This is a genomic window from Pseudomonas sp. Pdm06 (genome assembly GCF_014851795.1).
Classification (GTDB): Bacteria; Pseudomonadota; Gammaproteobacteria; order Pseudomonadales; family Pseudomonadaceae; genus Aquipseudomonas; species Aquipseudomonas fluorescens_AA.
Map to the genome: position 1 here is coordinate 1 of NZ_JACVAH010000015.1, position 55,373 is coordinate 55,373.

Here is a 55,373-nt window from a genome sequence, read left to right on the forward strand (position 1 = left end):
TGTGATCTTCGGTCCGGTGATCCTAGGTCACGTCAACGCCAGGGACGCAAAGAACGGCTATGTTTCAATCAAAGTGTCACCTATGTGAATGCACTTTTTTGTAACCCATGTGGTTGTCCCGTACATTGCCCACCACTCGGCACCTCGCCTAGGCTCGGTGTGCCCTCACTCCGGCATTGCTCCGTGGGCCGCCGCGAAGGGCCATCCATGGCCCAGCGCGGCTATCCCGGCATCCATGCCGGGATGCCCACTGCGCAATACCTGCGTTCGGCCAGCGTGGTCAACGGGGCCCCCAGATCAAAAGCCCGCCGAGGCGGCCTTATAGCCGACCTGGCTCTTTGGCTGTTCCCCGATCCAATTGTGGGAGCAAAGCTTGCTCGCGAGGCGGCCTTATAGCCGACCTGGCTCTTTGGCCGTCCCTCGATCCAATTGTGGGAGCGGGCTTGCCCGCGAAGGCGGCCTAGTAGCCGGCCTATCTCTTGCGGTTGCACCCGATCCAATTGTGGGAGCGAGTTTGCTCGCGATGGCGTCGGCTCAGCCTGCATCAATGCAAGCGCTATCCCTTGGCATCAGGCGCCGCCATCTCCTTGGTTTCCAGATGATCCAACGCCCGCTCGACCAACAACTGCACCCCATCGGCCATGCGGCTGATTGCCAGGGCGATGCAGCGGCGTGAGTCATCCACGTCGTCAGCCAGGTCGGCGGCGATGGTGCTGATGGACAGCAGGTCTTCGGAGGCGTTGGCGAGCAGGGTTTCGGTGTCGATGTGGGGAGCAACGATGAAGAGCTGGCTTTTGTCGGTTTCGGGTGGGGCAGAGGGTTTGGGGTTGAGGTAGTAATCGAGGGCGCGGGCGGCGGCGTCTTCGAGCTTTTTTTCTTCTTGCGCTTCGACGCGGGATTTGTGGCCGCTTTGTGGCGGATTTGGAGTGACCTTGAACATAAATGCATTACCCGATATGTAATTGAATGAAGGCTGACACCTTTCGTTGCACCGAAAGAGGTGGCAGCTACGCGCGGGTGTGCAAGACCGGGCATATCGGACCCCGGCAGACCTCGAGAGTCTCCCGCACGCAGCCGCCATAAACACACCAATACGAGCATGAGCCGTTTGGCGTAGCAGTTGCGCGCCGATATGTACCGGACTTGCACGTCCGTGTCACCGTTTTTTGCGATGACGAACAAAGGTTAGCGGTGCCCCAGAGCCCTGCCTAGTTCACGAACAGCCCGGCGTGTTGAAGGAAATGTCCGAGGGTTTGGCAGGGGAAAGGGATCAAAAGATCGCAGCCTTCGGCAGCTCCTACAGAAACCGATGTAGGAGCTGCCGAAGGCTGCGATCTTTTGATTTCAGGTTTTGTGACTTGGCAGTCATCTTTCGCGAAAACCAGCTTATCTTCCGACAAAGCGATCCGATGATGGCGTTGTGCCGAAGAATCGCTAAACTGCCAGCCATTCATCTTTCTCACGAGGCTGTGCCCATGAAATTTCGTTTTCTGCTGTGGATGCTGGGGTTGTTGATGGGCAAGGCCAGTCGGACCAATCCGGCGTTCCAGCAGCAGTTGGGCGACAAGGAATTGGTGTTCCAGCTGCAAACCCTGGACGGCAAGGTCGCCCGGCATTTCACCGTGAAGAACCAGCGCATCACCAGCCAGTCCGGTACTTACCCGGAGCCTGCGTTCGCCATCGCCTTCAAGGACGCCGCCTATGGCTTCGCCACGATGCAGGCCAAGAACAAGCAGTTGGCGTTCATGACAGGGATCCAGGACAAGTCGATCCAGATCAAGGGCAACCCGGCGCTGGTGATCTGGTTCCAAGGGCTGACCAAGTATCTGAAGCCGAAGAAGGCCAAGCCGAAGGCTTGATCGGGTTTGGCCTGAAAGGCCATTGATTTGGCCGTCAGGGATCATGGTGACTGTCAGCTCTGACAGGTGTGTGGATCGGTGTTTGGGTGCTCCATTGTGATGAAACCCGCGTGGTTTCATACACCTTGATGGAGTGACGATCATGGCCCAGGCACCAAGCGCCGTTCAGGCTGGAACGCTCGACCCGACCTTTGCCGAAGATGGGGTGCTGGCACTGCCGACCCCTGAATTAACAGGCTATCGCACGCTAGCCATCCTGCCGCTGGCTGAAAACAAACTGCTGATCACCGTGCTCTTACCGGGAGACCCCGCCCCTATCAGACTGGCGAAAGTGAACGAGGATGGATCGCTCGATATGGAGTTTGGTGGCGCCGGGACGGGCTTGGTGGAATTCTCCATCAAAAATACAGACTTGGAGGTCTACCAACTCAGCGGCCTGGACGATGGTGGCTGGTTAGTGATCGGTCAATTTTCATCGTTCGAGCAGAGCGGCGCTTATGTCGTGCGATTCCTGGAGGATGGGCGGCTGAATACGCTCTTTGGCGAGGACGGTGTGCGTTTGCTTCCGTATCGTAGTGAGCCAAGGGATGGAGGTAGGGAAGATGGGCCGGCGACTTTCAGTCGGCGGGACCGAGAACCCTCCGCAGGGGATGCGCGATCTTCAGGCAATCAGGGCGTCTCTACGGTTGTGCAGTCGGATGGGAAGATCGTTCTGCCCAGTTGGGTAGCGTTCGGCACGTCACCAGGGCAGTGGGCGGTGCTTCGTCTTAACCCGGATGGCTCTACTGACGACACGTTTAACGGGAGTGGATTCGTGGTTATCGAACTCCCCGGTATTCCCCGTACCCCTACCAGTATCAGAAGTGTTGTCCTTCAAGCGGATGGCCAGGTGCTGGTTTGCGGGGAGTATTCTTCCCAAGACACTCCGGATTCCAACGGTATCTATGTGATACGTCTGGATGTAAGGGGGCGTCTCGATACCAGTTTCAATGGCGGCGTCGGCGTTGTGACCGTTGCAAACCCCACTTTCATGAATGCGAATGCGATGGCGCTGAGAGAAAGCGACGACGCGATTGTTGTTGTCGGGGATGTTTGGCGCGACCAATACAGGCACGGGCTGATGTTCGTGTTGAGTCGCGATGGATTCTTCGATTTTGCGTTCAATAGCGGGCAGCCGCTGTTCTCTAAGTTAGTGGATCAGGGGCATGACTGGTATCGCTGCGCATGGCAGGCAGACGGTTCCATTCTTGTCGGGGGCAGTACCGGCAGAGGGGTTGTGGAAGAGGGCGTGTCAGCGCTCACCGCACGGTTCCGTTCTGATGGTTCGCCGGACCTGACCTTCAACGACGTTGGTTTTGTGCTTTTTGACGAAGAAGGACAGTACGAGACGGTCGAGGATATGGCGCTAATGCCAGATGGACGGATCGTCGTTGGCGGTTTTGCGCGGCTACCCGGCCCGGTTTGGTCCCGTATCGTTGGAAGCTGGATCATTCGCTATCTGGCTTGAGTAACCATGGGATTGGGGGCGAGGGGGCACGCCCTGCCCTTGGCGCAAAGGCACCGTCATCTCCTGGCGCTTGAGCCATTCAGTGTCTGCAATGGCCGGTCAGCTCAGCACGTTGTCTGTACGGGCAATCAGAACTGTCATCTCTGACAGGTGTGTGATCGCGGGTTGAGGTGTCTACTCAACATCGTTGTTGGATTCCCCACGCACCGATGGAGCACAAAATCATGACTCATCCTGCAGGCAGTCTTAAAGCGGGCACCCTCGACCCATCCTTTGGGGAAGGGGGCGTGTTGCATCTTCCCATACCAGAAGTTTCCGCGGCCGGAGCACCCGGTATATTGGCACTTCCTAACGGCAAATTGCTTGCAGTCATGCCGTTACTGGGAGTGGGGGCTCCTATGGTGGTCTTGCGTTTGAACGAGGATGGAACACTCGACAGCACATTTGGCAATTCGGGAGCGGGTTATATTGAATTGCCAGAGAGAGGGATGCACCCCAATTTACTGGGTATTAATTCATTGTCTGACGGCGGATCGATTATAGGTGGCCGATTTGGTAACGACGATGATTTCGGCACCATTATCATAAAGTTGCGTGAGAATGGCGAGTTCAATAGCGAGTTTGGAAATAATGGTGTCGTCCGTCTGCCTATTTGGGGGCGCAAGCAACAGAGCGAGCAGGGTTCAGAAGGTGAAAGTGATTCAGGCAAGGCGGAGGGGAACTGGAGATATTCTGCGATTGAAGACGCAAACGGCAAGATTGTATTGGTAGATCAAACTTATCTTACGCAAGGTATCAGAGCCATTGCTATTCGTTTGAACGTAGATGGTTCGTTGGATGACACTTTCGACAGACGCACTTCAATTGTTGAACTCCCTGGCGTCGAGTACAGATGGACTACTGCTTCAGGTGTCACCGTTCAGTCGGATACAAAAGTGCTGGTCTGCGGTCATTATGGTGATGAAATACAGTATGGGCTTTATGTTGTACGTTTCGACAGTGAGGGGCGGGTGGATCCAGATTTCAATAACAACCGTCCCATCGTAATTCCCCTCGCCAATACGGCAAGATTTTTTTCAATAGCGATAGGCAGAAGTGCGGGTTTTGAGAAAATCCTTGTTGTCGGTGAATCTGTAGAGAGTGACGGCACAAAAGGAGTGCTTGTTGTTTTGAATGAGCAAGGATCCTACGATTCCGCTTTTAATAATGGAGCTCCCTTGTTTGCCACGTTGTATGCCAGGAATCTTACTTGGACAAAATGCGATTGGCGACCTGATGGCGCGATAGTTGTTACAGGCGCCGTGGGGCATCTCGATACTTCTCGTAATGGAGTGCTGACAGCGCGATACCGTCCTGATGGCTCTTTAGACCCGCAATTCAACGATGGCGTAGGCTATGTTGTTTATGAGGGGATCGATGGGGCGAACGTACCGGAAGATATGGTTGTCATGGCGGATGAACGGATCGTGATCAGTGGCTTTCGAGTTTTCGGTAGTTCCAGACAAGACTGGATTCTACGTTACTTGGGCTAAACCGCCTGCGGTATCCGTTGCGAGCGAAGCCGCTCTCACTGGGTGGCAAAACCCAATGAGAGCGGTGCTCAGCTGTGAAACTGCGAAGCCAGTTCCCGCAGCAACACTTCTGCTTCAAGCACCTTGCTGACCACGTCGTTGGCCTTTTCCCGGGTCAGGCCCACGCGTTCGAGCAGGGCATCCGGGATGTCTTCATCCGGGCCGGAGCCGATGCTGCGGGCGCGCAGCAGGCGCACGGCCAGGCACACCAGGTTCGGGTAGGCGGCGTATTCACCGTCGTAGTTGGGGTCGTGCTGGAAGCGCAGGGCGGTGGCCAGTTCGTCGGGCATGTCCCAGTAGCGCATCAGCCAGGCGCCGATCTGCTCGCGGCTGATGCCCAGCAGGTGCTGTTCCACGTAGCTGTGGCACAGGTGCGGGTTGACCTCCAGGTGCCGGCAGATCAGCGAGAAGTGCGGTGGGAACACGTGGGCCAGCAGCAGGTAGCCGAAGTTGTGCAGCAGGCCGGACAGGTAGGTCAGGCCACCCTCGGGACGCTGGGCGCGAGGCATGGCGCGGGTCAGGCCTTCGATGACGGCGGCGGTGTAGATCGACTGGTGCCAGTACGGCGTGGTGTGTTGCGGGTGGTCCTTGGGCAGGCTCAGGGTCTTGCCCAGAGCCAGGCCCAGTGCCAGGTTGATCACCAAGTCGAAGCCCAGTACCCGCACGATGGCGTCTTCCACTGAACGAATCTTGCCCGGCGACGCGTAGTAGGGCGAGGCGGCCCAGCTCACCACTTGCGCGGCCAGGGCCGGGTCGGTTTCCACCACGCCGGTGATGTCGTCGATGGTGGCGTCAGGGTCGACCCGCAGCTTGATGATTTTTTGCGCGGTTTCAGCCAGCGGCGGGATCTCGATGGTTTCTTCCAGCCGTTGCTGGATACGCCGGGCGGTGAACGCCTGCACAGCCTGGGTGATTTCCGCGCGGTCGTCGTGGGGGCGGTCCAGGTTGGGGGTGATGTTGCTCACGGCTTCGCCGAACGTCGCGGCGCTGGCCTTGGTGAGCATGGTCTTGAACGCTTCGCTGGTCACTTCCAACAGCAGCCCCGGCTCGCCGGAGTTGATCAGCAGCTTCGGTTCGCGCAGCAGGCTTTCTTCGTACAGGCACGGTGAGCTGGTCAGCGCCGGCAGCCCGGGCAGCAGGCTCAGGCTGTGTTTGCCAAGCATGCGCTCCAGGCGTTCGGTCGGCACCGCCGTGAGCTTGCGGCCGGTGAGTTCGGCCAGACGGTTGAGGTCCAGCAGCTGGCTTTGCGGAAACAGCACCATGAGCGCGCCAACGGCATCGTGCAACAACACCGCCTGCACTTTGCGGGCGGGGTTCAGGCCGGGTCGTTCGAGTACTTCGTCATAGCCGATGCCCAATTTCTCGAGCAACAGCCGAATAACAGACGGAGCGTGCGGGGCTTCGGGGACGAGGGCAGCTTCTGTCATGGTCTGTATCCGTTTTCCTACAAGTTGGTCAGTATAACCAGCTTGTCCTGCACGCGGGTCTGGAAAACTGAGCGCGTGCTCACACTTGGCCGTATTGCTGCCCATGACGCAGCCAGCGATCCAGCAGCGGGCTGACGTGGTCGGGCCAGCGTTCCAGCAGGGCCTGGGCGGCGTCGCGTACGGCGGGGAGCAGATCGGCGTCGCGCATCAGGTCGGCTACCTTGAATTGAAGCAGACCTGTCTGGCGTGTGCCGAGCATTTCACCGGGGCCGCGCAATTCAAGGTCTTTTTCGGCGATGACGAAACCGTCGTTGGTTTCGCGCATGATCCCCAGCCGTTGGCGGCCGATCTGCGACAGCGGCGGGTGATAGAGCAAGACGCAATGGCTGGCGGCGCTGCCCCGGCCCACCCGGCCGCGCAGCTGGTGCAATTGCGCCAGGCCCAGACGCTCGGGGTTTTCGATGATCATCAAGCTGGCATTGGGCACGTCGACGCCCACCTCGATCACGGTGGTGGCGACCAGCAGTTGCAGGGCGCCGGCCTTGAATTCAGCCATCACCGCGGCTTTCTCGGCGGGCTTCATGCGACCGTGGATCAATCCGACCTTCAACTCGCCGAGGGCGGCGGTGAGGTCCTCGAAGGTGGTTTCGGCCGCCTGGCAGGTCAGTTCTTCCGACTCTTCGATCAGCGTACACACCCAATAGGCCTGCCGACCCTCGGCACAGGCGCTGCGCACGCGCTCGATCACTTCCACCCGTCGGGTATCGGTGACCAACACGGTATTGACCGGCGTACGGCCGGGAGGTAGTTCGTCGAGGATCGAGGTGTCGAGGTCGGCGTAGGCGCTCATCGCCAGGGTCCGTGGGATCGGCGTGGCGGTCATAATCAATTGATGAGGGCACATCCGCCCGCCCACGCCTTTCTGCCGCAGGGCCAGGCGCTGTTGCACGCCGAAGCGGTGCTGTTCGTCGATGATCACCAGGGCCAGGTTCTTGAACTGCACTTCGTCCTGGAACAGCGCATGGGTGCCGACCACCATCGGTGCGCCCTCGGCGATCTGCGCCAGGGCGGCGGCGCGGTTCTTGCCCTTGAGCTTGCCGGCCAGCCAGGCGACTTCGATGCCCAGCGGTTCGAGCCAGCGCTGGAAGGTGATGAAGTGTTGTTCGGCGAGGATCTCGGTGGGCGCCATCAGTGCCACCTGATAACCCGCCTCCAAGGCCTGCAGCGCGGCGAGGGCGGCGACCACGGTCTTGCCGGCGCCGACATCGCCCTGGATAAGCCGCAGCATTGGCTCGGGCTGGCTCAGGTCGTAGGCGATTTCGTTGCCGACTCGTTGCTGGGCGCCTGTGGGGGTGAAGCCGAGGTTGGCCAGGTAGCGGGCCGGCAGGTCCCTGGCCTTGGGCATCGCCGGGGCGCGCAGGGAACGCAGGCTTTCGCGCAGGCGTTGCTGGGACAGTTGATGGGTCAGCAGTTCTTCGAACGCCAGGCGATGCTGGGCCCAGTGATGGCCGAGGGCGAGTTCGTCCACGTCGGCGTCGGCGGGTGGATGATGCAGGTAGCGGATCGCGTCGGCCAGCGGCGCCAAGTGGTAATCCCGGGCCAGTTCCGTGGGCAGCCAGTCGGGCAGGCTGCTGGGGCCGAGCAACGTCAGGGTTTGCTGGCAGAGCTGGCGCAGGCGTTGTTGGGTCAGGCCTTCGGTGAGCGGATAGACCGGGGTCAGGGTTTCATCCACGGGCGGCGGTTCGTCGCCGGTAATGCTGCGGTATTCCGGGTGGTAGATCTCCAGCCCCGACGCCCCGGGCCGCGCCTCACCGTAGCAGCGCACGCGGGTGCCACGCTTGAGGCCTTCCTTTTGCGCATTGCTGAAGTGATAGAAGCGCAGGCTGAGCCCGCCGGTGCCGTCCTGCAGGCGCACCACCAGGCTGCGGCGGCGGCCCATGACCACGTCGGCGCCGCTGACGGTGCCTTCGATCACCGCATCCTGTCCCGGGCGCAGATGGCCGATGGGCACCACGCGGGTGCGGTCCTGATAGCGCAACGGCAGGTGAAACAGCAGGTCCTGGAGGTTTTCCAGGCCGACCTTGGCCAGTTTCTCGGCCATGGCTTCACCGACACCCTTGAGCGTCGTGACCGGCACTTTCGACAGCTCAGTCATGACCGCGGCTTACTTGCCAGCGGGCGGCTTGGCCACGGAGCACAGGCGGATCGAGTCGGCGAGGATTTCGATGGCCTTGGGCCGCGGGAAACTGGCGCGCCAGGCGATGGCGACGGTACGGAACGGCACGGGCGGCGTCAGTGGGCGGACTTCGATCACACCGGGGGAGTAATGATGGCTGTCCACTGCCGACAGCGGCAGGATCGAGATGCCCAGGCCGGATGCGACCATGTGGCGAATGGTTTCCAGGGAGCTGGATTCCACCGTGGTGTGCTTGGCCCCTTCGCTGCCTTTGGTCAGGGTCGGGCAGGCTTCGAGCACCTGGTCGCGGAAGCAATGGCCTTCGCCGAGCAGCAGCAGGCTCTTGTCGTTGAGCAGGGCCGCGTCGATGGTTTTTTTCTGGGTCCAGGGGTGCTCTGCCGGCATCAGGACGTAGAAGGGCTCGTCGTAGAGCGGCAGGGTCAGGACGTCGGCTTCGTTGAACGGCAGGGCGATGATGATCGCGTCCAGCTCGCCGTTGCGCAGCTTGTCGCGCAGCACGTGGGTGAAGTTTTCTTCGATGTACAACGGCATCTGCGGGGCGACCCGGTGCAGTTGTGGAATCAGGTGGGGGAACAGGTATGGGCCGACGGTGTAGATCGCGCCGACTTTCAGCGGGGCGGTCAGTTGGTTCTTGCCGGCCTGGGCCAGTTCGCGAATGCCTTGGGCCTGCTCCAGGACTTTTTGTGCCTGGGCGACGATGCCTTCACCCACCGGGGTCAGGCGCACGGCGCTTTTGCTGCGCTCGAAAATCAGCACACCGAGTTCGTCTTCAAGTTTTTTCACGCCCACCGATAGCGTCGGCTGGCTGACGTGGCAACGCTCGGCCGCATGGCCGAAGTGCTGCTCTTGGGCGAGGGTCACGATGTAGCGTAATTCTGTGAGGGTCATGGCGAGCGTCCGTGAAGTTGCGAGCCAAGCATACCGGCTGCAATCGATAGACGCACGTTATCAGACTGGGGGCGCGGTGTGACACTGTCGAATGTCTGTGTGGCGAGGGGATTTATTCAAGAATGTGGAATTGTCTGTGGGAGCAAGGCTTGCCCGCGATGAAGTTAACGCGGTGTTCACTGGAACCGAGGTGCCTGTATCGCGAGCAAGCTTTGCTCCCACAGATGCCCTGGTTCCCACATTGCCTTTGCTCCAAAAGGCCTCTTCACCAGAAATAAAAAGCCCCTGTTACAGGGGCTTGAAAATTTGCGATCAGCGCCGACGCTTGTCGATGGAGTACACAAACGGTGCCGTCAGTTCGATGGTGCCGTTGGTCAGCAACTCCGCAGGTGGCTTGGGCAGCGGTTGGGCGCGGCGGATCATTTCCAGGGTGGCCCGGTCCAGCAACTCCGTGCCGGAACTGCCCACCAATTCGAATGACAGCACGTTGCCGTTGGCATCCACCACGAAACGCAAGCGGTTGGTGCCTTCCTTGTTCATTTGCTGCGCCCTGGGCGGGTACTTCTTGTACTTGCCCAAATGCGCCAGCAGCGTGCCCTGCCAATTGGCCTTGGCGGCCGTCTGCGCAGGTGACGGGCCGGGCGCCGGTTGCGCGGACTTCTCGGTCGGTGCCTGGGTCGGCTGAGTGTCGCTCGGTTTCTGCTCCGACGGCTGTTCCTTCGGCGGCTCCGGCTTTTTCTCGACCACGGGCTTGGGTTTGGGCGGTTGAGGCTTGGGCTTGGGCTTGACCGGCTTGGGCACGGCGATTTCCGGCGTCGGCGCTTCGGCAAGCTTGGGCAGCGGCAGCTCTTCGACCGGCTCGGGCGGTTGCGGCGGTGTGACGACTTTTGGCGGTGCCGGTGGCGGCGGGGCTGGCACTGGCGCCAGTTCGACCATCATCGCCTGGGGTGGCAATTCGATGGGCGCGCGCGAGGTCCAGTTCAGCGCCAGGGCGATGGCGAGCGCATGCACGCCCAATACCACCACCAGGCTACCGCTGTAACGCGTCAGCTTTTGGCGCGTCGTGATCATTTCTTGGGCGCCGTCTCGAGTCCGACCAGGCCGACCTTCAGGTAGCCGGCGCTTCGCAGCGCATCCATCACGCTCATCAGGTCGCCGTAGTCCACGCCTTTATCGGCCTGGAAGAAGATCGTCGTGTCTTTCTTGCCCTGGGTCTTGGCGTCGAGGGTCGCACCGAGGGTGTCGGCCTTGACCTCGTCTTCACCCAGGAACAGGCGCTGGTCGGCCTTGACGCTGAGGAACACCGGTTTTTCCGGCCGCGGCGAAGGCTTTGCCGTCGACGCCGGCAGGTCGACCTTGATGTCCACGGTGGCCAGCGGGGCGGCCACCATGAAGATGATCAACAGCACCAGCATCACGTCGATGAACGGCGTGACGTTGATTTCGTGGTTCTCGGCCAGATCGTCGTCTGCGCCTTCTTTCAAATGCAGGCCCATGGCCGATTACCCCACTTTCACCATGTGCGGTTGCGAGCTGCGCTCGGACGGCAGGTGATCGAGGTCACGGCTGACCAGCAGCAGGACTTGCGCCGAAGCGTCGGAGACCTGGGCCTTGTAGCCGGCAATGGAGCGGGCGAAGACGTTGTAGATCACCACGGCTGGAATGGCCGCGACCAGGCCCAGTGCCGTTGCCAGCAGGGCTTCGGCGATGCCTGGAGCGACGACGGCGAGGTTGGTGGTCTGGGTCTTGGCGATGCCGATGAAGCTGTTCATGATGCCCCACACGGTGCCGAACAGGCCGACGAAGGGGGCGGTGGAGCCGATGGTGGCGAGCACGCCGGTGCCGCTGCTCATGTTGCGACCGCAGGCGGCGACCAGGCGCTCCAGACGGAAACTCACGCGCTCCTTGATGCCTTCTTTCTCGCGGCTGTTGGCCGACAGGCGCATCTCTTCGAGCGCGTCATGCACCAGCAGGTTGGCGAGGGTGCCTTCCTTCGCGGCGGTGGCGCTGGCGTCCTTGAGGGTGGCGGCTTTTTTCAGGGCGGCGATTTCACCGCGCAAGCGACGCTTGGCACCCAACAGCTCGAAGCCTTTGGCAATCCAGATGGTCCAGGTGATGATCGAGGCGATGGCCAGGCCGATCATCACGATTTTCACGATGATGTCGGCGTTCTTGTACATGCCCCATGGCGACAGGTCGTGGGCCATGCCCAGCGAGTTGTCGGCTTCGAGCGCTTCAGGTGCCTGGGCCTCGACGGCTTGGGCCGGATCGGTGGCGACCGGCGTCGCAACGGGAGCGGCCGGGTCTGCCGGTGCCTGGGCGGCGGCCGGGGTTGTGGCTGGGGCCGTGGCGGGCGTCTGTGCATCAGCGAGCGCGGCGACAGGTGCCAGCAGCAGGCTGAACAGCAGGGCGGCTACCGTGCTCCAGGCACGAGGTCGGTTGGTTGGCGAAGCGGGGGATAGAGAGCGTTTCATGCTGGCCGGACCTGAGAAAAAAGAAGGTTGATGTTCTTCCAGGCCTCGTGGGCCGAGAACAAAAGTGGCGGGCATTATTGCAAGTAATTCTTGTTAACAAAAGTAATACAGTTACTTTTTTTGTCCCATGGCTAGCCGCTCGTCCCTCTCGGAGGCTAGTCTGGGGCTTTGCCAGAGGAGTTCTTGATGTCCGCGCCTTCTGTTTTGATCGCCGGCTGCGGTGATATCGGTGGCCGCCTGGCTCGCCAGTTATTGGCCGCACATTGGCAGGTCCATGGCTTGCGGCGTACGGTTTCGAGTCTGCCGGCCGGCGTCATCGGGGTGGCGGGGGATCTGTTCAGCGAGCAATGCCCTGCCGATTGGCCCACTGGGTCGCTGGATTACCTGGTGTACAGCGCCGCAGCCACCGACCATGACGAAGCGGGCTATCGCGCGGCGTATGTCGAAGGCTTGCAGCATGTGTTGGGCTGGCTGGAGCAGCATGGGCAGCGGCCCAAGCGCCTGCTGTTTGTGTCCAGCAGCAGTGTGTATGGGCAGCAGCAGGGCGAATGGGTGGATGAAACCTCGCCCACCGTGGCCGGCGGATATTCCGGCCGGCTGATGCTCGAAGCCGAGCAAGTGGCCCTGGACAGTGGCATCCCCGCCAGCCGCGTGCGCCTGACCGGCATCTATGGGCCGGGCCGCGAATGGCTGTTGAGCCAGGTGCGCCAGGGCTACAGCGTGGTGGAAGATCCGCCCCTGTACGCCAACCGCATCCACGCCGACGACGCGGCGGGCCTGCTGGCCTTTCTGCTGGAAGCCGATCGCCAGGGCAAGCCCCTGGAAGACTGCTACATCGGCGTCGACGACACTCCCGCCGCGCTGGCCGACGTGGTGGGTTGGCTGCGCAACTACCTGGGTGTCACCCAATGGGCCGAAAACGCCAGCGTCCGCCGCGCCGGTAGCAAACGCTGCAGCAACGCCCGGGCCAAGGCCCTGGGCTGGGCGCCGCGCTATCCGAGTTTTCGTGAGGGGTATGCGGCGATTCTGGAAGGGCGCTGCTGACGCGGCATCAACGATGCCCTCGGGGCCTAGGCTCGCTCGTTGGCCGTGAGCCGCTATTGCTGTGGCCCGCGCAGGATCCGTGGTACCCATTGAATGTACGGGCACCACGGTTCCACCCTCGAACTCCAGCCCACGCCGGTACTCAGGTCGTGTAGTCGGCGTTGATGCGGATGTAACCCTCCGAAAGATCGCACCCATAGACGGTGAACTGCCCTTGGGCGATGTTCAGGTCTACCGAGATCAGCACTTCCTTGCCCTGCAGGTAACCCTTGACCGCCAGTAGCCCGGCCTCGTCCAACTGCTGTGGATACGCCTCGGTCTCACCAAAAACGATGCGTACCTTGTCCGGGTCGATGTCCTGCTCTGCCTCGCACTTGCCGATTGCCATGGCTACGCGCCCCCAGTTCGGGTCCGCGCCATGGACAGCGGTCTTGACCAGCGGCGAGTTGACGATGGCCTTGGCCACACGCTTGGCCTGCGCATCATCACGCGCCCCCGTGACGTGCACCTCCAGCGCCTTGCTCGCGCCTTCGCCGTCCGAGGCGATCATGCGCACCAGCCCAAGGGCGATGTCATAAAGCGCTTGCTCGAATTCGACCATGTCCACTTCGCCCGCCAGTCCGTTGGCGAGGATCGCCGCCGAGTCGCTGGTGGAGGTATCGGTATCGATGCTCAAGGCATTGAAGGTCTTGTCGATCACCCGACGAAACAGCGCATCCAGCACATCGGGGGCGATGCGGGCATCGGTAAAGAAGAACGTCAGCAGGGTCGCCATGTTCGGCTCGATCATCCCCACGCCCTTGGCGATGCCAACCAGGCTTGCGCTGCCGACCTGGCGTGCTGCGTACTTGGTATGGGTGTCGGTGGTCATGATCGCCGCCGCGCAGCGTTGGAAGTCGGCGGGTTGCAGGGGCGGTACGTTGCCCAGGAAGGTGCGGATCTTCTCCATCGGATACTGGCGACCGATCACGCCGGTCGAGGCGATCACCAGCGCCTGCGGGTCGACGTCCACGGCCCGGGCCAGCCCCGCGCGAACTTCCTGGGCATTGGCCAGGCCCTCTGGGCCCGTGGCGACGTTGGCGTTGCGCGCGATCACCACCACGCCTTGTGCGGTATCGCGCTGGGCGACCTCGCGGGACAGCGTCACACTCGGGCCGGCAAAGCGCGACTGAGTGAACACGGCACTGATGCTGGCCGGCACGTCGGAGATGACGGCCATGAAGTCGTCGCGGCTGTCCTTGATGCCCAGGTTGGCGATGATGCTACGAAAGCCTTTTGGCTGAATGTGCGTGGCGCTCATGTCAGGTCCTTCAGATGAATGATTGGTTCCATGCCTGTGTGCCTTGTGCCGAGCAGCATGCGCAAGCGCATGCGGTCCGGCTTGCCGGTCGGCGTCAACGGTATCCTTTCGATTGCCGCGATGCCAGCGGCAACACCCAGTCGCTCCAGCAGCATGACCAGCGTCGATCGCTTTTGAGCTGCGATGACAGGGCTGGCTTGCAGCACCACGTGGGCGCGACGGCGATCCTGTTCGTCGACAAGCACGACCACCCGTTCGAGTACCAGCGACTGTGCAAGACGTCCTTCCAGGGCGGGCGTGAATTGTGTCCCCTGTGCGGTCAGCAGGGCGTCGTTCGTGCGTCCCAAGGGCATCAGGCTGCCATCGTCCAGTCTTCGTGCGACATCCCCGGTGGGATAGGCGTCGTCCTCGACCGGGTTGGCCGGGAGGGGGAAGTAACCGGAGCCCCGATGCGCGGAGCGAGCGACGATTTCGCCGACCTCCGGCTGCGCGGGGTCGAGCACCGCCAGCGTCACCTCGACATCCCCCACCGCACGCATGCCGCAGTTGACCTGCAGGCCGGGGGCGAAATTGGCCAGGATCATGCCGAACTCGGTGGAACCATAGATTCGCTTGATGTGTATGCCCAGACCGCGCTCGGCTTCGAGCACCACCTGATCGTCCAGGTAGGCGCCGCCGCAGAACGGCCGGGTCAGCGCCGGCAACCGGGTACCGAGCCGTTGCGCGGCTTGCGCCAGCGCCAGGTATTGCGAGGGCAACGCGCTCATCACGCTGATGCGCTGCTCGTCGAGGGTGCGCAGGGTGTCCTCGATTCGGGACGCTTCGCCCAGGTAAAGCGTGGCGCCCGTCAGCAAGGCAGGGAACACATGGAGGTCGACGGCATGGCCGCCATCGAGGGTGTGGATGTTCAGGTAGCGCGCGCTGTCATCGAGGCCGGCGCACTCGACCCAGTGCAGGATCTCCCGAAACAGACGGTCCTGGCGCCATAGGGCGAGTTTCGGCGTACCCGTGCTGCCGGAGGTTTCCTGCATGCGCATCAGCCCGGTTCGCTCCTGCCAGGCGGGAGCTTCCTGGTTGACGGGGAGCGAGGAGTGCAGGGCGAAGCCGGATACATCGATGCCGTCGGGTACGATGCCCCGTTCATTGACCAGCACGGTGGCACCGACCTGGGTCAGGCGCATCGCCCGGTGCTCGGCACTGCTGGCCAGATTGATCGGGCAATGGACCAGGCCCAGGCTGGCCATGGCGAACAAGAGCGCCACATAGCCGGTGCTGTTGCCAAGTTGGGTCGCCACCACATCGCCTTCTCGCAGGCCCGCCGCCTGCAAGCGGGCGCGCAACAGGTCGATGGCTTGCAGCAGGTCGCCGTAGGTGCTGGACGTGCCGTGGCTGTCGATGACTGCCGGATGGTCTCGATGATGCGCAACCATGCTGAGGAACTGGCGCTGGAACATTCGTTGGATTCCTTGGTGATCAGCCGAAATACAGCTTCAAATGTTCGCCCACTGTGCGAAAGCCGATCTCACCCAGGCGATGACGCAACGGGCCGCCGCTGCAGGTAAACGTCAGCGGCTTGCGCTGGCGGCGGTGGATGCCGGCACAGACGTCGCTCAGCAGCCTGTCCGAAACGCCACGCAGCCGGTGACGGGCCTCGACGAAGATGAAGCCCAGTTGCTCGTGCTGTTCGTCCCGGCTGGTCAGGGCCGTGCAGCCGCCGAGCTGGCCGTCCACCTCGATCACATGTAGCGCCTGGCGTTGGGTGAGCTGGCGGACGGTAAGCGTGGCCTGTTCGCTACTGGACACGAGCTTTACGCCGGAGTCTTTCTCCATCTGGATCCGGTAGCCAACCAGGGTGGCTTCATCCTCAGGCCCGGCCAGGCGGGTGCTGAGTGCCGGTATCGATTCGACCGGGAAGGGGGCGAACTGTTTGAGCAGCACTTCGTCGCGCCGCCCGATCAGCGGCAGCCAGGCGGCCGGCCAGTGTTCCAGCAAGCGCTCCAGGACGGCCTTGGGCCCGATTGCCATCTGCGGGCTGACATGCCCTGCGGCAACGTGTGCCAGCAACGCTGCGTCCGGCTCGCCGGCAACGAGGATGACCGGCACGGCGAACGGCGGCAGGCTGGGCAACAGGGCGACGGCACCGAGCAGGTGGTCGCCCTCCTGACGCACATAGACCTGCAGGCCCTCGGCGCGATTGCTCAGTGCGCCGGCGAGGAACAACTGGGCGTCGGCATCGTTCGACTGGCCGATGAAAGCCAGCAACTGGGGGTATTGATCCGGCGCGAGGGGGTGGATGTTCAAGGCAGCATTCTCGTTCTAATGGGATAAAGGGGACGGCAAGTTGCGCCAACTGGTCGGGTCCAGTGGCGAGGCGCTGAAGTCCAGTCGCGACTGTTGTTTGCCCAGCGCCAGGCAAGCGGCCGATTGAGAGGCCCAGGGGCCGCCTTCAACGTCGCGCCGCCACATCAGCGCATCGTCGGCGCTGCTGTACTGGCCGCCATCGGCCAATAGGTGCAGCCAGCGACCCCAGGCTTGCGCCGGGGAGGCCGTCGCCAGGGGCCGAGGCAGCGGGCTGGCGGCGAAACGGGGCAGGTGCCGTGCCAGGCGTGGGTGATCCTCGCCGATGCCGCGGTAGCACAGGCCGTGGATACCCTTGCCCAGATGCACCGAGCGCAGCGTCCGGGTGTCCCATTGATGGAGCACCAGGCCGTTGGCATCGGCCAGTCCCAGGATGAAGCCGTTGTACTGGCTCAGGCTGTCGGCGTCCCAGCGGTGCGCGGGTGCTTGCAATGCGATGAGCGGCAGGTCGCCACGGCTGCGGGTTTTACCGGCGACGTGCTCTGGGCGGTTGACCAGAAAACTCGCGCGGTGCTGGTGAACGTCAAGCGCCAGCCAGGTGCCGCCGGATTGCAGGTCCAGGCCGCCGATCACCTGTGGATGCTGCTCGGGCCAATGCGCGGCCGGGGCTTGCCATGGCCGCGCGACCGACTCGTCCCGCACCGTGGCCAGCAACACCGGCCACTGCGGTGAAAGGCCGAGCGCGGCAATGATCGTGCACACGCTCAGGCACTCTCCAGCGCCGCGCCGGGTGCCGAGGCGATGGCCTCGAACGTCACCTGGCCGCGTAGCAGCTTGCGGCAGGTATTGGGCAACAGCCCGCGCCGGCCGTGCAGGGTGCGCTGGTTATCGATGATCAACAGGTCACCCTTGCGCCAGCGATGGCAGTACAGGTACGGGTCGGCTGTCAGGTGCCGTTCCAGTTCCGCGAACCAGGCAGCCGATGCGTCCTCGCTCAGCCCCGGCACGCGAACATCCCAACTGGCCTTGACCTGGCTGTCGAAAGGCAACGCGAGGTTGAGCGAGCGGACACGGCCGTAGTCGCGGAACGTGGATATCGGATACCAGCCCTCGGGCACCGTGGCGAAATAGCCTCGCTCGAAGGCCAGGTATTCGAGCCGGCCGTCCAGCAGCGGTTGGCGCAACGAATCGGGCATGTCCTTCCAGGCCGCGAGCTGGTCGCACACGACGGTTGCACCATCTTCGTCGATGTTCGCAACGTCGGCGGCATACAGGATGATGAGGTCGACCTGGGTGCCGAGCAGGATGCCGTCCGTATGCAGCGGCAGGCTGCCCCGGCCGGTAATGACCTTTTCCTTATCGTGGGTGCCGTCGAGCTTGAGGATGTCGGCGAAGCCGTAGCCAACGTTGGCGTTGCCCTCGTCGTAGGACACCTTGTCCCCCAGGCTTTCGACGAACTGCCGGAAGCTGTCTTCGTCGAAGTAGACGTTGCGCAGCAGGGTCACGCCATGGTCGAGTACCGCCTGGCGAACGGCCGCCAGCGGTGTTTCGTCCGGCAGGTGGACGCCCAGGCCAGAGGCGGTCAGGGTCTGGCCGCGCAGGTCGCGCAAAGAAACGGATGAGTTCATGGGCGGTTCCTTCAGCGGCGGTGAGCGAGTGAATGCAAGGCGCGGTCGAGTACTTCTTCGGCACACAGCGGCGCCAATGGGGCTCGTACGGCCTGGTCCAGCTGGGTCGCCAGGATCTGGCGGTACAGCGCCGGCGCGCTGGCGGACTGGTGGGTGGTGACGTCGATCAACTGCGACAGCGCCGTGCCCAACCCATTGCCGTGGTGGATGGCGGTCTTCTTGCGCCAGGCGACCTCGGCAGGCAGCCATTGTTCGGCGGCAAGGCGCAGGTGGCCCTTTTCGCGGCCGCGGGTGGTCTTGACCGACGGACACGTGTCCAGCGCGCTACGCAGCACGGGCAGGTCCCAGTAGGGATGAACCAGTTCGCTGCCGCAGGCTTGGGCCGCGATGCCTGTGAGTTCGCTGGAGTAACGGGTCTTGTCGACCTCGACCGCGATGCTGCTGCGGATATCTTCAGCCAGGCCGTCACCCGTGGCCATGCCGGAGTTGATCAGATCCGAGCCATAACCGGTGAAAATCGTCCGGCCTTCTTCCAACTGCCGACAGAACGCGGTGATTGCCACGCCGATCTCTACGGCTTGGGGCTGCGGATGGCCAAAGGCGCGGATGGTCTGGGGCAGCGCCAGCAGGATCGATTGCGGGTCGAGTTCGACACGGTTCAACGGGCGTCCGATTGCGTCGGCCAGTTGCTGGGCGTCATCGAACTCGTTGCCCCAGGGGGTACCGATGCTGAAGGCTTCGAGGTCCGGGCACTGCGCGGCGAGCAGGGCGGCGACCAACCCGGAGTCGACACCGCCGGAAACCAGTGCGGCGACCTTGCCGGGCCGCTGCAGATGGCCGGCGATACTTTCCTGCAACGCCCTGATCTGCGTTTGTCCGGCGAACAGGGCGTCGCCGTAGCGGTCGCTTTGCAGGGCCAGGGTGTCTTGCATTGCGTCACGTCCGACGCGCACCTGGTTGCCCTGCAACACAACCTCAAGGCGGCTGCTGTGCAACAACCGGCCGATGCCATGGATGCTCGAGCGATCGTCCAGGTGCACGCCTGCCTGTTCGCGCACGCCCAACTGGCAATCGGTCAGGCTCATCCAGGCGCTGGCAGCGATCAGCAGGTCGGTTGACAGGACGAAGTTGCCTTGATGATCGGCGCTCCAGTACAGCGCGCAGGTGTTGCGGCTACTGGTCGTCACGGTCAGCTGGTCGCCTTGCACGTCGATCAGGTTGTCTCCCCCTACGTGCAGGCGCGTGCGAGGACGGCCAGACGCATCGTGACGGTCGTCGGGCGCAGGAACCGGCCAGGCCGAGGCATAGCCGTGGAAAGCCGAGGCGGCCAGCGGCACGTGGGCGGATTCGAAGCGGTCGAGGGGACGGCTGGAAAGCAACAACCAGGGTTGTACGGTCATGGGGTCGCCTCCAGGCTCGGTTGCACACTGGAGCGGTTGAGGATCGTCTTCATCCGGCCTTGTGCCTCGCCAGCGGCGAAGGCCGCGCGATGCGCCTGTTTGCCGGCGATGCGGGTCTGCTCCAGCCCGGCGATGAAGTCTCGGTTGAGGTAGGTCTTGGTATTGCGGAACGCGGCATCGGTGAACGCGGCGGCGCGGTGGGCCTGTTCCAGGGCGCTGGCGCGCAGTTGTCCGGCATCGGCCACTGCATGCAGCAGCCCGTCGGCCATGGCACGCGGTGCTGGCCACTCGGCACAGGACATCAGCATGTTCTGCATCAGGCTGCGCCCGACGATCTTCTCCAGCATGAAGCCGCCGAAGGTGCAGGCGATGCCCAGTTCGAACTCGGGCATCTTCAGCACGCAGCGATCGCTGCCGATCCGGTAGTCGGCGGTCAGGGCTATCTGCAGGCCGATGCCGATGGCGTAGCCATCGATGGCTGCGATCAGCGGACGGTTCAACTGCAGGGCTGCGATGTACAGGTCGGTGACGTGGTCGATCCAGACATCGACCTCGTTGCCACCGGTGAATGTCGAGGTTTCATGGAAGCTGCCGCCGGCACCGAACGATCGGCCCTCGCCGCTGTGCAGCAGCACTGCACCTACCGCGTCATCCTCGTTCAACTGTCTCAGCAGTCGGGTCAGCTGGGCCATCCGTGGCATCGACCACAGGTTGTGCCGGTGCGAGTCGGTGAAGGCCACCAGCGCGACGCTGTTTTCGAAAGTAATGTCGAAATCGTAAGTGAGGTAATCGTTTTCAAGACCTGGCATCGCTAACTTCCCGTGGCGTCCTTGGTGCGAAGTGGTGCTGTCGGGCCCGATAGCGCCCGGCACTGCCTAGTAGATAGGGCGCGCGTACGGCCTGGTACCTCCCGGAACAGGGAGGTTGTTAGCGTCGTGGCAACTCACTAGCTTCTGCGGCCGCTCGAAGGCTGGCGGACGCCCTATCCGCAGGGCCCGAGTCTCCATGGCGAATGAAACAGGATCATCGATGTTACCCAGACACCGGTTCTCGAAAGAGATCAAGGACCAGATCAAGCAGTTGTACCGCTACGACAATTACCATGGCCCCCTCGCGTTGCTGCAGAACCTGTTCTGGATCAGCTTGGCGATCTATCTGGGCGAGTCCAGTCCCTGGCTGCTGCCGTTGTCCATCCTGCTGATCGGTTCACGACAACGGGCATTGGCCACGCTGCTGCACGAAGCGGCGCATGGTGCGCTGTGCCGCAGTAAACGGCTGGAAAAATTCCTCGGCACCTGGTGCTCGGGTTACCTGATTTTCCAGGGCTGGGCCAGCTACAAGCGCTCCCACACCCTGGATCACCACCACAAGTTGGGTGACCCGGAGCGCGATCCCGACTATCGGTACTATCAGCAGTCCGGGGTGTTCGAGGCGCGCTCGACGGCCAGGTTCGCGCTTGCGCATCTCATCAGGCCGCTGCTATTCCTGGGCGCACCGCAGAGCTTGAAGTATCTGCTGGTCAACCGACTGATCCGCAGCCCCAGCAAGCGTGAGCTGTTTGCGGTGCTCGCCTGCCAGGGCCTGCTCGGCGTGGGCCTGACGATGCTGTTCGGCGCCAAGGGCTATGTCCTCTACTGGCTCTTGCCCTACCTCAGTACCTTCCAGGCCTTGACTTGGTTCATCGAGCTCGCCGAGCATTACCCGATGATCGCCCAAGCCAAGAGCGATCTGCAGGCCACCCGAAACCGCTTCAGCCATCCGCTCGAGCATTTCTTCACGGCCATGCATGGAGAGAACTTCCACCTGATCCACCATCTCTTCCCTGCCATTCCGTACTGGAACCTCAAGAAGGCTCATCGGATCCTGCTCTGCGACGCGGCATACGCCACAACGAATGCGGGGTTTGGCGGGATCTTCATATCCTCCAATTTCGCGCCGTCGATGTGGGCCGACATTTTATCGAACGACCTACCAGCGACAGGGACCGTCATCAATGCAAGCTAGTTTCAGCAAAGGCGTTATCTTTGCACTCTCCGCCGCCGCACTTAACGCCACGATCGGCGTGCTCAGCAAAGTGCTCATGAGCAATGGCTTTACCGCCAGCAGTGTCGCCGTCATAAAGACGGTCCTGGGTTGTCTGCTGCTCTCGGCTTTGCTGCTGTTTCTCAAGCGTCCGGCGACGACGGCCAAATGGACCCAGGCGGCGATCTGTGCGTTCCTCGGTATCTTCGTGCTGTTCCACTTCGAAACATCTGCCTATCGGCATTACGCCGCGGCGGGCGTGGTCGTGATGTTGATGGCCAGCGCATCCATCTCCTCCATCGTGCTCGGCCGCATATTCCTCAAGGACGCCATCACCGCCAACGCCACCGTGGGCGCGGCCCTGGCTATCGCCGGGATCGCGGTGATCTTCGGTGCCGACCTGCGGCAGGGCTTCACTCTCCAAGGCGCTGCGCTGGCTTCCATGGCGGGTTGCGGCTACGGGGCGTTTTCGGTCGCCATGAAGCGGATGGGCGTGTCCGGTGGGTTGCACTTCACCCGTCAACTGCTGTTTTTCGGCAGCCTGTACTTGTTGATGCCGGCCGCGGCCGATGGTTTCGTGATCGGTGAGCTGTCGTCCCTGGCGGTTGCCGCGCTGCTGGCGCTGGCCGCGTTGCCGACCATTCTCGGCTTTTTCTGCACCACCAAGGCCATCGAATACCTCAAGCCCTCCCAGGTGCAGGCCTTGGAGCTGACCGAACCGCTGTTCGCCGCCCTGCTGGCGTTTGTGGTGCTCAATGAGGTGCCTCGCGAAAGTCTGTACGCGGGCGCGGCACTGATCATCATCGGTTTGTGTTTCTCCAACGAGCTGATCCGCCTGGGCAGAAAAACGCCTGTCCCATCTCGCGCGTGAGCCTTTGCCAGAGGGCCTCGCTCGCACATTGATTTCAAAGCGCCATATCTCTATCTTATCGCCCCACTTTTGCGAGGGGGGCGGTTTCCCTCACGTGCTGTCTCAGGATGAGAGCACCGTCGAGCGGTGTCACAAGGAAGGGAATGGCTGTGCTGGCAATGGATGAGCTGATACAACTCAGCGAAACGGAGTGCTTCGAGGATTGGCTGGCAGGGTTGAAGACGCTGACCCGCAAGCTGGGCTACGCGAACTTCCTGTTGGGCCTCAAGCCCGGCCCCGCTGCCATGAACCAGCAGGTGCTGATCCACAGTGACTATCCCGGCGCCTGGCGCAAACGTTACGACGCCCAGGGCTATGTGGCGGTTGACCCGATCGTCCAGCATTGCCTGAACCTGAACCAGCCGTTGCTCTGGAATCGTGAAAATTACCGTCGGCCCTCGGAATCGGCGTTCTTTGAAGAGGCTGCCATGTATGGGCTCCAGCGCGGACTGGCGCTGCCCCTGCATGGCCCACGGGGGGAGGCGGGTATGCTCTGTCTCAAGCACTCCGAACACGGCGCCCGAGCCACCCGTGCCATGATCGAAACCTTGCCCCTGGCGACAATGCTGCGTGACTACGTCATCGAGCGGGTCCTCAAGGCCCAGGCTGAACACCATGCACCGGTGCATGTGACGAAACGGGAGAAAGAGGTGCTGCAATGGAGCGCGGCGGGCAAGACGACTTGGGAGATCGCGATGATCCTCTCTTGTACAACCTCGGCAATCGACTTCCATTTCAAGAACATTCGCCGCAAGTTTCAGGTCAGCTCGCGCCAGATGGCAGTGCTCAAGGCTATCCAGCAGAAATCGATCACGCCTTGAGCGTCACTGTGGACGCTGGGCCAGGTCGCTCTCCTGCAGGCGCCCGCTCAAGTAGAGGCGCAACAGAATGTAAACCGGGGCGGGGACCTGGCTGGTGCATTCGATACGACTGGCGCAGGCCTGGCTGATGCCGAACCTTGACCAGAACTCGGTCTGGCTCTGCTTTTGATCCAGGCGCAGGCTGATGGCTTGGCGCGCAACCTCGCGCACGGTCGAGGTGTTGAGTAGCTTCATCGGGCTGAGTCCTTCAAAAGGCAAAAACTAGCAAATCCGTCCGGCCCGCACTACCTCCCGGATCGGGGAGGGTCTCATTTATTCATTGCGAATATACGCTGTGCGACATATTTCAATCCGCCGGTATATACCCGTCATGTTTATTTCCATTGGCCGTCGCCACAAGATCAATCCTCAAGCGCTGAATAACATGCACAAACTTCGGGCGCGTATCTTCAAGCAAAAGAAGATGTGGGATATACCGCTGATCAATGACATGGAAATCGATGGGTACGATGCACTCGATCCTTATTACATGATTATCAATCGGAGCGCGGAGCAGGCATACGTCTGCGGTTGCTGGCGGATCCTTCCTACCACCGGGCCGAACATGTTGGCGCATACATTTCCCGAACTGCTGCACGGACAACCTGCGCCGTGCTCCGATTCGATCTGGGAGTTGAGCCGGTTTGCCATCGAGATGCCCCATGACAACCGCTTCGGTTTCTCCCAAGGCACTGTCCAGGCGATCCACGCCATTGTGAATTTCGCCCTCGGGTGTGGGGTGAAGCAGTTCGTGACGGTTACCACCGTCGGTGTCGAGAAGATGCTCATCCGTCTGGGATTGGACACCAGCCGCTTCGGCCCGGCCCTGCAGGTTGGCGTGGAACGGGCGGTGGCGTTGCGCATCGAGCTGAATGATCGAACCACGGCCGCGCTGGAGCGAGCGATCGAGGTCTACATATACAGATCCCAACGTCTTGGAGACGCTGCCGATTTTTAGCATCGTCGTTTTGCTGGCGAAGCCGCCGAAGCGCCAAGCCTGATTGAACACGAGGACGTTCAGACCGCCGGTGTCGTGTTCCAGAGCTTCGCAATTGTGAACTCAATTGTGCTGCCAGATGAAACCACTCTCTTCGGTAGGTTTATAGAAGTTGTCCGATACCTTGGAGCGGTCAGGTTTCTTCGAGGCAAAACGGGCGTCGTTCAGCGCTGCTTCACCGCGTTATCGCGAGCAGAGGATTTCGGTCTGAAGGGCTCAGATCCGACTTACTGCTTTTCCAACACCCACTGCCGGTTGCCCGGCGTGAACGACGGCATTTCATCCGCCAGCGCCGCATTCACGGTCTGGAAAATCTCCAGCTTCTTGCCATCACGGGCAAAGATCCAGGTGTTGCCCTGGCCGTTCTGTTGCAGCCAGATGTTGTCGTTGCCGCCGCTCATGGAGGCGCAATCGCCGGCCAGGCACAGGGCGTAACGGTCGGCGCCCGGCAGGCCGCTGACCTGGCCGTCGGGCTGGAATTGCACGGTGGCGCCCTGGCCGGGGCCGCTGGCGATGTTCCAGGTGCCTCCTAGGTAGGCGGCATACAGCGCGCGTTCGAAACTGGCGCCGATGGGTGCGCCTTCCGGTACCTGGACTTGCGCGCGGTCGAACACCTGCTGCGGCTCGTTCTCGGTGGCGGCCTGGCTCAATTGATTGCCGTCGCGCTTGAGTTCGCTGGCGGAGCTGCCGTAGAAATCGACTTTCCAGGCGCCGTCTTCTTCGCCCAGCAGTTTGCCTTCGACGTTTTCAAAACCATTGGTGTAGCGCGCCTGGCCGGCCCGGGTATTGACGTCCCATTCCAGGTTCGGGCCATAGCCTTGCAGCGCTTCGCGCAGCGGGCCGCCCTTGGCGGCAGCGTCGATGGCCGCCTGATTGATCCAGGTGCCGCTGATGTCACGGTCGGCAGGGTCGCTGGCGCAACCGCCCAGAAAAAGGGCGAGCAGCGAGAAAGCAAGCGCTTTGCGCATGGTGGAATCCTTTCAAGACGAAAACGGCGCAGCGGGGGAGGCTGCGCCGACCTTATTACTCGATGACCAGGATGGCATCCATTTCAACCTGCGCGCCCTTTGGCAGAGCGGCCACGCCAATGGCGGCGCGGGCAGGGTAAGGCTGGTCGAAGTACTTGCCCATGATCTCGTTGACCTTGGCGAAGTGGCTCAGGTCGGTGAGGAAGATGTTCAGCTTGACGATGTCCTTGAAGGAACCACCGGCGGCCTCGGCCACGGCCTTGAGGTTTTCGAACACCTGCACGGTCTGGGCTTCGAAGCCTTCCACCAGCTCCATGGTCTTCGGGTCCAGCGGGATCTGGCCCGACATGTACACGGTGTTGCCGGCCTTGATCGCCTGGGAGTAGGTGCCGATGGCGGCTGGGGCCTTGTCGCTGGTGATAACGGTCTTGGTCATTGATGACTCCTTGTAAGGAATAGGGCTATTGAGGCGCTATGCGCGCATGCGGGTGATGCGGATAACGCCGGTCAGGGCGCGCAGTTTCTTGATCACGCGGGCCAGGTGCACACGGTCGTGCACGCTGACCACCAATTGGACGACGCTGATGCGGCCATCGCGCTCGTCCATGCTGATTTTTTCGATATTGCCGTCGGCGGCGTTGACGCTGCTGGCCAGCAGCGCGATCAGGCCGCGCTGGTGCTCCAGCTCGACCCGCAGCTCGACGTTGAATTCGCCGGTGACATCCTTGGCCCAGGAGAGCTGGATGCATTTTTCCGGGTTATGGCGGATTTCGCTGATGTTGCGGCAGTTGTCCAGGTGCACCACCATCCCCTTGCCAGCGGACAGGTGGCCGACAATCGGGTCGCCCGGGATCGGCGTGCAACACTTGGCATAGCTGAGCACCAGGCCTTCGGTGCCGCGAATCGCCAGCGGGCCTTCGGGGCTTGGCAGTTGTTCGCCTTCGCCGAGCAGGCGGCGGGCGACGACATAGGCCATGCGATTGCCCAGGCCGATGTCTTCGAGCAGGTCTTCGATCAATTCGAGGCGGTATTCGTGGAGCATCACCTGCACGCGCTCGCCCGGGATCTTGTCCAGGGAGCTGTCGAAACCGTTCAAAACCTTGTTCAGCAGGCGTTCGCCGAGGCTGATGGATTCGGAGCGGCGTTGCAGTTTCAACGCATGCCGGATGTGCGTACGGGCCTTACCGGTGACCACGAAGTTGAGCCATGCCGGGTTGGGCCGTGCGCCGGGGGCACTGACGATTTCCACCGTGGAGCCGCTTTGCAGCGGCTCGGACAACGGTGCCAGGCGCCGATTGATGCGACAGGCGATGCAGCTGTTGCCAACGTCGGTGTGCACCGCATAGGCAAAGTCCACGGCCGTGGAGCCTTTGGGCAGCTCCATGATCCGGCCTTTGGGCGTGAAGACATAGACCTCGTCCGGGAACAGGTCGATCTTCACGCTCTCGATGAATTCCAGGGAATTGCCGGCGCGCTGCTGCATTTCCAGCACACCCTTGACCCACTGCCGGGCACGGGCGTGGGTGCTCTTGGGTTGTTCGTCACCGCTGGATTTGTAGAGCCAATGGGCGGCAATGCCGTTGTTGGCCATCTCTTCCATTTCACGGGTGCGGATCTGGATTTCGATCGGGACGCCGTGCATGCCGAACAACGTGGTGTGCAGCGACTGGTAGCCGTTGGCCTTGGGGATCGCGATGTAATCCTTGAAGCGCCCCGGCAACGGTTTGTACAAATTATGTACAGCACCCAGCACGCGATAGCAGGTGTCGACCTTGTCGACGATGATCCGGAACGCATAGACGTCCATGATCTCGTTGAAGGCCCGCCGCTTGCCGCGCATTTTCTTGTAGATGCCGTAGAGGTGTTTCTGGCGCCCGCTGACTTCGCCTTCGATGCCGTCGATGGCCAGGCAGTGGCTCAGGGACTCTTCGATCTTGTTGACGATTTCCTTGCGGTTGCCCCGGGCGCGCTTGACGGCCTGGTTGATCCGCGCCGAACGCATCGGGTGCATGGCCTTGAAGCCGAGGTCTTCGAACTCGATGCGGATCGCGTGCATGCCCAGGCGATTGGCGATGGGGGCGTAGATTTCCAGGGTTTCCTTGGCGATGCGCCGGCGTTTTTCGCCGGACAGCACTTCCAGGGTGCGCATGTTGTGCAGGCGGTCGGCGAGCTTGACCAGGATCACGCGGATGTCGCGCGCCATGGCCATGGCCATTTTCTGGAAGTTCTCGGCCTGGGCCTCGGCCTTGGTCTCGAAGTTCATCTGGGTCAGTTTGCTGACCCCGTCGACCAGTTCGGCCACGGTTTCGCCGAACTGCGCTTGCAGCGCTTCCTTGGCAATGCCGGTGTCTTCGATCACGTCATGCAGCATCGCCGCCATCAGGCTCTGATGGTCCATGTGCATGTCGGCAAGAATATTCGCCACGGCAAGCGGGTGCGTGACGTACGCCTCGCCGCTGCGGCGGCGTTGGCCGTCGTGGGCTTGTTCGGCGTAGAAATAGGCTCGGCGGACCAGGTTGACCTGGTCCGTGCCGAGGTAGGCCGATAAGCGATCGGCGAGGGCGTCTATGCTCGGCATGATGATGACTCCTGCCGTTTGCTGTGACCCCGCGCCGTGCTACGTCGACCAGGCATAGGCTTAGACCGCCTCGTTGGACTCGTCCTCGAACGCTGCGAACAGCGGTTCGTCTTCGACGATTTCAGCGTTGGCGATGAACTCGTAGCTCATCAGGCCCTCGGCGATTTCACGCAGCGCTACCACGGTAGGCTTGTCGTTTTCCCACTGGACCAATGGCTCTTTGCCGCCGGTGGCCAGTTGACGGGCACGCTTGGTAGAGAGCATGACCAGCTCAAAGCGGTTTTCCACGTGTTCTAGGCAGTCTTCAACGGTTACGCGGGCCATGGTATTCCTCGGAGCGAATGCAATATGCGCGCTGCCCGGTTGGGCGAGCGGACTCGACAGTTTAAAAAAACACCAGCGTTTAGGGAAGCGCTGATTTTTTAACCAAACCCCTCGGCGCGCTGCGAGTACCAATGTAAAGCCGTCGCAGCGGTTTTGGGAAGGGCTGTTCAGCCCAACAGTTCGGCCAATAATTTACCGAAACGTTGCTGCTGGCGTTTCTGCTGCAGCTGGCTGGCGCGGAAAATCGCCTTCAGATCGTCCAGCGCGTGGGCGAAATCGTCGTTGATGATCAGGTAATCGTAGTCGACGTAGTGGCTCATTTCGCTGACCGCTTCACGCATCCGGCCTTCGATGATCTCGTCGCTGTCCTGGCCGCGATTGGTCAGGCGCTGGCGCAACGCCTGCTGGCTCGGCGGCAGGATGAAGATCGAACGGGCCTGGGGCATCAGCTTGCGCACCTGCTCGGCGCCTTGCCAGTCGATTTCCAGGATCAGGTCATGGCCTTCGTCGAGGGTCTGCTGCAGATAGCTTTGCGAGGTGCCGTAGAGGTTGCCGAAGACTTCGGCGCGCTCCAGGAAGTCGCCGTGTTCGGCCATCTTCACGAATTCTTCGCGGTCGACGAAGTGATAGTTCACGCCGTTCACTTCGCCCGGGCGCATGGCACGGGTGGTGTGCGAGACCGAGACGCGGATCTGCGGCTCGGCGTCGATCAGGGCCTTGACCAGGCTGGTCTTGCCGGCGCCCGAGGGCGCGGAAATGATGTAGAGAGTGCCGGTGCTGTGGGTCATGTCGGGTTAGCCTTACTCAATGTTCTGCACTTGTTCGCGCATTTGTTCGATCAACACCTTGAGGTTGACCGCCGCCTGGGTGCTGCGCGGGTCGAAGGCTTTGGAGCCCAGTGTATTGGCTTCGCGGTTGAGCTCCTGCATCAGGAAGTCGAGGCGGCGCCCGGCCGCGCCGCCGGACTTGAGCACCCGGCGAACTTCGATGATGTGAGTGCTCAGGCGATCCAGTTCTTCGGCCACGTCGCTCTTTTGCGCGAGCATGACCATTTCCTGTTCCAGCCGTTGCGGGTCCAGTTCGGCCTTCATGTCGGCGAAGCGGTCGAGGACTTTCTGGCGCTGGGTGGCGAGCATCTGCGGGACCAGCTCACGCAGGGTGCTGACGTCTTCTTCAATGGAGGTCAGGCGCTCGTTGATCAGCCGGGCCAGCTCCGCGCCTTCACGCTCGCGACCGGCCTTGAGTTCTTGCAAGCCTTGGTTGAACAGCGCCAGCGCCTCGGCGTTCAGCGCTTGCGGGTCGCTCGCGTCACCCACCAGCACGCCGGGCCAGGCCAGGACTTCCAGCGGGTTCAGGGCGGCGGGGTTCTTGATCAGGCTGGCGACGGTTTCGGCGGCAGCGACCAGTTGCGCGGCGCGCTCGCGGTCCACTTGCAGGGTCTTGCCGGTATTTTCTTCGGTGAAACGCAGGGTGCATTCCAGTTTGCCCCGGGACAGGCCCTGGCGCAGCGCTTCGCGCACACCGCCTTCCAGGTCGCGGAAGGACTCGGGCAAGCGCAGGTGCGGCTCCAGGTAACGGCTGTTGACCGAGCGCAGTTCCCAGCTCAGCGTGCCTTGGGCGCCGGCTTTTTCGACGCGGGCGAAGGCGGTCATGCTGTGCACCATGGGGGTTCCTCGCAATGCAGGCCGGCACGACGGTGGTCGTGGGCCTGGGATCTGTAGATAAAAGCCCGAGGGCAGCAAAGGCGCAGGATTGTAGCGCAGTGGGACGCAAGCGCCCAAACAGCTCCGGTAACAAAGCGCCGCAGCCCGTCGGCCGGGGCTTTGAGGGCCCCCACCCGCGCCCGCTTTTTAGCGCTGCGCGACGTTTTAACTGCCCTCTGACGGTTCACGGCTCTATAATGCCAGGCAGTTTTCCGTCCTCTGTACAGGTGTTCCCTATGAAACGTCCAAGTGGTCGCGCTGCCGATCAGCTTCGCTCGATCCGCATTACCCGCAACTACACCAAACACGCCGAGGGATCTGTACTGGTCGAGTTCGGTGATACCAAGGTCATCTGCACCGTCAGCGTCGAAAATGGCGTGCCACGGTTCCTCAAGGGCCAGGGCCAGGGCTGGCTGACCGCCGAATACGGCATGCTGCCGCGCGCCACCGGTGAGCGGAACCAGCGTGAGGCCAGCCGTGGCAAGCAGGGCGGTCGTACCCTGGAAATCCAACGGCTGATCGGCCGCTCGCTGCGCGCTGCGCTGGACATGTCCAAGCTGGGCGACGTGACGCTGTATGTCGATTGCGACGTGATCCAGGCCGATGGCGGCACCCGTACGGCCTCCATCACCGGGGCCATGGTTGCGCTGGTCGATGCCTTGAAAGTGATCAAGAAGCGCGGCGGCCTCAAGGGCGGCGACCCGCTCAAGCAAATGATCGCCGCTGTGTCCGTGGGCATGTACCAAGGCGAGCCGGTGCTGGACCTGGATTACCTGGAAGACTCCGCCGCCGAGACCGACCTGAACGTGGTCATGACCAGTGCCGGCGGTTTCATCGAAGTCCAGGGTACCGCCGAAGGCGCGCCGTTCCAGCCGGAAGATTTGAACGCTATGCTGGAGTTGGCGAAGAAAGGCATGAACGAGATCTTCGAATTGCAAAAGGCCGCGTTGGCTGACTGATCGATCCCTGCTTCAAGACAACAAGGAGAGCGTCATGAGTGATGAACAAATCCTGCTGCCCCAGCCGAGCAAAGAGGCGCGTCAATGGGCAATGTTTTGTCACCTGTCCGCCTTGTTGGGGATCTGGATTCCGTTTGGCACGTTGATCGGGCCGTTGGTGCTCTGGCAGCTCAAGCGTGAATCCGACCCGTTCATCGATGCCCAGGGCAAGGAAGCGCTGAACTTCCAGATCACCGTGGCGATTGCTTCGGCGATCTGCCTGCTGCTGATGATCGTGGTGATTGGCTTCTTCCTGTTCGGCCTGGTGGCCATCGGTGCACTGGTGCTGACCATCATAGGTGGCGTGAAGGCCAATGAAGGGCAGCCGTATCGGTATCCGTTTACCTGGCGGTTGGTCAAATAACGATCAATCAGGTTCCTTTGTGGGAGCGAGCCTGCTTCCGATGGCGATGTGTCATTCAGCATTGATGTTGGCTGATCCACCGTCATCGCGAGCAAGCTCGCTCCCACAGTTGATTTTCAGTGGCCACAAAAAAACCGACATCTCTGTCGGTTTTTTTGTGGCTGCGCAAACGACATTCAGATCGTCAGCGTCCAGTCGTAATCCACGATCAGCGGCGCATGCTGCGAGAACCGTGGCTGGCGCGGCAAGCGGGCGCTGCGTACGAAGCGGCGCAGCCCTGGCGTCAGCAACTGGTAGTCGAAACGCCAACCGAGGTTGAGCATTTCGGCCTGCTCGTTGTCCGGCCACCAGCTGTACTGGTCGCCTTCGCGGCTGACTTCACGCAGGGCATCGACATAGCCCATGTTGCCAATGATTTCGTCCATCCAGGCCCGTTCCGGCGCCAGGAAACCAGGAGATTGCTGGCTGTCGCGCCAGTTCTTGATATCCAGCTTCTGTTGCGCCACGTACAGCGAGCCACAATAGATGTACTCGCGACGTTTGCGCCGCTGTTTATCCAGGTAACGGGCGAAGTCGTCCATCAACTTGAATTTCTGATTCAAATCTTCATCGCCGTTCTGCCCCGAAGGGAGCAGTAAGGTCGCGATGCTGACCTTGTCGAAATCGGCTTGCAGGTAGCGCCCGTAGCGGTCCGCCGTCTCGAAACCGAGACCGTTGATGACAGCCTTCGGTTGCAGCCGCGAGTACAAAGCCACGCCACCCTGGGCGGGGACTTCGGCATCGCAGGCATAAAGGAAGTAACCATCCAGTTGGAAGGCTGCATCGTCCAGTTCAAAGGCGGAGGCGCGGGTGTCCTGCAGGCAGATGACGTCGGCATTCTGTGCTTGCAGCCAACTGAGCAAACCACGCTCCACTGCAGCCTGAATACCATTGACGTTCACACTGATGATCCGCATAAATGGCCCCAAAAATCACGTGCGTGTATGATACACGCCGTGTACCTATTTAGCTAAATCCGCGGTATTTGAGGCTTTTTTCATGCAGGCGTATCAGCGCGATTTCATTCGTTTTGCCATCGATCGCGGCGTTTTGCGCTTCGGTGAATTCACCCTCAAGTCCGGGCGCACCAGCCCGTACTTCTTCAATGCGGGCCTGTTCAACAGCGGAACCGCCCTGGCGCAGTTGGGCCGTTTCTATGCGGCGGCCATCGTCGAGAGCGGCATCCCGTTCGACGTATTGTTCGGCCCGGCCTACAAAGGCATCCCCTTGGCCGCCACCACCGCCGTCGCCCTGGCCGAACACCATGACCGCGACCTGCCTTGGTGTTTCAACCGCAAGGAAGCCAAGGCCCACGGCGAAGGCGGCAGTCTGGTCGGCGCGCCGCTGACCGGCGATGTGTTGATCATCGACGACGTGATCACCGCCGGCACCGCCATTCGCGAAGTGATGCAGATCATCGCTTCCCAGGAAGGTGCCAAGGCGGCCGGGGTGCTGATCGCCCTGAACCGTCAGGAGCGTGGCAACGGTGAGTTGTCGGCGATCCAGGAAGTGGAGCGCGATTTCGGTATTCCGGTGATCAGCATCGTGTCGCTGAACCAGGTGCTGGAGTTTTTGGCCGACGACCCGCAGCTCAAGCAGCATTTGCCGGCGGTTGAGGCTTATCGCGCGCAGTTCGGTGTCTAAAAGGCTTGCGCCAAGCCCTGTGGGAGCGAGCTTGCTCGCGATGGCGGCTTATCCTCAGCATTACTATTGACTGACCCACTGCTATCGCGAGCAAGCTCGCTCCCACAGTAGCCAGACAAAAAAAGACCCCGCTCAACCAGGTTGAGCGGGGTCTTTTTTTACCGGTAACGCTTAAGGACGCTTGCGATTGCTGATCAACGTACCCACACCCGTATCGGTGAAGATCTCCAGCAGAATCGCATTCGGCACCCGGCCGTCGATGATCAGCGAGCTGCCGACGCCGCCCTGTACCGCTTCCAGCGCGCAACGGATCTTCGGCAGCATGCCGCCGTAGATGGTGCCATCGGCGATCAGGTCATCTACCTGCTGGGTCGACAACCCGGTCAGGACCTTGCCGGTCTTGTCCATCAGGCCGGCGATGTTGGTCAGCAGCATCAGCTTTTCAGCTTTCAGTGCCTCGGCAACCTTGCCCGCCACCAGGTCGGCGTTGATGTTGTACGACTCACCGTTGGCGCCCACGCCGATTGGCGCGATCACCGGGATGAAGTCGCCCTTGACCAGCAGGTTCAGCAGGTCGGTGTTGATGCCGACCACTTCGCCCACATGACCGATGTCGATGATTTCCGGCTGGGTCATCTCCGGCGTCTGGCGGGTGACGGTGAGTTTCTTCGCCCGGATCAGCTCGGCGTCCTTGCCCGTCAGGCCAATGGCGCTGCCGCCATGGCGGTTGATCAGGTTGACGATGTCCTTGTTGACCTGGCCGCCGAGGACCATTTCCACCACATCCATGGTTTGCGCGTCAGTCACGCGCATGCCGTCGATGAAGTGGCTCTCGATGGACAGGCGCTTGAGCAGGTCGCCGATTTGCGGGCCGCCGCCGTGGACCACCACCGGGTTGATGCCCACGGCCTTCATCAGCACGATGTCGCGGGCGAAGCCGGTTTTCAGCTCCTCGCTTTCCATCGCGTTGCCGCCGTATTTGATCACCAGGGTCTTGCCGACGTAGCGTCGGATGTAAGGCAACGCTTCGGACAGGACCTTGGCGGTGTTGGCGGCGGCTTCGCGTTCGAGGGTCATTCAGGGCTCCGGTAGTGCTTCAAAAAATCAAAACGGTAGTTGGAGATCAGGTGCAACACGTTTGAGTTGGGCGTGGAACACGTCCTTGATGCGCTGCAGTTCGGCTTCGTTGTCGGCCTCGAAACGCAGCACCAGCACCGGGGTGGTGTTGGATGCGCGGACCAGGCCCCAGCCTTGTGGGTAGTCGACCCGTACACCGTCGATGGTGGTCAGTTCGGCGCCTTCGCCCCACTGGGCGTCGTGCAGTGCATCAATGATGCTGAATTTGCTCTCTTCGGTCACATGGATATTGATTTCCGGCGTAGAAATATCGTTCGGGAAGGTCGCGAACAGTTCTTCGGCCGTGGATTTTTCCTTGCTGAGGATCTCCAGCAGGCGCGCGGCGCTGTAGATACCGTCGTCGAAACCGAACCAGCGCTCCTTGAAGAAGATGTGGCCGCTCATTTCACCGGCCAGCAGGGCGCCGCTCTGTTTCATTTTTTTCTTGATCAACGAATGACCGGTTTTCCACATCAGCGGGCGGCCGCCATATTCCTTGATCAGCGGGACCAGGCGACGGGTGCATTTAACGTCGAAGATGATTTCGGCATTCGGATTGCGCGCCACCACGTCGCGAGCGAACAGCATCAGCAGGCGGTCAGGGAACACCACGCTGCCGGTATTGGTCACCACGCCGACGCGGTCGCCGTCGCCGTCGAAGGCCAGGCCCAGGTCGGCGTTGGTTTCCTTGACCTTGGCGATCAGGTCTTGCAGGTTTTCCAGTTTGCCCGGGTCCGGGTGGTGGTTAGGGAAGTTGCCGTCCACGTCGCAGAACAGCGGGATGACTTCGCAGTTCAGGGCTTCGATCAGTTGCGGAGCGATCACGCCGGCCGCGCCGTTGCCGCAGTCGACCACCACTTTCAGGCGTCGGGCGAGCTTCACGTCCTTGACGATCTCGTCGTTGTAGCGCTCGAGGATGTCGACCTTGGTCACGCTGCCCTGGCCGCTGCTCAGGTCGTTGGTCTTGAGGCGGGTGTGCAGGGCCTGGATCTGCTCGTTGGCGAGGGTGTCGCCGGCGATGACGATCTTGAAGCCGTTGTAGTTCGACGGGTTGTGGCTGCCGGTGAGCATGACCCCGGACTTGCCGGCCAGCACGTTGGCGGCGTAGTACAGCGCAGGCGTGGGCACCAGGCCCACGTCGCTGACGTGGCAGCCGCTGTCGGCAACGCCTTTGATCAATTGTTCGACCAGCTCGGGGCCCGACAAGCGGCCGTCGCGGCCGACGCACACGTTCGGTTCACCCTGGGCCAGGCTCTGGGAGCCAATGGCGCGGCCGATCCAGTAGGCGGTTTCGGCGGTGAGGGTTTCCGGTACCACGCCACGGATGTCGTAGGCGCGGAAGATGCTATCAGGGAAGATCGGGGCGATTGCGGCTGGGGTGTTCATGGGCGGGGCGCTCTATCAGGAAAGTGACTGGACAGGCCGACACGGGGCGTCGGCAGGCTCAAGCTGAAGGGTATGACGGCGTTTTTGACAGAGAGTTCGTGGTGGGAAATTGCCATGAGACAGCGTTACCCCGGCCTCGCTCGCCTAATACATTGATTCCGGATGGGAAACCTAGCAGAAAGCCATTGCGCATTTTTTGTCCTGAAACAGAAGCTTAACAAACGGGCCGGGCAGGACGCCCGGCCCGGAACCGCACGGTCAATGGCTGCCGGAGTGCCCGAAACCACCGGCGCCGCGCTGGCTCTCGTCGAATTCCTCGACCAGTTCGAAGTGGGCCTGGACCACCGGCACCAGCACCAACTGCGCGATGCGCTCGCCCACGGCAATGTTGAAAGCCGTTTGGCCGCGGTTCCAGCACGACACCATCAGTTCGCCCTGGTAGTCGGAATCGATCAGGCCCACCAGGTTGCCCAGCACGATGCCGTGCTTGTGGCCCAGGCCCGAGCGCGGCAGGATCAGCGCGGCCAGGCCCGGGTCGCCGATGTACACCGACAGGCCGGTAGGAATCAGCAGGGTCTGGCCTGGTTCCAGGATCGTGTCCTGCTTGAGCATCGCCCGCAGGTCGAGGCCGGCGGAGCCCGGTGTGGCGTATTGCGGCAGCGGGAATTCGCTACCAATGCGTGGATCGAGAATCTTGGCTTGTAAGGCGTGCATGAAAATTAAACCTGGTTCAGACGTTCGGCGATAAAAGTGATCAGCTGGCGGGCAATCTTGCTCTTGCTGGTCTGGGCGAAAAGCGTGGCGTGCAACTGGCGGTCGATCACGCTGCAGGCGTTTTCTTCGCTGTTGAAGCCGATGCTCGGATTGGCGACATCGTTGGCGACGATCAAGTCGAGGTTCTTGTCCTTGAGCTTGCGGGCGGCGTAATCGAGCAGGTGTTCGGTCTCGGCGGCGAAGCCGACACTGAACGGACGGTCGGGGCGGGTGGCGATGCTGGCCAGGATGTCCGGGTTGCGCACCATTTGTAGTAGCAGGCCGTCGCCGCTTGTAGGGTCTTTCTTCAATTTTTGCGGGGCTACGACTTCGGGGCGGTAGTCCGCTACCGCAGCCGAGGCGATGAACAGGTCGCAGGGGATGGCCGCTTCACAGGCCGCGAGCATGTCCCGGGCACTGACCACGTCGATGCGCGTGACCCGGTCCGGGGTTGGCAGGTGCACGGGGCCGGTGATCAGCGTCACCCGGGCGCCGGCTTCCACGGCGGCTTCGGCCAGGGCGAAGCCCATTTTTCCGGAGCTGTGGTTGGTGATGTAGCGCACCGGGTCGATGTTTTCCTGGGTCGGCCCGGCGGTGATCAGCACGTGCTTGCCGGTCAGGGCCTGGCGCTGGAAGCAGTCGGCGGCGCACTGGGCCAGGTCCGTGGCTTCGAGCATGCGCCCCATGCCGACATCGCCGCAGGCCTGGCCGCCGGAGGCCGGGCCGAAGACTTTCAGGGCGCGGCTTTCCAGCAATTGCAGGTTGGCCTGGGTGGCCGGGTCGCGCCACATGGCCTGGTTCATGGCGGGTGCGACGGCGACCACGGCGTCGGTGGCGAGCACCAGGGTGGTCAACAGGTCGTCGGCGATGCCTTGGGCCAGGCGGGCGATCAGGTCGGCCGTGGCCGGGGCGATCAGCACCAGGTCGGCCCACTTGGCCAGTTCGATATGGCCCATGGCGGCTTCGGCCGCCGGGTCGAGCAAGTCCAGATGGACCGGGTGCCCCGACAAGGCTTGCATGGTCAGTGGGGTAATGAACTCGCTGCCGCCACGGGTCATGACGACCCGTACTTCCGCGCCCTGGTCGATGAGTCGGCGAACCAGCTCGGCGCTCTTGTAGGCGGCAATGCCGCCGCCGACGCCCAGAACGATGCGTTTCCGATACAGCCGCTGCATAGGCCTGCCTTTCGATTTCAGTGGTCAGTGCAAGGCGAACCCCTTGGCAGCAGCTGCCAGGGTGCAAATCGCCTGCAAAAAAGATGGGCTACGATATCACAGCGACCGCTACGGAACAGCGGCGCCCACAATCAGGGAGATGCCATGAGTATTCGCGATTGGCCTGTGGCCGAGCGGCCGCGGGAGAGGTTATTGGCGCTGGGGGCGGGGAGTCTTTCGGACGCCGAGCTGCTGGCGATTTTTTTACGAACCGGCGTGTCCGGCAAAAGCGCGGTGGATCTGGCGCGACAACTGTTGATTCAATTTGGCAGCCTGCGCGCGCTGCTTGAAGCGGATCAGATCACATTCAGTAACCACATGGGGCTCGGGCCGGCGAAGTTTGCCCAACTGCAGGCGGCTCAGGAAATGAGTCGGCGGCATTTGGCTGAACGGGCGCGGGAAAAGACCATGCTGGAAAGCCCGTTCGCGGTTCGTGAATACCTCAAGTCCATGCTGCGTCACGAACCCCACGAAGTGTTCGGTTGCCTGTTTCTCAACTCCAAGCACCAGGTGCTGACCTTCGAGGCGCTGTTTCGCGGTTCTATCGACAGCGCCAGTGTCCATCCCCGGCAGGTGGTCAAGCGCGCGCTGGCCCACAACGCCGCTGCGTTGATCCTGTGCCACAACCACCCCTCCGGCAACACCGAGCCCAGCCAGGCCGACCGGGTGCTCACCGAGCGGCTCCAGGAGGCCCTGGAACTGATCGACGTGCGGGTGCTCGACCACTTCATTGTTGGCGATGGGGAGCCGCTGTCGATGGCGGAGTATGGGTGGATGTAGCCAGGGTCATGCTTGAATAATCCCTTGTGGGAGTAAAGCTTGCTCGCGATGACGTCGACACAGACAACACTTCTGTTGGCTGTAAAACCGCTATCGCGAGCAAGCTTTGCTCCCACAGGCCTCCACAGGAGGGCGCTGTGGGCCGGGGTTACTTGAGGCTGACCTTGGAGTAATCCTGCCGTCCAAACGGGCTCACCGCATAACCCTGCACATCCTTGCGGGTCAGTGCGAAGGCGGTGGGGTGCGCCAGGGGCAGCCACAGGGCCTGCTGCTGGATCTGGGCCTGGGCCTGCTCGTAGAGCTTGGCACGCACGCCTTGTTCGCCGGTGGTCTTGCCGGCGCTGATCAGTTTGTCCAGGTCCGGGTTGCAGTAGCGGGCGAAGTTGGTGCCAGACTTGAGCGCCGCGCAGGAAAACTGCGGGGTGAGGAAGTTGTCCGGATCGCCGTTGTCGCCGGCCCAGCCCATGAACAGCAGGTCATGTTCGCCGGCCTTGGCGCGGCGGATCAGTTCGCCCCATTCGATCACGCGGATTTCCGCCTGGATGCCGATCTGCGCCAGGTCGGATTGCAGCAGCTGGGCGCCAACGCTGGGGTTGGGGTTCAGCAGGCTGCCGGAAGGGCGGGTCCAGATGGTGGTCTGGAAGCCTTCCTTCAAGCCGGCCTTGGCCAGCAGGTCGCGGGCCTTCGCTGGGTCGTGGGTGTAGCCGGGCAGACTTTTGGCGTAGCTCCAGGTGTTGGGCGGGTAGGGGCCGTTGGCGGCTTCTGCGGTGCCTTCGAAGACGGTCTTGAGGTAGCTGGCCTTGTCGAAGGCCAGGTTGATGGCTTGTCGCACCTCAGGCTTGTCCAGTGGCGGATGCTGGCTGTTGATCGCCACGAACGCGGTCATGAAGGCGTCGGTCTGGGCCACGCTCAGGGTCGATTCCTGCCGGGCGGCCTGCACGTCCAGCGGCTTGGGCGACAAGGCGATCTGGCATTCGTTGCGGCGCAGTTTCTGCAGGCGCACATTGGCATCCGGCGTGATAGCGAAGACCAGCGGGTCCACTTTGGGCTTGCCGCCGAAATAGGCGTCGTTGGCCTTGTAGCGGATCGAGGCGTCCTTTTGGAACCGGTTGAAGATGAACGGGCCGGTGCCGATCGGCTGGTTGTTGAGTTTTTCCGGCGTGCCGGCCTGCATCAGCTGATCGGCGTATTCGGCCGAATAGATGGAGGCAAAGCCCATGCTCAACGTTGCCAGGAAGGTCGAATCGGCGTGATCGAGGGTGAAACGCACGGTCAGCGGGTCCAGGGCGTCGATTTTCTTGATCAGCGCCGGCAATTGCATGGACTGGGCGTGGGGGAAGCCGCTTTGCGCAACCTTGTGCCACGGGTTCGCCGGGTCGAGCATGCGCTCGAAGCTGAACTTCACGTCCTCGGCGGTCAGGTCGCGGCGCGGCGTGAAGTACTCGGTGTGATGGAACTTGACCTGTGGCCGCAGCTTGAACACGTAGGTCAGGCCATCGGTAGAGATTTCCCAGCGCTCGGCCAGGCTGGGGACCACTTTGCCGCTGGCGGTATCGAAATCCACCAGGCGGTTCATCAGCACGTCGGCGGAGGCGTTGGTGGTGGTCAGGGAGTTGTACTGGACGACATCGAACCCTTCCGGGCTGGCTTCGGTGCAGACGCTCAGGGCGGCGGCCCAGGCCTGCGGGGTGATCAGCAGAGGGGCGAGCAACAACGGTAGGGCAGCGAGGCGCATGGTCGGTTTCCTGTGCAAGTCGAAGGCCCATCTGCGAGTGCAGTCTGGAAAAAGCCTACCCTAGTGGGCTCGCTGCCAAATGACTATCCCCTTTTTGCATTTTCCGGCACTCTGCGGCGACGGGATGGGTGGCCAGAACCTGTCGCACGTGAAAAAAACCTGCGTGCAGCGACGAGCGGTCAGGGGCCGTGCCAGCCTCTGCCCCAGCCGTCCGGGGCGGTGAGCCGACGTTTCTCCAGGAAGACAAATCACATCGGCTGTTGTTGCGCTGTGGTCTTTCTGGTATAAAGCAGCGCTCTTTTCTAGGGGCCCGGTTCCTTCACTGTAGGTGTAGCCGGTAAGACCCTTAAAGAAACGCGGCGCCTGGCGCCAAATGACTGAGAGATTAAGCGGCCAACCCATGCCGGGTTGGGCATGTGGTTTTAGAGGGCTGAGGCATGTCGAGAGTCTGTCAAGTTACCGGTAAGGGTCCGGTGACTGGGAATAACATTTCCCACGCAAACAACAAAACCCGTCGTCGTTTCCTGCCGAACCTGCAGCATCACCGCTTCTGGGTTGAAGAAGAGAAACGTTTTGTGCGTCTGCGCGTATCTGCCAAGGGCATGCGTATCATCGACAAGCGTGGCATCAGTGTCGTGCTGGCCGAACTTCGTCGCGATGGCAAGGTTTAAGGGAGCTAATCATGCGTGAATTGATTCGTTTGATCTCGAGCGCCGGTACTGGTCACTTCTACACTACCGACAAGAACAAGCGTACTACCCCGGACAAAATCGAGATCAAGAAATATGATCCGGTTGTTCGCAAGCACGTGATCTACAAGGAAGGCAAAATCAAGTAATTGATTTTTCCCTCTTACGAAAAAGGCCCGTATCGCGAGATACGGGCCTTTTTTGTTGCTCAGGTTTCGTGGTCAGCAGCAACGAGAGGGGTCAACCGCAGTGGATGCTGACAATGATCCTGTTGGCATCGGTGTGCAGGTTGATGCGTCGCGGACGCAGGTCCCAGCTCGAAGGATACTTCGGCCCCGTAGCGCGTACGGGAGCCCCATTGGCCAAGGCACGAACCTCTTCGAGCAGTTCGGGGGTGCATTTTTGGCCGATGGTGTATTGGGCGATGGCCAGGTCGCATTGATCGGGTAAGACGGGCATGTTTGCCTCCTTGCAAATATTGATAGGTCAGGGCGCTCACCCGTCGGGTTGGCCGCACGTCCTGTGCGTAGCCGTCGCGACGATAAAATGTGTGACGCCCGCGAACAGTCTCATCTGCTTCGCGGGTTATTGACCAGCGCTAGAGTGTCAGCTGCTTTTTCAGTCGTGCTCAGGCCTTCTGCTCGAACACCACGTAGATCTTGCGGCAAGGCTCGAGCACTTCCCAGGTGCCCTTGAACCCGGCCGGGATCACGAAGCGGTCGCCGGCCCGCAGGGTCTTGGCGTTGCCATCGTTGTCCCGCAGCACGGAAACGCCCTGGACGATCTCGCAGTATTCATGCTCGGTGTAATTGACCGTCCATTGGCCGACGGCGCCTTCCCATACGCCAGCGTTCATTTGCCCACAGGGGCTGCTGTAGTGGTTGAACACGGTTTGCTCGGGATCGCCCTTGAACACTTTGGCCGGGTCCGGGCGATAACGCTCGGCGGTGGTATTGGCCTGGCTGAAGTCGACGATGTCCTGAATGCTCATGCGGTTGATCCCCAGTGATCGCTTGGAAGGCCTCGAGTCTATGTTTATTAAAACGAACATCGCAAGGCCGTATGCCGCCGTTGTGTCAAATATATTGAAACATGACCGGCCGCTGGTTTAGGGTGGCGGGTGCCCTATGCCGAAAACAGCGCCGAAAACAGGCTGGCCGGGCAGAATTCTTTTGAGCGCTGCGCATTGCGCGGCGTTCGTACTCAATAAGAGGAGGACACACGCATGACCACCCTGACTCGTACCGATTGGGAACAACGCGCCCGCGACCTGAAGATCGAAGGCCGCGCCTTCATCAACGGTGAGTACACCGATGCGGTGTCCGGCGAAACGTTCGATTGCCTCAGCCCGGTCGATGGCCGCCTGCTGGGCAAGATCGCCAGCTGCGACGTGGCCGACGCCCAGCGTGCCGTCGAAAATGCCCGCGCCACCTTCAACTCCGGCGTCTGGTCGCGCCTGGCGCCAAGCAAGCGCAAAACCACCATGATCCGTTTCGCCGGCTTGCTCAAGCAGCATGCCGAGGAACTGGCGCTGCTGGAAACCCTGGACATGGGCAAACCGATCAGCGATTCGCTGAACATCGACGTGCCCGGCGCGGCCCAGGCGTTGAGCTGGAGCGGTGAAGCCATCGACAAGCTCTACGACGAAGTGGCGGCCACCCCGCACGATCAACTGGGCCTGGTGACCCGTGAGCCGGTGGGTGTCGTGGGGGCTATCGTGCCCTGGAACTTCCCGTTGATGATGGCCTGCTGGAAGCTCGGCCCAGCGCTGTCCACTGGTAACTCGGTGGTGCTCAAGCCGTCGGAAAAATCCCCGCTGACCGCCATCCGTATCGCTGCGCTGGCGATCGAGGCCGGCATTCCGAAAGGCGTGCTGAACGTGTTGCCAGGCTACGGCCACACCGTCGGCAAGGCCCTGGCCCTGCATATGGACGTCGATACGCTGGTGTTCACCGGCTCCACCAAGATCGCCAAGCAACTGATGATCTATTCCGGCGAATCCAACATGAAGCGCATCTGGCTGGAAGCCGGCGGCAAGAGCCCGAACATCGTGTTCGCCGATGCCCCGGACCTGCAAGCCGCCGCCGAATCCGCTGCCAGCGCCATCGCCTTCAACCAGGGCGAAGTCTGCACCGCCGGCTCGCGGCTGTTGGTGGAGCGCTCCATCAAGGACACGTTCCTGCCGCTGGTGATCGAAGCCCTCAAGGGCTGGAAGCCGGGCAATCCCCTGGACCCGGCCACCAACGTTGGTGCCCTGGTCGATACCCAGCAGATGAACACTGTGCTGTCCTACATCGAGGCTGGCCATAGCGACGGCGCCAAACTGGTGGCCGGTGGTAAGCGCATCCTTGAGGAAACCGGCGGCACGTACGTCGAACCGACGATTTTCGACGGCGTGAGCAACGCCATGAAAATTGCCCAGGAAGAGATTTTCGGCCCGGTGTTGTCGGTCATCGCCTTCGACACCGCCGAACAGGCCATCGAGATCGCCAACGACACGCCGTATGGCCTGGCCGCAGCGGTATGGACCAAGGATATCTCCAAGGCTCACCTGACCGCCAAGGCCCTGCGTGCCGGCAGCGTATGGGTCAACCAGTACGACGGCGGCGACATGACCGCACCGTTCGGTGGTTTCAAGCAGTCGGGCAACGGTCGCGACAAGTCGCTGCATGCGTTCGACAAATACACCGAGCTGAAGTCGACCTGGATCAAGCTCTGACAGTGACGGCCCCGGATCCTGTCCGGGGTCTCATGCAGCGCTGATTCCCTCTGTGGGAGCGAGCTTGCTCGCGATAGCGGTACGACAGTCGACGACCTTGTTGAATGTTGCGCCGCCATCGCGAGCAAGCTCGCTCCCACAGTGTTTTGGGTGATGGTTGAGATTGATAACTGTCCACAGGAGCGTGGAAATGCGTTGGGCAACCTATTTCGCCGTGCTGGCGTCTGTCCTGAGCGTCGGCCTGGCCCTGGGCGTGAGCATGCCGTTGGTGTCGCTGCGCCTGGAGGGCTGGGGTTATGGCTCGTTCGCCATCGGTGTGATGGCGGCCATGCCGGCCGTGGGGGTGTTGCTCGGGGCGAAGGTGTCGAGCCGGCTGGCGGCGCGGTTCGGCACGGCGGCGTTGATGCGCCTGTGCCTGTGGGGCGGTGCGGTGTCCATCGGGTTACTGGCGCTGCTGCCCAGCTATCCGGTCTGGTTGCTGCTGCGCCTGATGATTGGGGTGGTCCTGACCTTGGTGTTCATTCTGGGGGAGAGCTGGATCAACCAACTGGTCATTGAAAAATGGCGTGGACGGTTGGTGGCGCTGTACGGCAGTAGCTACGCCCTGAGCCAGTTGTCCGGCCCGCTGCTGCTGGGCGCGCTGGGGACCGACCATGACTACGGGTTCTGGGTGGGCGTCGGCCTGCTGTTGGTCGCACCCTTGCTGTTGCTGGGCCGTAGCGGAGCACCGAGCAGCGAGGCCGGCAGTGTTACGTTCGGCGATTTGTGGAGGTTTTGCCGTGGCTTGCCGGCGATTGCCTGGGCGGTCTCGTTGTTCGCTGCGTTCGAGGCGATGATCCTCACGTTGTTGCCGGTGTATTGCCTGCGCCAGGGTTTCACGGCCGACATTGCGCTGGCGATGGTCAGCACCGTGGTGGTCGGTGATGCCTTGCTGCAATTGCCCATCGGCGCCCTGGCCGATCGCCTGTCTCGTCGGTCGTTGTTCACCGGATGCGCGGTGGCGCTGACGTTATCGAGCCTGGCGGTACCCCTGCTGATCGATACGTTGCTGATTTGGCCGCTGTGGGTGCTGTTTGGCGCCAGCGCAGGCGGGTTGTTCACCTTGTCGTTGATCCTGATTGGCGAGCGTTACCGCGACGATGCGCTGGTGCGGGCCAATGCCCATATCGCGCAGTTGTGGGGGATCGGCTGCCTGGTCGGCCCGCTGGTGGCGGGAGCGGGCAGCCAATGGGTCAGCGGACATGCGCTGCCGTTGTTCATGGCGGCCGGGGCATTCGGGTTGGTGATCCTGCTGTTGCGCCAAGGGGCGTTCGGGGCGACCCAAACGGCCTGAGCACACCCAAATCCCTTGCCACAAAAGCGGGCCGCCTCTAAAGCATCTTTTCCAGTCCGATGGTCGTGCTGAACCAGGCATTGAACCGGCGCCACCAGCTGCCCGGTTCGCGGTCCAGGTCGTGGATCTTGCCGTTGTCTTCGGTGGTCCATACAAGCGTTCCATCTTTCAGCCTGGCCTGGTAACTCAGGGCCGGCGCCATGCCTTGCAAGGCCAGCTCGCGGACTTGGCCGGCGAGTTCCGGGCTGTCCACCAGCACGCCGACTTCGGTGTTCCACAGCACTGAGCGCGGGTCGAAATTGAACGAGCCGATGAAGGATTTCTGCTGGTCGAAGATGATCGCCTTGCTGTGCAGGCTGGAGTCCGATTCGCCGTAGGATTTGCTGTAGAACAGATGCGGGCTGCCACCGGTGTCGCCCGGTTGTCGTCGCAGTTCGAACAGGCGCACGCCATGTTGCAGCAGGGCCTTGCGGTACGGTGCATAGCCGCCGTGCACGGCGGGCACGTCGGTGGCTTCCAGGGAGTTGGTCAGCAGGCTCACCGACACGCCGGCATCGGCGCGACTGGTCAGGTACACCAAGCCTGGCTGGCCGGGGACGAAGTAGGCGGAAATCATGATCAGTTCTTTGCTGACGCCCGTCAGCTCGGGGGCCAGTTGGGTGGTCAGCAACAACTGAGGGTCCGGTTCGTCCTTGGCCAGCACTTTGCTGGGCGCGTCCCACAGCGCCTGGTTCCAGGCCCAGATCAACTGGTCGCGCCAGGTGTCCAGGCGCGGTTGGGTCTTGTAGGCGGTCAACTGCTGGTAGAGCGCGTGGTTTTCCTTGTGGGTCTGCTCCAGGGACTCTTGCAGGCGCAGGCGGCTGTTGGCCAGGTCCTTGGGCGTGGGGCGATGGGACAGGAACTGTTCGATGGGTTTGCTCAGGGCGCTGTTCCAGTACTGGTCGAAGCTGTGGCCCAATTGTTCGGCCACCGGACCGACACTGAGCAGGTCGATGTCGGTGAAGTTCAGGTTGGGTTCGGCGTCGAAGTACTCATCGCCCAGGTTGCGGCCGCCGACGATGGCCATGCTGTTGTCCGCCAGCCACAGCTTGTTGTGCATCCGGCGGTGTTGCAACGACAGGTCGAACAGGCGTCCGAGGCCGCGAGTCAAGCCGGTGGCGCGTCCCAGGTGCAGCGGATTGAACAGGCGGATCTGGATTTGCGGATGGGCGGCGAGGGTGGCGATGATCTGGTCCTGGCCATCGCTGGTGGTGTCGTCCAGCAGGATCCGCACGCGTACGCCCCGGTCGGCGGCCTTGAGCAGTTCATCCACCAGCATCCGTGTGCTGATGCCGTCATGCACGATGTAGTACTGCAAATCCAGGCTGCCTTGGGCGTGGCGAATCAGCTCGGCCCGGGCGGTGAAGGCCTCGGTGCTGTCCGACAGCAGCCGAAAGCCCGAGCGCCCTTCATGGGCGGCGGCCTGGGCCTGGACCGAGCGGCCGAACGAGGATTCGGTGGCCGGCAGGGCCTGGGAGGGCTCGCGGGTGACATCAAGACCGGCGCAGCCGCTCAGCAGTGAGCCGACTAACAGTAGCGCAGGCAGGATCGGTCTGGATCTCACGTAGGATCGTTCCGCTTGTTCACGTTGATCGGCTATTGGGTGCTGCTTCCCTGGATAAAGTTCAGACGACGTCGCGCTGGGTTTCGTTCAACAGCGCGATAGCGGCGGCCCCGACCTTGCGCACGGCCTCTTCGATCTGGGCCGTTGGCTTGGCAGCGTAGTTCATCCGCAGGCAGTTGCGGTACTTGCCCGATGCCGAAAAAATACTGCCGACGGCGACCTGCACGCCTTGGTCCAGCAGCGCCCGATTGAGCCTCAGCGTGTCGAAGCCGTCGGGCAATTCGATCCACAGCATGAAACTGCCCCGTGGGCGACTGGCACGGGTGCCCGCTGGAAAATAGCGGCTGACCCAGTCGATCATCACGTCGCGATTGCGCTGGTATTGCGTACGCATCCGCCGCAAATGGGGTTCGAAATGCCCGCCCTTGAGAAACTCGGCAATGGCAATCTGCGGCTGTGGCGCGGTGGAGCCGGTGCTGATGTATTTCATGTGCAGCACCCGCTCCAGATACCGGCCTGGAGCAACCCAGCCAATGCGCAGGCCAGGCGCCAGGGTCTTGGAAAACGAACTGCAGAGCAGCACGCGACCGTCTTCATCGAAGGACTTGATGGTGCGTGGGCGGGGGTAGGTGTAGGCCAATTCCCCATATACATCATCTTCGATGATCGCCACGTCGAAGCGCTGTGCCAGGTTCAGCAGCGCGCGTTTATTGGCGTCGGGCATGATGTAGCCCAGCGGGTTATTGCAGCTGGGGGTCAACTGTATGGCCTTGATGGGCCATTGCTCCAGGGCCAGTTCCAGTGCATCCAGGCTGATGCCGGTGAGCGGGTCGGTGGGGATTTCCAAGGCCTTCATGCCCAGGCCCTTGAGGGTTTGCATGGCCCCGTGAAAGCTGGGTGAGTCCACGGCGACGATATCGCCTTGTTCGCAGGTGGCGCGGATGCTGACCGACAGGGCTTCATGACAGCCGGTGGTGACGATCAGGTCGTTGGGGCCCAGTTGGCAGCCGGAGTCCAACGACAGTCGGGCGATCTGTTCACGCAGTTCGAGGTTGCCGTAGATGTTGTCGTAATACAGGCCGGGCATGTCTTGCCGGCGGCTGATCTGCGCCAGGCTGCGCAGCAACGGTTTCATGGTCGGCGAGTTGATGTCCGGCATGCCGCGTCCCAGTTGCACCACATCCGGGCGCGGTACGGCGCGTATCAGCTCCAGCACCTGGTCCCACTGGGAAATATCCACGGGGCGCTGGGCCGGACGCCCTACTACCGGCAGGTCTGGCAATTCGCGGCCCACGGGTACGAAGTAACCGGACTTGGGTCTCGGCATCGCCAGCCCACTGTCCTCCAGCACCCGATAGGCCTGCTGCACCGTACTCAAGCTGACCCCATGTTCCGTGCTCAATGCCCGCACCGACGGCAGCCGGTCGCCGGGGCGGTAGAAGCCCTGTTCGATGCGGGTGCCGAGCAGTTCGGCGAGGTTCACGTAGAGGGTCATGGTGCGCTCCCGATGAGATGGACAACTGCGACCGATACAGTTGGATTGGAAAATGACAATTCAGTGGCGGAAATACCGAATCTGTATGCTTATAAAAGAAATAGGTTGGATCTGTATTGCTTTTAGCCGTTCGCGCATCATGAAACCTCTGGCTACCCAAGTAAACAGGAGCGATCAAAATGAACGGCTTGAGCGATGTGCGGCTGACGTTACACAGTCAGGAACTGGCGGCAGGGCAGGAGAAGGGGCTGCGCAGCGCGACATTGCGCAATTCGCCGTCCGGCCTGAGCCGCTGGGCCCTGTTCTGGCATCGTCTGCATACACGCAGGGCCTTGTTGGAACTTACACCCGAACAGTTGCGTGACGTCGGGCTGAGTCGGGAGCAGGCGTTGGAGGAGGGGCTCAGGCCGTTCTGGCGGCTTTGAAGTGGTGCCGGCCCGGAGACGGCTATCGCGGGCAAGCTTTGCTCCCACAGATTGAAATGGCCTGTGGGAGCAAGGCTTGCCCGCGATAGCGTCGTCAGTCCTGGTGAAGCTCTTTAAACCAACTCTTTCAACCGATGCCACAACATCCCCAGCGCCAACAGCGGTGAGCGCAAGTGCTTGCCCCCCGGGAAGGTCATGTGCGGGACCTGGGCGAACAGGTCGAAACCGCTGCTGTGCTGCCCGCTGATGGCTTCGGCCAACAGTTTGCCGGCCAGGTGCGTGGCATTCACCCCATGGCCGGAATAGGCCTGGGCGTAATACACATTGGGCTGGTCCTTCAGCCGGCCGATCTGCGGCAAACGGTTGGCACCAATGCCGATCATCCCGCCCCATTGATAATCGATTTTCACATCCGCCAATTGCGGGAACACCTTGAGCATTTTCGGACGCATGTAGGCGCCAATGTCCTGCGGGTCGCGGCCGGAATAGTGACAAGCCCCGCCGAACAGCAAGCGGCGATCCGCCGAAAGCCGGTAATAATCCAGTGCGACCCGTTGATCACAGACGGCCATGTTCTGCGGCAACAGCGCCTGTGCCTGGGTCTGGCTCAAGGGCTCGGTGGCGATGATGTAGCTGCCGGCCGGCAGGACTTTGCCGCCGAGTTGCGGATTGAGTCCATTGAGGTAGGCATTGCAGCCCAGCACCAGTGTCTTGGCACGGACCGAGCCCTGTTGGGTGTGCACGTTCACCTCAGGGCCGTAGTCGATGCGCGTGACCGCCGATTGTTCGAACAGCCGTACCCCCAATTGCTGCGCCGCGGCGGCTTCGCCCAGGGCCAGGTTCAACGGATGCAAGTGGCCCGAGCCCATGTCGATCAATCCGCCGACGTAGCGATCCGAACCCACGACGCTGTGCATTTCGTCGGCTTGCAGCAGTCGGGTCGGGTGGCGATAACCCAGGCTGCGCAATTCTTCGGCGTCTTCGGCGAAGCCTTCCAGGTCGCTGGGTTTGTTGGCAAGGTCGCAGTAGCCCCAGGTGAGGTCACAGGGGATTTGAAAACGCTCGACGCGCTGTCGGACGATTTCCACGGCTTCGAGGCCCATGAGTTTCATCTGGCGCACGCCGTCGGTGCCGATGAGCGGCGCGAACTGGTCGAGGCCATGACCGACGCCACGGATCAATTGGCCGCCGTTGCGCCCGCTGGCCCCCCAGCCGATCCGGTGCGCTTCCAGCAGCACCACGCTCATGCCGCGTTCGGCCAGTTCGATCGCCGTGTTCAACCCGGAGAACCCGCCGCCGACGACGCAGACATCCGCCCGCAACTCACCCTGCAGCAGCGGATGGTCCGGTTGCGGCAGGCTGCTGGCGGCGTAGTAAGAGGCGGCGTGCGCGTGGTTCGGGACCGGTTGCTGAACACGGGCGTTCATGTGCGTAATCCTGATTGTTGTGTTTGAGAAATTTTACGGAGCATAAGCCGGGGCTTCCTTCCTGGGCAACACCGGTCGGTTGGTGCTGTCTGGCACGCGGCCTTTAAGGCAGAATCCCGGTTTGTCCCTCTCGGTAACCGCCTCGATGAGCTGCAACAGTCAGAAGATCCGCACGCTACGCCAGCAGATTCCCTCGTTCGAGTGCGTACCGGGCTGCCATGACTGCTGCGGTCCGGTCACCACCTCGCCCGAGGAAATGGCCCGCTTGCCCCGCAAGACCCGCGCCGAACAGGACGCGGCCATGGACGCCTTGGACTGCGTGCACCTGGGGCCCAACGGTTGCACCGTCTACGACGAGCGACCGCTGATCTGCCGGCTGTTCGGCACCACGGCGACCTTGCCGTGTCCCAATGGCCGGCGGCCAGTGGAACTGATTCATCCACGGGTCGAGAAGCAGATTCATGAGTACATGGCCAGCACCCGGCAGGTGTTGGTCTAGCCGCCAGGGAGACCGAGTGGCGGCCCTCGCGAGCTTGCTCGCGAAAGCGGTCCGGAGCCAGGCTCAATCCGGAATCGGCAGGTTCAAGCTTTCCTTCACTTCTTCCATCACGATGTAACTCTTGGATTCGCGCACGTGGGGCAGCTTGAGCAGGATGTCCCCCAGCAGCTTGCGGTACGAAGCCATCTCGGAAATCCGTGCTTTCACCAGGTAGTCGAAATCCCCTGACACCAGGTGACATTCCAGCACGTGAGGCAGTTTCAGTACGGCGCGTCGGAACTCTTCGAAGGTGTCGCCGGATTTGTAGTCGAGGCTGATCTCGACAAATACCAGCAGGCTGCCCTTCAAGTGCTGCGGATTGAGCCGGGCGTTGTAGCCCATGATGATGCCCTCGCGCTCCAGGCGCCGAACCCGCTCGGTACAGGGCGTGGTGGACAGGCCGACCTTTTCCCCCAGCTCGGTGAAGGAGATCCGCCCGTCCGCCTGGAGAATGCGCAGGATGTTGCGGTCGATCTTGTCCAGCTCGCGTTTGGTCTGGGTGTTGGTACGCACAGGTGATGCGCCTCCATAAAAAGGGTTTTTGCCGAGAATTCTCGCCAAATATAGGTGTTTATATAGTGAAAAGCACTGGCTGATCTTTTTTACACTGCGCCCATCAAAGCTTTGTACAACAAACGTCAGCGGTTCATCCGCGATGAGGGCATCAACATGCGCGTTCTGGTCTTGGGTAGCGGCGTCATCGGTACCGTCAGTGCTTATTATCTGGCTCGTGCCGGGTTTGAAGTAGTGGTGGTCGACCGTCAGCCAGCGCCTGCCATGGAAACCAGTTTCGCCAACGCCGGCCAGGTGTCGCCGGGTTATGCCTCGCCATGGGCCGCGCCGGGCGTGCCGCTCAAGGCCATCAAGTGGCTGCTGCAACGGCATGCGCCACTGGCGATCAAGGCCACGGCCGACATCGACCAATACCTGTGGATGGCGCAGATGTTGCGCAACTGCACCGCCAGCCGCTATGCCATCAACAAGGAACGCATGGTGCGCCTGTCCGAGTACAGCCGTGACTGCCTCGACGAGCTGCGCGCCGAAACCGGGATTGCCTACGAGGGCCGCAGCCTGGGGACTACACAGTTGTTCCGCACCCAGGCCCAGCTCGATGGCGCGGCAAAAGACATCGCCGTGCTGAAAGAGTCCGGCGTACCGTTCGAAGTGCTCGACCGCGAAGGCATCGCCCGGGTCGAGCCGGCCCTGGCCAATGTCACCGACATTCTGGCCGGTGCCTTGCGCCTGCCTAACGACCAGACCGGCGACTGCCAGATGTTTACCACGCGCCTGGCGGAAATGGCGGTGAAGCTGGGTGTGCAATTCCGCTTCGGCCAGGATATCCAGCGCCTGGACTTCGCTGGCGACCGCATCAACGGTGTCTGGATCGACGGCAAGCTGGAAACCGCCGACCGCTATGTGCTCGCCCTGGGCAGCTATTCGCCGCAATTGCTCAAGCCCCTCGGGATCCGCGCGCCGGTGTATCCGCTCAAGGGTTACTCCCTGACCGTGCCGATCACCAACCCGGCGATGGCCCCGACCTCGACCATTCTCGACGAAACCTACAAGGTCGCGATTACCCGCTTCGACAATCGCATTCGGGTGGGCGGCATGGCGGAAATCGCCGGTTTTGACCTGTCCCTCAACCCGCGTCGGCGTGAAACCCTGGAGATGATCGTCAACGACCTTTATCCTCAGGGCGGCGATCTGGCCGAGGCCAGTTTCTGGACCGGTTTGCGTCCGACCACCCCGGATGGCACGCCCATCGTCGGTGCCACGCCCTTCAAGAATCTGTTCCTGAACACCGGCCACGGTACCCTCGGATGGACCATGGCCTGTGGTTCCGGTCGCCTGTTGGCCGACCTGATGGCGAAGAAAAAGCCGCAGATCAGCGCCGAAGGCCTCGATATTTCCCGTTATGGCAGCAAAACCCAGGAGTCTGCAAAACATGTCAATCCAGCGCCAGCTCACCAATGACCGCATGAGCCAGGTTGTCGTGCACAACGGCACCGTTTACCTGGCCGGGCAGGTCGGCGACGACATGAACGCCGGTATTGAACAGCAGACCCGCGAATGCCTGGCCAATATCGAGCGTTTGCTGGAGTTGTCCGGGACCGACAAGACGCGGCTGTTATCGGTGACGATCTACCTGAAGGACATCGAGGCTCACTTCGCAGGCATGAACGCGGTCTGGGATAAGTGGTTGCCCAAAGGCGTCGCCCCGGCCCGGGCCACGGTGGAGGCCAAGCTGTGTGAACCGCAGATCCTGGTGGAGCTGTCCGTCGTGGCTGCGCTGCCTTAATACCTGCCTAAACGATCCCTCTTCCGGCGCTGGGTGGTTCACCCTGCCAACCTGCGCCGGTTTTTTATTCATGACCGCCTAGAAGCCTGCCGCCATGCGTCCTGCCCGTGCCCTGATCGATCTCCAAGCCCTGCGTCACAACTACCAATTGGCCCGCGAAGTCACGGGGGCCAAGGCCCTTGCGGTGATCAAGGCCGACGCCTACGGGCACGGTGCGGTGCGTTGCGCCGAGGCGCTGCAGGCCACGGCGGACGGGTTCGCCGTGGCCTGCATCGAAGAAGCCCTGGAGCTACGGGCCGGAGGGATCCGTGGGCCGATCCTGCTGTTGGAAGGGTTTTTCGAAGCCGATGAGCTGCCGTTGATCGTCGAGCATGATTTCTGGTGCGTGGTGCATTCGTTGTGGCAACTCGAAGCGATTGAAAAAGCCGCGCTGAGCCAGCCGATCACGGTCTGGCTCAAGCTCGATTCCGGCATGCACCGGGTCGGCCTGCATCCGGCGGATTACCAGGCGGCCTACCGTCGCCTGCTCGCCAGCGGCAAAGTGGCGAAGATTGTCCTGATGAGCCACTTCGCCCGTGCCGATGAACTGCACGACCCCAGCAGCACCGAGCAACTGGTCGTGTTCGAGGCGGCCCGCCAGGGGCTGGCGGCAGAGATCAGCCTGCGCAACTCCCCAGCGGTGCTGGGCTGGCCGCAGATGCCGAGCGACTGGGTGCGGCCGGGCATCATGCTCTACGGCGCGACCCCCTTCGACGAACCCAACACTGTCGCCTCGCGCCTGCAACCGGTGATGACCCTGGAATCGAAGATCATCTGCGTGCGTGAATTGCCCGCCGGTGAGCCGGTGGGCTACGGTGCTCGCTTCGTGACCACGCAACCGACCCGGGTCGGGGTGGTCGCCATGGGCTATGCCGACGGCTACCCGCGCCAGGCGCCGAACGGCACGCCGGTGCGGGTGGATGGGCAGCGCAGCCAGCTGGTCGGGCGGGTGTCGATGGACATGCTGTGTGTCGACTTGACCCATGTCCCCCAGGCCGGGCTCGGCTCGACCGTGGAGTTGTGGGGCAAGAACATCCTCGCCAGTGATGTCGCCAAGGCCGCCGACACGATTCCTTATCAGATTTTCTGCAACCTGCGGCGGGTGCCACGGCTCTATTCCGGGGGCTGAGACGAAGCGCCACCTACCGAAAGTCGCTTCACCGCACAGGATTCGGGTCAAAGTGTTGTAAATACTGAACGCTGTCGCCATGATAACGCTCACTTTCCTCACAACCTGATTCCCTGGAGGCTCCAGCATTGGACGTCGGTGAACGACTGCAATCCATTCGTAAACTCAAAGGCCTTTCCCAGCGTGAACTCGCCAAGCGCGCGGGCGTCACCAACAGCACTATTTCGATGATCGAGAAGAACAGCGTCAGCCCCTCGATCAGCTCGCTGCGTAAGGTCCTTGGCGGGATTCCCATGTCCATGGTCGAGTTTTTCTCCGAAGAGATCCTTCAGGAAAAACCGACCCAGATCGTCTACAAAGCCAACGAACTGATCGACATCTCCGATGGTGCCGTGACCATGAAGCTGGTGGGCCGGGCACATCCGAGCCGGGCGATTGCCTTCCTCAACGAGATCTATCCGCCGGGTGCCGATACCGGTGAAGAGATGCTCACCCATGAGGGCGAGGAGACCGGGATCCTGGTGGAAGGGCGGCTGGAACTGGTGGTAGGCCTCGAAACCTTCGTGCTCGAGGCTGGCGACAGCTACTATTTCGAAAGCACCAAGCCCCACCGCTTCCGTAATCCGTTCGACGTGCCAGCGCGACTGATCAGCGCAGCCACGCCGGCCAATTTCTAGACCAAGAGGCGCCAGGCCCGCGTGGCAAAGGCGCCCACCTGTTGGGCTGTCATGACAAACAAGACCCTTGCGACTTTGGGGTTGTTTCAGAGTGACAGGCTTACCGCTATACTTGCGCCCGCCTGCAAACCGTGGCCGCAGGCGTGACTAGCCACCATTGAGGGTGTACGCGTGAACCTAATTATGAAAATGCTGGCTGCACCAGCAACCGTATTGGCCCTATGGGCTGCGACCGCTCAAGCGGCGCCGAACGATGAAATCGCCAAGCGCCTTGAACCCGTCGGCCAGGTCTGCGTCCAGGGCAAGGAATGCAAGGGTATGGAAGTCGTGGCCTCGGCCGGCGGCGCCGGCGGTGCCAAGGCGCCGAAAGACGTAATTGCAAAGCATTGCAACGCTTGCCACGGCACGGGCCTGCTGGGCGCGCCGAAAATTGGTGACAAGGCTGCGTGGAAAGAACGCGCCGATCACCAGGGCGGTCTCGACGGCATCCTGGCCAAGGCCATTACCGGCATCAACGCAATGCCGCCTAAAGGCACCTGCGCCGATTGCTCGGATGACGAGCTCAAGGGCGCCATCAAAGAGATGTCCGGTCTGTAATACGTCGGCATCCTTCACAAAAAAGCCGCTTACGAGCGGCTTTTTTGCGCCTCAGATTTTTCGGGACTGTTCATCGCAACCAAGACCCGGCAAGCTCGGTCCAACCCACATTCATGGAATGTCCTGGAGGGTCCGATGGTGCAGTTGTGTTCAATCGAACAGGCGGTGGATGACGTGCTCGAGCGCCTGCCTGCGCATATTCACCTAGGCATGCCATTGGGGCTGGGCAAGCCCAACCTGTTCGCCAACGCGTTGTACCGGCGCATCGCACAGCTGCCCGAGCGACAGCTGACGATCTACACCGCCCTGAGCCTGGGCCGGCCGAACCTGGGCGATGGTTTGCAGAAGCGCTTCCTCGAACCCTTTGTCGAACGGGTCTTCGGCGACTATCCCGAGCTGGATTACCTGGTCGACCTGCA

General features: G+C 61.9%; 56 protein-coding genes and 1 pseudogene (1 of these 57 running past the window's edge). 24 read left to right on the forward strand and 33 right to left on the reverse strand.

What is annotated here, in order from left to right; translation table 11 throughout:
* Positions 1-556: 556 nt before the first annotated feature.
* Positions 557-940 carry a DUF6124 family protein gene (locus tag IB266_RS22320; RefSeq protein ID WP_192262485.1) on the reverse strand — a complete coding sequence of 128 codons (384 nt, stop codon included), beginning with the start codon at positions 938-940 and terminating at the stop codon, positions 557-559.
* Between the two features lie 535 nt (positions 941-1,475).
* Between IB266_RS22320 and IB266_RS22325 the strand changes: the two genes are divergently transcribed.
* The 3 genes from IB266_RS22325 to IB266_RS22335 all read left to right on the forward strand — a co-directional run bounded on the left by IB266_RS22325 (position 1,476) and on the right by IB266_RS22335 (position 4,898).
* On the forward strand, positions 1,476-1,859 hold the full coding sequence (locus IB266_RS22325; protein ID WP_060740034.1) for a hypothetical protein: 384 nt from the start codon (positions 1,476-1,478) through the stop codon (positions 1,857-1,859).
* 142 nt (positions 1,860-2,001) lie between these two features.
* Complete coding sequence (locus tag IB266_RS22330) at positions 2,002-3,366, forward strand: delta-60 repeat domain-containing protein (RefSeq protein WP_192262487.1); 1,365 nt, start codon at positions 2,002-2,004, stop codon at positions 3,364-3,366.
* A 224-nt stretch (positions 3,367-3,590) separates the two neighbouring features.
* On the forward strand, positions 3,591-4,898 hold the full coding sequence (locus IB266_RS22335) for a hypothetical protein (RefSeq protein ID WP_192262488.1): 1,308 nt from the start codon (positions 3,591-3,593) through the stop codon (positions 4,896-4,898).
* Between the two features lie 68 nt (positions 4,899-4,966).
* Here IB266_RS22335 and IB266_RS22340 read toward each other — a convergent pair whose 3' ends face one another.
* The 6 genes from IB266_RS22340 to exbB form a co-directional block, all read right to left on the reverse strand.
* Entirely contained in the window at positions 4,967-6,364 is a 1,398-nt protein-coding gene (locus tag IB266_RS22340; RefSeq protein WP_060740037.1) for an aminoacyl-tRNA deacylase and HDOD domain-containing protein, read from the reverse strand.
* Positions 6,365-6,443: 79 nt separating this feature from the next.
* On the reverse strand, positions 6,444-8,519 hold the full coding sequence (recG, locus tag IB266_RS22345; RefSeq protein WP_060740038.1) for an ATP-dependent DNA helicase RecG: 2,076 nt from the start codon (positions 8,517-8,519) through the stop codon (positions 6,444-6,446).
* 9 nt (positions 8,520-8,528) lie between these two features.
* Positions 8,529-9,449, reverse strand: a complete 921-nt coding sequence (locus tag IB266_RS22350; RefSeq protein WP_053126577.1) for a hydrogen peroxide-inducible genes activator — start codon at positions 9,447-9,449, stop codon at positions 8,529-8,531.
* A 312-nt stretch (positions 9,450-9,761) separates the two neighbouring features.
* The gene (locus IB266_RS22355) at positions 9,762-10,520 is read right to left on the reverse strand and encodes an energy transducer TonB (protein WP_192262489.1); all 759 of its coding nucleotides are present in this window, start codon (positions 10,518-10,520) and stop codon (positions 9,762-9,764) included.
* Positions 10,517-10,945, reverse strand: coding sequence for a TonB system transport protein ExbD (gene exbD, locus IB266_RS22360; protein ID WP_060740040.1), 429 nt, complete (start codon positions 10,943-10,945; stop codon positions 10,517-10,519). Before exbD ends, IB266_RS22355 begins: the two co-directional genes overlap by 4 nt.
* A 6-nt stretch (positions 10,946-10,951) precedes the next feature.
* Positions 10,952-11,923 (reverse strand): tonB-system energizer ExbB, encoded by a 972-nt coding sequence (gene exbB, locus IB266_RS22365; RefSeq protein ID WP_060743107.1) that lies wholly within the window; start codon positions 11,921-11,923, stop codon positions 10,952-10,954.
* A 186-nt stretch (positions 11,924-12,109) separates the two neighbouring features.
* Between exbB and IB266_RS22370 the strand changes: the two genes are divergently transcribed.
* Positions 12,110-12,967 (forward strand): SDR family oxidoreductase, encoded by an 858-nt coding sequence (locus IB266_RS22370; RefSeq protein ID WP_192262490.1) that lies wholly within the window; start codon positions 12,110-12,112, stop codon positions 12,965-12,967.
* Between the two features lie 142 nt (positions 12,968-13,109).
* On the opposite strand, the gene argJ is transcribed toward IB266_RS22370, so the two are convergent.
* From argJ to IB266_RS22405, 7 genes are read right to left on the reverse strand one after another with little or no spacing between them, the layout of a single operon-like run.
* Positions 13,110-14,267 (reverse strand): bifunctional glutamate N-acetyltransferase/amino-acid acetyltransferase ArgJ, encoded by a 1,158-nt coding sequence (gene argJ, locus IB266_RS22375; protein WP_060740042.1) that lies wholly within the window; start codon positions 14,265-14,267, stop codon positions 13,110-13,112.
* Positions 14,264-15,721, reverse strand: coding sequence for a class I adenylate-forming enzyme family protein (locus IB266_RS22380; RefSeq protein WP_192262491.1), 1,458 nt, complete (start codon positions 15,719-15,721; stop codon positions 14,264-14,266). The genes argJ and IB266_RS22380 overlap by 4 nt, the downstream gene beginning before the upstream one ends.
* Before the next feature lie 19 nt (positions 15,722-15,740).
* The gene (locus IB266_RS22385; protein ID WP_192262492.1) at positions 15,741-16,568 is read right to left on the reverse strand and encodes a GNAT family N-acetyltransferase; all 828 of its coding nucleotides are present in this window, start codon (positions 16,566-16,568) and stop codon (positions 15,741-15,743) included.
* Between the two features lie 15 nt (positions 16,569-16,583).
* Complete coding sequence (locus IB266_RS22390) at positions 16,584-17,327, reverse strand: NRDE family protein (RefSeq protein ID WP_192262493.1); 744 nt, start codon at positions 17,325-17,327, stop codon at positions 16,584-16,586.
* A gap of 2 nt (positions 17,328-17,329) precedes the next feature.
* Positions 17,330-18,193 (reverse strand): TauD/TfdA dioxygenase family protein, encoded by an 864-nt coding sequence (locus IB266_RS22395; protein WP_192262494.1) that lies wholly within the window; start codon positions 18,191-18,193, stop codon positions 17,330-17,332.
* 11 nt (positions 18,194-18,204) lie between these two features.
* Complete coding sequence (locus IB266_RS22400) at positions 18,205-19,593, reverse strand: asparagine synthase C-terminal domain-containing protein (RefSeq protein ID WP_192262495.1); 1,389 nt, start codon at positions 19,591-19,593, stop codon at positions 18,205-18,207.
* Positions 19,590-20,402 carry an enoyl-CoA hydratase/isomerase family protein gene (locus tag IB266_RS22405; protein ID WP_092174372.1) on the reverse strand — a complete coding sequence of 271 codons (813 nt, stop codon included), beginning with the start codon at positions 20,400-20,402 and terminating at the stop codon, positions 19,590-19,592. The genes IB266_RS22400 and IB266_RS22405 overlap by 4 nt, the downstream gene beginning before the upstream one ends.
* Before the next feature lie 196 nt (positions 20,403-20,598).
* On the opposite strand from IB266_RS22405, the gene gntB reads away from it, so the two are divergent.
* The 3 genes from gntB (at position 20,599) to IB266_RS22420 (ending at position 23,346) form a co-directional block, all read left to right on the forward strand.
* Positions 20,599-21,597 carry a guanitoxin biosynthesis L-arginine gamma (S) hydroxylase gene (gntB, locus tag IB266_RS22410; RefSeq protein WP_225613626.1) on the forward strand — a complete coding sequence of 333 codons (999 nt, stop codon included), beginning with the start codon at positions 20,599-20,601 and terminating at the stop codon, positions 21,595-21,597.
* A complete protein-coding gene (locus IB266_RS22415) occupies positions 21,587-22,486 on the forward strand; it encodes a DMT family transporter (protein ID WP_060740050.1) in 900 nt (299 codons plus the stop codon). The genes gntB and IB266_RS22415 overlap by 11 nt, the downstream gene beginning before the upstream one ends.
* A gap of 143 nt (positions 22,487-22,629) precedes the next feature.
* Positions 22,630-23,346 carry a helix-turn-helix transcriptional regulator gene (locus tag IB266_RS22420; RefSeq protein ID WP_192262497.1) on the forward strand — a complete coding sequence of 239 codons (717 nt, stop codon included), beginning with the start codon at positions 22,630-22,632 and terminating at the stop codon, positions 23,344-23,346.
* Between the two features lie 3 nt (positions 23,347-23,349).
* On the opposite strand, the gene IB266_RS22425 is transcribed toward IB266_RS22420, so the two are convergent.
* Positions 23,350-23,580 (reverse strand): hypothetical protein, encoded by a 231-nt coding sequence (locus IB266_RS22425; RefSeq protein ID WP_060740052.1) that lies wholly within the window; start codon positions 23,578-23,580, stop codon positions 23,350-23,352.
* A 136-nt stretch (positions 23,581-23,716) separates the two neighbouring features.
* Between IB266_RS22425 and IB266_RS22430 the strand changes: the two genes are divergently transcribed.
* Positions 23,717-24,343: an acyl-homoserine-lactone synthase gene (locus IB266_RS22430; RefSeq protein WP_060740053.1), complete on the forward strand. Its 627-nt coding sequence runs from the start codon at positions 23,717-23,719 to the stop codon at positions 24,341-24,343.
* Positions 24,344-24,609: 266 nt separating this feature from the next.
* On the opposite strand, the gene IB266_RS22435 is transcribed toward IB266_RS22430, so the two are convergent.
* The 6 genes from IB266_RS22435 to IB266_RS22460 form a co-directional block, all read right to left on the reverse strand.
* Positions 24,610-25,350, reverse strand: coding sequence for a hypothetical protein (locus IB266_RS22435; protein WP_192262498.1), 741 nt, complete (start codon positions 25,348-25,350; stop codon positions 24,610-24,612).
* 55 nt (positions 25,351-25,405) lie between these two features.
* On the reverse strand, positions 25,406-25,786 hold the full coding sequence (locus IB266_RS22440; RefSeq protein ID WP_014340863.1) for a RidA family protein: 381 nt from the start codon (positions 25,784-25,786) through the stop codon (positions 25,406-25,408).
* 36 nt (positions 25,787-25,822) lie between these two features.
* On the reverse strand, positions 25,823-27,928 hold the full coding sequence (gene spoT / locus IB266_RS22445) for a bifunctional GTP diphosphokinase/guanosine-3',5'-bis pyrophosphate 3'-pyrophosphohydrolase (protein WP_053126562.1): 2,106 nt from the start codon (positions 27,926-27,928) through the stop codon (positions 25,823-25,825).
* 60 nt (positions 27,929-27,988) lie between these two features.
* Positions 27,989-28,252, reverse strand: coding sequence for a DNA-directed RNA polymerase subunit omega (gene rpoZ / locus IB266_RS22450; RefSeq protein WP_003177259.1), 264 nt, complete (start codon positions 28,250-28,252; stop codon positions 27,989-27,991).
* Between the two features lie 167 nt (positions 28,253-28,419).
* Positions 28,420-29,040: a guanylate kinase gene (gmk, locus tag IB266_RS22455; RefSeq protein WP_053126561.1), complete on the reverse strand. Its 621-nt coding sequence runs from the start codon at positions 29,038-29,040 to the stop codon at positions 28,420-28,422.
* 12 nt (positions 29,041-29,052) lie between these two features.
* A complete protein-coding gene (locus IB266_RS22460) occupies positions 29,053-29,916 on the reverse strand; it encodes a YicC/YloC family endoribonuclease (RefSeq protein ID WP_060740055.1) in 864 nt (287 codons plus the stop codon).
* Between the two features lie 275 nt (positions 29,917-30,191).
* Between IB266_RS22460 and rph the strand changes: the two genes are divergently transcribed.
* Positions 30,192-30,914, forward strand: a complete 723-nt coding sequence (gene rph / locus IB266_RS22465; protein ID WP_060740056.1) for a ribonuclease PH — start codon at positions 30,192-30,194, stop codon at positions 30,912-30,914.
* Between the two features lie 34 nt (positions 30,915-30,948).
* The gene (locus tag IB266_RS22470) at positions 30,949-31,317 is read left to right on the forward strand and encodes a DUF4870 domain-containing protein (protein ID WP_060740057.1); all 369 of its coding nucleotides are present in this window, start codon (positions 30,949-30,951) and stop codon (positions 31,315-31,317) included.
* A gap of 176 nt (positions 31,318-31,493) precedes the next feature.
* Here the strand turns inward: IB266_RS22470 and IB266_RS22475 are convergent, their stop codons facing one another.
* Positions 31,494-32,273: an exodeoxyribonuclease III gene (locus IB266_RS22475; protein ID WP_013694557.1), complete on the reverse strand. Its 780-nt coding sequence runs from the start codon at positions 32,271-32,273 to the stop codon at positions 31,494-31,496.
* Positions 32,274-32,355: 82 nt separating this feature from the next.
* Between IB266_RS22475 and pyrE the strand changes: the two genes are divergently transcribed.
* Positions 32,356-33,000, forward strand: coding sequence for an orotate phosphoribosyltransferase (gene pyrE / locus IB266_RS22480; protein ID WP_072406083.1), 645 nt, complete (start codon positions 32,356-32,358; stop codon positions 32,998-33,000).
* Positions 33,001-33,171: 171 nt separating this feature from the next.
* On the opposite strand, the gene argB is transcribed toward pyrE, so the two are convergent.
* The 4 genes and pseudogenes from argB to coaBC form a co-directional block, all read right to left on the reverse strand.
* Positions 33,172-34,077, reverse strand: coding sequence for an acetylglutamate kinase (gene argB, locus IB266_RS22485; protein ID WP_025216133.1), 906 nt, complete (start codon positions 34,075-34,077; stop codon positions 33,172-33,174).
* Between the two features lie 27 nt (positions 34,078-34,104).
* A pseudogene (locus IB266_RS22490) lies at positions 34,105-35,508 on the reverse strand (phosphomannomutase/phosphoglucomutase); the annotation flags it as partial.
* A 252-nt stretch (positions 35,509-35,760) separates the two neighbouring features.
* The gene (gene dut, locus IB266_RS22495) at positions 35,761-36,216 is read right to left on the reverse strand and encodes a dUTP diphosphatase (protein ID WP_053126549.1); all 456 of its coding nucleotides are present in this window, start codon (positions 36,214-36,216) and stop codon (positions 35,761-35,763) included.
* A gap of 5 nt (positions 36,217-36,221) precedes the next feature.
* Complete coding sequence (coaBC, locus tag IB266_RS22500) at positions 36,222-37,430, reverse strand: bifunctional phosphopantothenoylcysteine decarboxylase/phosphopantothenate--cysteine ligase CoaBC (protein WP_192262500.1); 1,209 nt, start codon at positions 37,428-37,430, stop codon at positions 36,222-36,224.
* 144 nt (positions 37,431-37,574) lie between these two features.
* On the opposite strand from coaBC, the gene radC reads away from it, so the two are divergent.
* Positions 37,575-38,249 (forward strand): RadC family protein, encoded by a 675-nt coding sequence (gene radC, locus IB266_RS22505; protein ID WP_192262501.1) that lies wholly within the window; start codon positions 37,575-37,577, stop codon positions 38,247-38,249.
* A gap of 148 nt (positions 38,250-38,397) precedes the next feature.
* Here radC and IB266_RS22510 read toward each other — a convergent pair whose 3' ends face one another.
* Entirely contained in the window at positions 38,398-39,984 is a 1,587-nt protein-coding gene (locus IB266_RS22510) for an ABC transporter substrate-binding protein (protein WP_192262502.1), read from the reverse strand.
* 437 nt (positions 39,985-40,421) lie between these two features.
* Here IB266_RS22510 and rpmB point away from each other — a divergent pair, with 437 nt between their 5' ends.
* The gene (gene rpmB, locus IB266_RS22515) at positions 40,422-40,655 is read left to right on the forward strand and encodes a 50S ribosomal protein L28 (RefSeq protein ID WP_003177273.1); all 234 of its coding nucleotides are present in this window, start codon (positions 40,422-40,424) and stop codon (positions 40,653-40,655) included.
* 11 nt (positions 40,656-40,666) lie between these two features.
* Positions 40,667-40,822 carry a 50S ribosomal protein L33 gene (gene rpmG / locus IB266_RS22520; protein WP_003177274.1) on the forward strand — a complete coding sequence of 52 codons (156 nt, stop codon included), beginning with the start codon at positions 40,667-40,669 and terminating at the stop codon, positions 40,820-40,822.
* Positions 40,823-40,913: 91 nt separating this feature from the next.
* Here the strand turns inward: rpmG and IB266_RS22525 are convergent, their stop codons facing one another.
* Both IB266_RS22525 and IB266_RS22530 read right to left on the reverse strand, forming a co-directional pair.
* A complete protein-coding gene (locus IB266_RS22525) occupies positions 40,914-41,132 on the reverse strand; it encodes a peptidase inhibitor (RefSeq protein ID WP_092332842.1) in 219 nt (72 codons plus the stop codon).
* Positions 41,133-41,301: 169 nt separating this feature from the next.
* Positions 41,302-41,664 carry a cupin domain-containing protein gene (locus IB266_RS22530; protein ID WP_046064464.1) on the reverse strand — a complete coding sequence of 121 codons (363 nt, stop codon included), beginning with the start codon at positions 41,662-41,664 and terminating at the stop codon, positions 41,302-41,304.
* Positions 41,665-41,898: 234 nt separating this feature from the next.
* On the opposite strand from IB266_RS22530, the gene IB266_RS22535 reads away from it, so the two are divergent.
* Positions 41,899-43,392 (forward strand): aldehyde dehydrogenase, encoded by a 1,494-nt coding sequence (locus tag IB266_RS22535; RefSeq protein WP_060740066.1) that lies wholly within the window; start codon positions 41,899-41,901, stop codon positions 43,390-43,392.
* A 190-nt stretch (positions 43,393-43,582) separates the two neighbouring features.
* A complete protein-coding gene (locus IB266_RS22540) occupies positions 43,583-44,725 on the forward strand; it encodes an MFS transporter (RefSeq protein WP_192262503.1) in 1,143 nt (380 codons plus the stop codon).
* Between the two features lie 37 nt (positions 44,726-44,762).
* On the opposite strand, the gene IB266_RS22545 is transcribed toward IB266_RS22540, so the two are convergent.
* Positions 44,763-46,328: a phospholipase D family protein gene (locus IB266_RS22545; protein WP_192262504.1), complete on the reverse strand. Its 1,566-nt coding sequence runs from the start codon at positions 46,326-46,328 to the stop codon at positions 44,763-44,765.
* 61 nt (positions 46,329-46,389) lie between these two features.
* Positions 46,390-47,823 (reverse strand): PLP-dependent aminotransferase family protein, encoded by a 1,434-nt coding sequence (locus tag IB266_RS22550; RefSeq protein ID WP_192262505.1) that lies wholly within the window; start codon positions 47,821-47,823, stop codon positions 46,390-46,392.
* Between the two features lie 179 nt (positions 47,824-48,002).
* On the opposite strand from IB266_RS22550, the gene IB266_RS22555 reads away from it, so the two are divergent.
* Positions 48,003-48,248 (forward strand): DUF1127 domain-containing protein, encoded by a 246-nt coding sequence (locus IB266_RS22555; protein WP_060740070.1) that lies wholly within the window; start codon positions 48,003-48,005, stop codon positions 48,246-48,248.
* 113 nt (positions 48,249-48,361) lie between these two features.
* Here IB266_RS22555 and IB266_RS22560 read toward each other — a convergent pair whose 3' ends face one another.
* Positions 48,362-49,675, reverse strand: a complete 1,314-nt coding sequence (locus IB266_RS22560; RefSeq protein WP_192262506.1) for an NAD(P)/FAD-dependent oxidoreductase — start codon at positions 49,673-49,675, stop codon at positions 48,362-48,364.
* A 145-nt stretch (positions 49,676-49,820) separates the two neighbouring features.
* On the opposite strand from IB266_RS22560, the gene IB266_RS22565 reads away from it, so the two are divergent.
* Positions 49,821-50,174: a YkgJ family cysteine cluster protein gene (locus IB266_RS22565; protein WP_018602566.1), complete on the forward strand. Its 354-nt coding sequence runs from the start codon at positions 49,821-49,823 to the stop codon at positions 50,172-50,174.
* A 63-nt stretch (positions 50,175-50,237) separates the two neighbouring features.
* On the opposite strand, the gene IB266_RS22570 is transcribed toward IB266_RS22565, so the two are convergent.
* Positions 50,238-50,726, reverse strand: coding sequence for an Lrp/AsnC ligand binding domain-containing protein (locus IB266_RS22570; protein WP_003206849.1), 489 nt, complete (start codon positions 50,724-50,726; stop codon positions 50,238-50,240).
* Positions 50,727-50,882: 156 nt separating this feature from the next.
* Between IB266_RS22570 and dadA the strand changes: the two genes are divergently transcribed.
* The 6 genes from dadA to IB266_RS22600 all read left to right on the forward strand — a co-directional run.
* Complete coding sequence (gene dadA, locus IB266_RS22575) at positions 50,883-52,187, forward strand: D-amino acid dehydrogenase (RefSeq protein WP_060743108.1); 1,305 nt, start codon at positions 50,883-50,885, stop codon at positions 52,185-52,187.
* Complete coding sequence (locus tag IB266_RS22580) at positions 52,159-52,512, forward strand: RidA family protein (RefSeq protein ID WP_060740072.1); 354 nt, start codon at positions 52,159-52,161, stop codon at positions 52,510-52,512. Before dadA ends, IB266_RS22580 begins: the two co-directional genes overlap by 29 nt.
* Positions 52,513-52,606: 94 nt before the next feature.
* Positions 52,607-53,680: an alanine racemase gene (alr, locus tag IB266_RS22585; protein ID WP_060740073.1), complete on the forward strand. Its 1,074-nt coding sequence runs from the start codon at positions 52,607-52,609 to the stop codon at positions 53,678-53,680.
* 128 nt (positions 53,681-53,808) lie between these two features.
* A complete protein-coding gene (locus IB266_RS22590) occupies positions 53,809-54,357 on the forward strand; it encodes a cupin domain-containing protein (RefSeq protein ID WP_017135864.1) in 549 nt (182 codons plus the stop codon).
* A 183-nt stretch (positions 54,358-54,540) separates the two neighbouring features.
* Entirely contained in the window at positions 54,541-54,954 is a 414-nt protein-coding gene (locus IB266_RS22595) for a c-type cytochrome (protein ID WP_192262507.1), read from the forward strand.
* 135 nt (positions 54,955-55,089) lie between these two features.
* Positions 55,090-55,373 carry the beginning of an acetyl-CoA hydrolase/transferase family protein gene (locus IB266_RS22600; RefSeq protein WP_192262508.1) on the forward strand. Its footprint extends 1,651 nt past the window's final position, so only the first 284 of its 1,935 coding nucleotides appear in the window; its start codon is at positions 55,090-55,092; its stop codon lies beyond the right edge, outside the window.

Coding starts and splice junctions, on each gene's coding strand:
- dadA (WP_060743108.1), top strand. CDS start 50,883: ATGCGCGTTCTGGTCTTGGGTAGCGGCGTCATCGGTACCGTCAGTGCT.
- IB266_RS22565 (WP_018602566.1), top strand. CDS start 49,821: ATGAGCTGCAACAGTCAGAAGATCCGCACGCTACGCCAGCAGATTCCC.
- IB266_RS22525 (WP_092332842.1), bottom strand. CDS start 41,132: ATGCCCGTCTTACCCGATCAATGCGACCTGGCCATCGCCCAATACACC.
- IB266_RS22395 (WP_192262494.1), bottom strand. CDS start 18,193: ATGAACTCATCCGTTTCTTTGCGCGACCTGCGCGGCCAGACCCTGACC.
- IB266_RS22320 (WP_192262485.1), bottom strand. CDS start 940: ATGTTCAAGGTCACTCCAAATCCGCCACAAAGCGGCCACAAATCCCGC.
- IB266_RS22530 (WP_046064464.1), bottom strand. CDS start 41,664: ATGAGCATTCAGGACATCGTCGACTTCAGCCAGGCCAATACCACCGCC.
- coaBC (WP_192262500.1), bottom strand. CDS start 37,430: ATGCAGCGGCTGTATCGGAAACGCATCGTTCTGGGCGTCGGCGGCGGC.
- rph (WP_060740056.1), top strand. CDS start 30,192: ATGAAACGTCCAAGTGGTCGCGCTGCCGATCAGCTTCGCTCGATCCGC.
- rpoZ (WP_003177259.1), bottom strand. CDS start 28,252: ATGGCCCGCGTAACCGTTGAAGACTGCCTAGAACACGTGGAAAACCGC.
- IB266_RS22405 (WP_092174372.1), bottom strand. CDS start 20,402: ATGCCAGGTCTTGAAAACGATTACCTCACTTACGATTTCGACATTACT.
- argB (WP_025216133.1), bottom strand. CDS start 34,077: ATGACCCTCGAACGCGAAGCCGCCGCCAACACCGCCAAGGTCCTGTCC.
- gntB (WP_225613626.1), top strand. CDS start 20,599: ATGGCGAATGAAACAGGATCATCGATGTTACCCAGACACCGGTTCTCG.
- exbB (WP_060743107.1), bottom strand. CDS start 11,923: ATGAAACGCTCTCTATCCCCCGCTTCGCCAACCAACCGACCTCGTGCC.
- IB266_RS22440 (WP_014340863.1), bottom strand. CDS start 25,786: ATGACCAAGACCGTTATCACCAGCGACAAGGCCCCAGCCGCCATCGGC.
- IB266_RS22350 (WP_053126577.1), bottom strand. CDS start 9,449: ATGACCCTCACAGAATTACGCTACATCGTGACCCTCGCCCAAGAGCAG.
- IB266_RS22510 (WP_192262502.1), bottom strand. CDS start 39,984: ATGCGCCTCGCTGCCCTACCGTTGTTGCTCGCCCCTCTGCTGATCACC.
- argJ (WP_060740042.1), bottom strand. CDS start 14,267: ATGAGCGCCACGCACATTCAGCCAAAAGGCTTTCGTAGCATCATCGCC.
- IB266_RS22430 (WP_060740053.1), top strand. CDS start 23,717: ATGTTTATTTCCATTGGCCGTCGCCACAAGATCAATCCTCAAGCGCTG.
- IB266_RS22330 (WP_192262487.1), top strand. CDS start 2,002: ATGGCCCAGGCACCAAGCGCCGTTCAGGCTGGAACGCTCGACCCGACC.
- IB266_RS22550 (WP_192262505.1), bottom strand. CDS start 47,823: ATGACCCTCTACGTGAACCTCGCCGAACTGCTCGGCACCCGCATCGAA.
- IB266_RS22595 (WP_192262507.1), top strand. CDS start 54,541: ATGAAAATGCTGGCTGCACCAGCAACCGTATTGGCCCTATGGGCTGCG.
- IB266_RS22380 (WP_192262491.1), bottom strand. CDS start 15,721: ATGTTCCAGCGCCAGTTCCTCAGCATGGTTGCGCATCATCGAGACCAT.
- dut (WP_053126549.1), bottom strand. CDS start 36,216: ATGCACGCCTTACAAGCCAAGATTCTCGATCCACGCATTGGTAGCGAA.
- IB266_RS22580 (WP_060740072.1), top strand. CDS start 52,159: ATGTCAATCCAGCGCCAGCTCACCAATGACCGCATGAGCCAGGTTGTC.
- IB266_RS22475 (WP_013694557.1), bottom strand. CDS start 32,273: ATGCGGATCATCAGTGTGAACGTCAATGGTATTCAGGCTGCAGTGGAG.
- recG (WP_060740038.1), bottom strand. CDS start 8,519: ATGACTGAGCTGTCGAAAGTGCCGGTCACGACGCTCAAGGGTGTCGGT.
- IB266_RS22560 (WP_192262506.1), bottom strand. CDS start 49,675: ATGAACGCCCGTGTTCAGCAACCGGTCCCGAACCACGCGCACGCCGCC.
- pyrE (WP_072406083.1), top strand. CDS start 32,356: ATGCAGGCGTATCAGCGCGATTTCATTCGTTTTGCCATCGATCGCGGC.
- radC (WP_192262501.1), top strand. CDS start 37,575: ATGAGTATTCGCGATTGGCCTGTGGCCGAGCGGCCGCGGGAGAGGTTA.
- IB266_RS22355 (WP_192262489.1), bottom strand. CDS start 10,520: ATGATCACGACGCGCCAAAAGCTGACGCGTTACAGCGGTAGCCTGGTG.
- rpmG (WP_003177274.1), top strand. CDS start 40,667: ATGCGTGAATTGATTCGTTTGATCTCGAGCGCCGGTACTGGTCACTTC.
- spoT (WP_053126562.1), bottom strand. CDS start 27,928: ATGCCGAGCATAGACGCCCTCGCCGATCGCTTATCGGCCTACCTCGGC.
- IB266_RS22340 (WP_060740037.1), bottom strand. CDS start 6,364: ATGACAGAAGCTGCCCTCGTCCCCGAAGCCCCGCACGCTCCGTCTGTT.
- rpmB (WP_003177273.1), top strand. CDS start 40,422: ATGTCGAGAGTCTGTCAAGTTACCGGTAAGGGTCCGGTGACTGGGAAT.
- alr (WP_060740073.1), top strand. CDS start 52,607: ATGCGTCCTGCCCGTGCCCTGATCGATCTCCAAGCCCTGCGTCACAAC.
- gmk (WP_053126561.1), bottom strand. CDS start 29,040: ATGACCCACAGCACCGGCACTCTCTACATCATTTCCGCGCCCTCGGGC.
- IB266_RS22400 (WP_192262495.1), bottom strand. CDS start 19,593: ATGACCGTACAACCCTGGTTGTTGCTTTCCAGCCGTCCCCTCGACCGC.
- IB266_RS22555 (WP_060740070.1), top strand. CDS start 48,003: ATGAACGGCTTGAGCGATGTGCGGCTGACGTTACACAGTCAGGAACTG.
- IB266_RS22325 (WP_060740034.1), top strand. CDS start 1,476: ATGAAATTTCGTTTTCTGCTGTGGATGCTGGGGTTGTTGATGGGCAAG.
- IB266_RS22460 (WP_060740055.1), bottom strand. CDS start 29,916: ATGGTGCACAGCATGACCGCCTTCGCCCGCGTCGAAAAAGCCGGCGCC.
- IB266_RS22435 (WP_192262498.1), bottom strand. CDS start 25,350: ATGCGCAAAGCGCTTGCTTTCTCGCTGCTCGCCCTTTTTCTGGGCGGT.
- IB266_RS22425 (WP_060740052.1), bottom strand. CDS start 23,580: ATGAAGCTACTCAACACCTCGACCGTGCGCGAGGTTGCGCGCCAAGCC.
- IB266_RS22535 (WP_060740066.1), top strand. CDS start 41,899: ATGACCACCCTGACTCGTACCGATTGGGAACAACGCGCCCGCGACCTG.
- IB266_RS22415 (WP_060740050.1), top strand. CDS start 21,587: ATGCAAGCTAGTTTCAGCAAAGGCGTTATCTTTGCACTCTCCGCCGCC.
- IB266_RS22540 (WP_192262503.1), top strand. CDS start 43,583: ATGCGTTGGGCAACCTATTTCGCCGTGCTGGCGTCTGTCCTGAGCGTC.
- IB266_RS22470 (WP_060740057.1), top strand. CDS start 30,949: ATGAGTGATGAACAAATCCTGCTGCCCCAGCCGAGCAAAGAGGCGCGT.
- IB266_RS22370 (WP_192262490.1), top strand. CDS start 12,110: ATGTCCGCGCCTTCTGTTTTGATCGCCGGCTGCGGTGATATCGGTGGC.
- IB266_RS22335 (WP_192262488.1), top strand. CDS start 3,591: ATGACTCATCCTGCAGGCAGTCTTAAAGCGGGCACCCTCGACCCATCC.
- IB266_RS22420 (WP_192262497.1), top strand. CDS start 22,630: ATGGCTGTGCTGGCAATGGATGAGCTGATACAACTCAGCGAAACGGAG.
- exbD (WP_060740040.1), bottom strand. CDS start 10,945: ATGGGCCTGCATTTGAAAGAAGGCGCAGACGACGATCTGGCCGAGAAC.